Genomic DNA, 57124 nt, shown 5'->3' with positions numbered 1-57124 from the left:
GGCGAGTTCGCGCACGCGGGGGCTGTCGAACACGGCGAGCTTGGCGTCCTCGAAGCGCCCGATCGTCGCGGGGTCGTGCTGCAGGTTGCCGGCGAGGCGGCCGAGGTAGCCGTCGATCGCGACGCGCGCCGGATGCTGCGGGTCGGCCCGCACCGCCGCGACGAACTTGACGGCCTCGTTGTAGACGGTGTCGTCGACGAAGCGGTGGGCGACCGAGGGCACCCACGCGGGCAGCCGGCGCGACACCACGCCGGTGAACGCGGCCTTGTTGGCGGCGAGCCAGGTCGCGATGGTGTCGGCGGCGAGGTCGACCGCGCCGTGATGGCCGCCGGCGTCGATGATGCGCTCCAGCCACTCGCCCAGCGGCGGACCCCACTCCGGCGCGATGAGGTGCTCACGCGCGAGCTCCTCGATCACGTCGCGGACGTCGTCGTCGCTGAGGGCGCGCAGCACGCTTCCTGCCATCACGGATGCCTCGGCCGCGACCCGCTCGGCATGCGCCGGTACGCTCAGCCATTCGCCGAGGCGCGCGGCGATCGCCGTCTGGTCGAGCTTGGTGCGCACGACGTCCGCGCGGAGGAACTCGGTCTCGACGAACTCGCCGAGGGTGCGGCCGATCTCGTCCTTGCGGCTGGGGATGATCGCCGTGTGCGGGATGGGGATCCCGAGCGGATGCCGGAACAGTGCGGTGACGGCGAACCAGTCGGCGAGCGCACCGACCATGCCGCCCTCCGCCGCGGCGCGCACGTAGGCGAGCGCGGGAACCTCCTGCTGGAACGCGAACGAGAACGCGAACAGCACCGCCATGAACACGAGCGCGCCGAGGGCGACGCCCTTCATCGTGCGCAGCGCCTGGCGGCGTTCCTGGTCCGCCGGGCTCAGGAGGTGGGTCGGTGTCGGCGACATCGGGTCAGTCCTCGAGCGGCCCGAGCCACGCGGTCGCGACCGTGGAATGGGCTGACTCCGGATCCGAGGGATGGAACAGCCCCGCCAGCACATCGCGGTAGAGGCGGCTCAGCTCGTTCGCGGAGAAGTAGGAGGAACCGCCGGCGACGAGCACGGCCTCGTCGACGATCCGCTTCGCGGCCGTCACCGCGCGGTGCTTGAGGCCCGCGAGCAGCGAGAACCACTGCGGCCCGTGATCGGCGAGGGCGTCGACGTCGCGGGCGAGAGCGTCGATCTGCGGCGGAAGGGCGTCGTAGGCGAGGGCCATGTCGGCGATGCGCCAGCGGATGTCGGGGTCCTGGCTGTAGGCCTTGCCCGTGCGCTTCGACGTGCGCCGGCGGGCGGCGCCGACCGCGACCTCGAGTGCGCGCCGCGCGATGCCGGTGTACACCGACGCCAGGAGGATCTCGAACACGCTGAAGATGCCGAACACCAGCGGGTCCGGGTTGGGTCCGGGCGCGAGCCGTCGCACGATCCGGTCCGCCGGCGCGACGGCGTCGCGCAGCACCGTCGTGCGGGACTGCGTGCCCCGCATGCCGAGCGTGTCCCAGTCGTCGCGCACGACGACGCGTCCGGCCTGCACCTCCGAGCGCGGCACGAAGGCGTAGACCATGCGCGGCGCATCCTCCGACGAGGTGTCCAGGCCGTGCAGGCCCAGCTGCGTCCACACCGGCGCGAGCGACGTGAAGATCTTGGTGCCGGTGAACGAGTATCCGCCGTCGGGCAGGGGCGCAGCATCCGTTCCGCTTCCGAAGAGCACCAGATCGTTGCCCGCCTCGCTGATCCCGAAGGCGAACACCTCGCCCGACGCGGCGCCCTCCTGCACGAATCGCAGCGCGTCGATGCCGCGGTCGGCGAGAACTTTCGCGACGCCCGTCCACACCAGGTGCATGTTGATCGCGAGCGCCGTCGCCGGGGCGGCTCCCGCCAGTCGCTGCTGGAGGACGGATGCCTCGGCCAGGCCCAGACCTGATCCGCCGAGCTCCTGCGGCACGAGGATCGCCAGGTAGCCGGCGTCCTTCAGATCCGCGAGGTCGTCGTCGGGGAAGGTGTTCTCGCGATCGTGCACGCCCGCACGGGCGCGGAAGCGCTCCAGCAGTTCGTCGGTCAGGATCTCACTCGGTTCGAAGGACGCCACCACGCCATTCTTACGCGATGATGTGCGCATGGCGACGCTCTCGGAGATGCTCCAGGCGCTCATCCCGCCGACGCAGCGGCAGACCGCGGCGGAGGTGACCGAGGCGCTCGACATCGGCTCCGGCGACCGCGCCGGCAAACGCAGCGGATTCCTGATCATGCTGACCCTGGCGGGCGTCATCGCGATCGCCGGGGTGCTCACCGACTCCACCGCGACCGTCATCGGCGCGATGATCATCGCGCCCCTCGGCACTCCCATCCTCGCGATCGGGCTCGGCATCGTCACCGGGCACCTCAGCCTGGTGCTGCGCTCGATCGTGTGGGTGCTGCTCGGGCTCGTCATCGTGATCGTGCTCGGCCTGGCGTTCTCGCTGTTCGTCGCGACCCCCGAGAGCCTCGAGACCAACTCGCAGGTGCTCGGCCGCACCTCCCCGAGCTTCATGGACCTCATCGCGGCGCTGGCCACCGGCTTCGCGGGCGGCTTCGCGATGTGCCGCAGGGACCTGAGCGCCATCCTCCCGGGCGTCGCGATCGCGATCTCGCTCGTGCCGCCGCTGGGCGTGGTCGGCGTGTGCGCCGGGCAGGGGCTGTGGGCCGACGCCCTCGGCGCCCTGTGGCTGTTCCTCTCCAACGTGGTCGCCCTCGTGATCGCCGGCAGCGTCGTCTTCACCCTGGCGGGGTATGCGCGCGACCCCGGGTCGTCGCCCGTCGCCAACCGGCGCCGCGCGTACATCATCGTCACGGTCCTCGCGGTCGTCATCGCCATCCCGCTCGCGGTGAACTCCGTCGTGTCGGTGGCGCTGGCGCGGTGGTCGGTCGCGATCCAGGACGCTGCGACCGAGTGGCTCGCCGCCGACGACGGCGCGCGGGTCTACGGGGTGCAGTGGTCGGGTGCGACCGCGACGGTCGCGATCACGACCGACGACGGCGACACTCCCGCGGTGGACGATCTGCGCGAGTCGCTCGCCGCGACGCTGCCGACGTTCGTCGGCGTGGTCATCGACGTCGGTCAGGGCGTCGAGATCACGGTCCAGTAGACGCCGCCGCGGTCGCGGGTTCAGGCGAGGGCGGCGAACAGCGCGTCGATCGTCGCCTCCGGCTTGTCGCGGTGCGGGGAGTGTCCGGCGTCGGCGACCACGGAGACCGAGAAGTGCGGGTGAGGTGCGACAGTGGCCTCGGCGGGCTTGCCACGGAAGATCGAGTACACCTGGGGATCGGACGCGATCACGTGGGTCGGCACGGCGATCTGGAGCGCAGCATCCGTCACGTCCCAGTCCGGATTCTGCGCGCTGGTCTGCTCGACCGCCCAACGGCTGGCCTGCTGTGCCGACAGCGCCTTCAACTCGATGTCCTGCGGGTGCCAGTGAGGGTGCTCGGCCAGTACGGCCGCCTGCGACGGATCGTCGAAGGAGCGGGTCTGGCTGTCGCGCACGACCTCGCGGTCGTGGTCGGTGAGGGAGATCGCGGGGTCGATCAGGATGAGCCGGCGCGTCCACTCCGGGTCGGCTGCGGCGGCGAGGACGGATGCTGCGCCCCCGAGCGAGTGCCCGATCACGAGGTCCCACGTGCCGGCGTCGCCCGGGCGGGTCGCCGAGACGTCGGCGGCGTAGGCGGTCAGCGTGTAGTCGAGCGCGCGCGGTGCCGTGCCGTGCCCGCGCAGGTCGACGGCATCCGCCCGCCAGCCGGCGTCTGCGAGCGCGACGCCGTAGCGCCACATCAGCGCCCCGTTCGAGCCGAGACCGTGGATGAGGAGGGCGCGGCGGTCCGCCGCGGCGGCGCCCCACGACAGGCGGGGGAGGGTGACGGGCGTGGGCATGCGTTTCAGCCTACGAGAGCGGCCCGGTGCGTCCGTGCAGGCGGCAGGATGGGAGCGGAGGTTGGCATGATCTCGACGGAACTGGCGATGGCGCTGCGCGAAGCCGGGTTGGTGTGGCACCCGCGCTCGGGCGACCGCTTCCAGCTCGACGAGCCGGAGTTCGAGGCCGACGTCTTCACGGTCAGCGAGATGACCATCGAGCCGCGCGAGTACCCGACGGGCCGCATCCTCGCCTTCAACGGCACGACCGAGTGGGCGCTGGATTCCGTGGCTCTCGAGGACGCGCTGTGGCTGCCCTACGAGCATCAACTGCGCGAACTCCTCCGCGGCGCCTTCCGGGCGCTTCGGCGGCTGCCCGACAACCACGAGGTCGAGATCGTGGTGGGCGGCGAGAGGCGGGTCTTCGAACACCCCGAGCCTGCCGATGCTTACGCCCTCGCCTTGCTCGAGCTGCTGCGCCGCCTCGGGTGACGGGGGCTCAACCGATCGTCGTCACCGGCTCGGTGTCGGGGATCGGGCTCGCGCCGCGCACGCGCAGGTCGGGCAGACCCCGCGCGAACACGATGGCCACGACGAGGCCCAGCGCGCAGAACGCCGCAGCGGCCGTGTAGGCCGCCGTCACGCCGCCCGGGCCGTCGATGAGGATGCCGGCGACGGCCGAGCCGGCCGCAGCGCCGATGAGCTGGCCGGTCCCGACCCACCCGAACGCCTCGGCGGTGTCGCTGAACTTCACGCTGGCGGTCGTGACCGCGGAGAGCACCGCGAGGGCGGGAGCGATGCCGATTCCGGCGAGGAACAGGGTTGCGCCTATCCACCAGACATTGACCCACAGTGCGGTCAGCGCGAGCCCGAACGCGACGACGGTGAGGCGCCGCGCCATGGCCCATCGGCTCATCGGCAGGTGCCCGAAGGTGAGGCCTCCGGCGAGGCTGCCGATCGAGAAGACGGCGAGCACGATCCCCGCCTCGAGTCCGCCGTGGTCGAACGTCGCGACCACGCTCGCTTCGACGGCGGCGAAGGAGCCGATGAGAAGGAAGCCGATGACCGTCGCCAGGAGGATCGGCGGGCGGGTGAGCACCTTTCCGAAGGAGCGCTTGCTGCGCGGGATGCGCACGCGCCCGACCTCGGGGGAGAGGATGAACCAGGCGCCGCCGGCCACGAGGATCACCACGACCAGCATCAGGCCCGCCACGGTGCCGGCCTGGGTCGCGACGAAGGTGATGAGCACGGGCGCGAGGATCCAGATGAACTCCTGCAGCGAGGCGTCCAGCGAGTACAGCGCCGTCAGTTGAGTGGAGTTGACCATCTTGGCGTAGATGGTGCGCACCGCCGCGACGATGGGCGGTGTCGCGGCGCCCGCGATGAAGCCGAGGACGATGTACACCGCAACAGGCGCGACGAGGAATGCGATCGCGGTCAGGGACGCGGCGGCGACGATGGTGGTGAGAGTGAGGACCCTCCGCATGCCCCAGCGGCCCATCCAGCGGCTGGTGACCGGGCCGGCGAGCGCCTGACCGATCGACACCGCCGCGAGCACGACGCCCGCGGCGCCGTACGAGCCGGTGATCCCCTCGATGTGGAGGAGGATCACGAGGCTGATCATGCCGTTGGGGAAGCGCGCGGTCAGCTGCGCCGCGATGATACGGGCGACCCCGGGGGTGCGCAGAAGTTCCCGGTAGCCGGCCACCAGACAACGTTACGGTACGCCCAGCGGTGTGCCGGCACCGCCGGGCGCCGCCTCGCCACCCCGGACCACGCGCGACACGCCCGCGACACGCCGGGCGGGCTCTCGAGGGCGGAATCCGATGTCGGGGGCCGTGACTAGCCTCTCGCCTGTGGATGGACGCGGCCGTGGCGTTCGAAAGCCCCGTGATCCCGCCGTTTTCCAGACGCTGGCGGCTGTGGATGGATCCGTGGACAACCTGTGTTGTACATGGGGAGAACGGTGGAAAATCACACCGATGTAACTACTAGCTCTTGTGGTGCTATCGAATGTCGGTACCCATATGTAGTATTGGACTCCCGGTGGGGGGACTGCCGGGAAGAGCACCGGATGCCACCGGGGGAAGCACTGAGGAGACGGAATCGACATGGCGATCACGGTTTACACGAAGCCCGCGTGCGTGCAGTGCACGGCGACGTATCGAGCACTCGACTCCAAGGGGATCGAGTACGAAATCCACGACCTCTCCGAGGACCCTGCGGCCCTCGAGCAGGTCAAGGCGCTGGGCTACCTCCAGGCGCCGGTCGTCATCACCGATGAGGACCACTGGTCGGGCTTCCGTCCCGACAAGATCGACGAGCTCGCTTCACGTCTGGCCTGAAATGTCTGCTCTCGCGGCGCCAGGCGTCGCGACGAGCGCGCCATTGCTGGTCTACTTCTCGAGCGTGTCGGGCAACACGGCGCGTTTCATCGAGAAGCTCGGCGCGCGAGCGGTCCGGATCCCGCTTCATTCGACGGATCCGGCGCTCGTGGTCGACGAGCCGTACGTCCTCGTGACACCCACCTATGGCGGAGGCCAGGGCAGGGGAGTCGAGAAGGGCGCCGTTCCGAAGCAGGTCATCCGGTTCCTCAACGACGAGCGCAACCGCAGCCTCATCCGCGGGGTCATCTCCGCGGGGAACACCAACTTCGGCGAGCACTTCTGCATCGCCGGCGACATCATCAGCCGTAAGTGCCACGTGCCGCACTTGTACCGGCTAGAGGTATTCGGCACGCCTGAAGATGTGGAACGCGTGAACGCGGGATTGGAACGATGGTGGGAACTCTGACGCAGACCGACTTCAAGACACAGGCACGCTTCGAGGGCATGGACTACCACGCCCTGAACGCGATGCTCAACCTGTACGACGCCGAGGGCAAGATCCAGTTCGACGCCGACAAGCGCGCGGCGCGGGAGTACTTCCTGCAGCACGTGAACCAGAACACGGTGTTCTTCCACTCGCTCAAGGAGCGGCTCGACTACCTCGTCGAGAAGGAGTACTACGAGGGCGCCGTGCTCGAGAAGTACTCGTTCGAGTACATCCAGAAGCTCAACGACCTCGCCTACTCGAAGAAGTTCCGCTTCGAGACGTTCCTCGGGGCGTTCAAGTACTACACGAGCTACACGCTCAAGACCTTCGACGGCAAGCGCTACCTCGAGCGCTTCGAGGACCGCGTCGTCATGACCGCGCTCGCGCTGGCCGACGGCGACGAGAAGCTCGCCGCCGCGCTCGTGGAAGAGATCATCTCGGGTCGGTTCCAGCCGGCGACCCCGACGTTCCTCAACGCCGGCAAGGCGCAGCGCGGCGAGCTCGTCTCCTGCTTCCTGCTGCGCATCGAAGACAACATGGAGTCGATCGCCCGCGGCATCAACTCCGCCCTGCAGCTGTCCAAGCGCGGCGGCGGCGTGGCCCTGCTGCTGTCGAACATCCGCGAGTCGGGTGCGCCGATCAAGCAGATCGAGAACCAGTCCTCGGGCATCATCCCCGTGATGAAGCTCCTCGAGGACTCCTTCTCGTACGCCAACCAGCTCGGCGCGCGTCAGGGCGCCGGTGCGGTGTACCTCAACGCGCACCACCCCGACATCATGCGCTTCCTCGACACCAAGCGCGAGAACGCCGACGAGAAGATCCGCATCAAGACCCTGTCGCTGGGCGTCGTCGTCCCCGACATCACGTTCGAGCTCGCCAAGAACGGCGAGGACATGTACCTGTTCTCTCCGTACGACGTCGAGCGCGTCTACGGCGTGCCGTTCGGCGACATCTCGGTAACCGAGAAGTACCGCGAGATGGTCGACGACCCGCGCATCAAGAAGACGAAGATCAACGCGCGCGAGTTCTTCCAGACCCTCGCCGAGATCCAGTTCGAGTCGGGCTACCCGTACATCATGTTCGAGGACACGGTGAACAAGGCCAACCCGATCAAGGGCCGGATCAACATGTCCAACCTGTGCTCCGAGATCCTTCAGGTCAACACCCCCACCACGTTCAACGAAGACCTGTCGTACGACCAGATCGGCAAGGACATCTCGTGCAATCTCGGCTCGCTCAACATCGCCCTGGCGATGGACGGCGGCGACCTCGCGAAGACGGTGGAGACCAGCATCCGTGCCCTCACCGCGGTGAGCGACCAGAGCCACATCCGCTCGGTCCGCTCGATCGAGGACGGCAACGACCGCTCGCACGCGATCGGCCTGGGCCAGATGAACCTGCACGGCTACCTCGCCCGCGAGCACGTCTACTACGGGTCGGAGGAGGGTGTCGACTTCACGAACATCTACTTCTACTCGGTGCTGTTCCACGCGCTGACGGCGTCGAACAAGATCGCCATCGAGCGCGGTGAGACCTTCGACGGGTTCGCCGACTCGACGTACGCGTCGGGCGAGTTCTTCGACAAGTACATCGACCAGGAGTGGGTGCCGGCGACGGCCAAGGTCGCCGAGATGTTCGAGGGCCACCACATCCCCACGCAGGACGACTGGCGCGCGCTGAAGGCCTCGATCCAGCAGCACGGCATCTACAACCAGAACCTGCAGGCGGTGCCGCCGACCGGCTCCATCTCGTACATCAACAACTCGACGTCGTCGATCCACCCGATCGCGGCGAAGATCGAGATCCGCAAGGAAGGCAAGCTCGGCCGCGTCTACTACCCGGCGGCGTTCATGACGAACGACAACCTGGAGTACTACCAGGACGCGTACGAGATCGGCTACGAGAAGGTCATCGACACGTATGCCGCCGCCACCCAGCACGTCGACCAGGGCCTGTCGCTCACGCTGTTCTTCAAGGACACTGCGACCACGCGCGACATCAACAAGGCCCAGATCTACGCCTGGCGCAAGGGCATCAAGACGATCTACTACATCCGCCTCCGCCAGATGGCCCTCGAGGGCACCGACATGACCGAGTGCGTCTCGTGCACGCTCTGACGGTCGGCCGCTGAGCGAGCCTGCGAGACGAAACGTTTTCGGAGAAGAAGGAAAGATGAGCGAGAAGCTCCAGCTCCTGGACCACGTCCAGGCCATCAACTGGAACCGCATCCAGGACGACAAGGACCTCGAGGTGTGGAACCGCCTCGTGAACAACTTCTGGCTGCCAGAGAAGGTGCCGCTGTCGAACGACATCCAGTCGTGGAACACGCTCACCCCCGAGGAGCAGACCCTGACGATGCGCGTGTTCACGGGGCTCACGCTCCTCGACACGATCCAGGGCACGGTGGGCGCGGTGTCGCTCATCCCGGACGCGATCACCCCTCACGAGGAGGCCGTCTACACGAACATCGCGTTCATGGAGTCGGTGCACGCCAAGTCGTACTCATCGATCTTCTCGACGCTGTGCTCCACGAAGGAGATCGACGAGGCGTTCCGCTGGTCGGTCGAGAACGAGAACCTTCAGAAGAAGGCTCAGATCGTCATGGAGTACTACCGCGGCGACGAGCCCCTCAAGCGCAAGGTCGCCTCGACCCTGCTCGAGTCGTTCCTCTTCTACTCGGGCTTCTACCTGCCGATGCACTGGTCGAGCCGTGCGAAGCTCACCAACACGGCCGACCTCATCCGCCTGATCATCCGCGACGAGGCCGTGCACGGCTACTACATCGGCTACAAGTTCCAGCGCGGGCTCGAGACGGTCGATCAGGCCAAGCGCGACGAGATCAAGGACTACACGTTCTCGCTGCTCTACGAGCTCTACGACAACGAGGTGCAGTACACGCAGGACCTCTACGACGGCGTCGGCCTCACCGAGGACGTCAAGAAGTTCCTGCACTACAACGCCAATAAGGCCCTCATGAACCTGGGCTACGAGGCGATGTTCCCCTCGACCGTCACCAACGTGAACCCGGCCATCCTGTCGGCGCTGTCTCCGAACGCCGACGAGAACCACGACTTCTTCTCGGGGTCGGGCTCGTCGTACGTCATCGGCAAGGCCGAGGCGACGGAGGACGAGGACTGGGACTTCTAGAACAAACCGCTGGTCAAATAGTAGAAATTCTGCACCCGGTGGCGCATGAGTGAGGGGCCGCGGTCATCCCCACCGCGGCCCCTCTGGCCGACCCGGGAGTCATTCGGGCCGGACGATTTTCAGCGGCTGATGACCTTGGGGGCGGCGACGGCTTTGAGGCCGGCGACGCCGAACTCCTGCCCGTAGCCGGACTGCTTGGTGCCGCCGAACGGGACGACCGGGTTGAGGCCGCCGTGCCCGTTGATCCAGACGGTGCCGGCCTGGATGCGCTTGGCGACTTCGACGGCCGCGTCGACGTCGTCCGACCAGACCGACGCGCCGAGGCCCTGCTCGGACGCGTTGGCGCGGCGGACCGCGTCGTCGACGTCGCTGTACTTGATGACCGGGATGACGGGGCCGAACTGCTCCTCGTCGACCAGGCGGGCACCGTCGTCGATGTCGGCCACCACGGTGGTGCGGTAGAACAGCGGGCCGAGGTCGGCGGCCGGCTCGCCGCCGGCGACGATGCGGGCGCCGCGGGCGCGGGCGTCGTCGACGAGGTCCTTGACGATGTCGAACTGGCCCTGGTTCTGCAGCGGGCCCAGCACGTTGCCCTCGTCGAGGCCACGTCCCATCGGCATCGCCCGCGCCATCCCGGCGAGGCTGTCGACGACCTCGTCGTAGACGGACTCGTGCACGTAGAGCCGCTTGAGGGCGGCGCAGGTCTGCCCGGTGTTGATGAAGCATCCCCAGAACAGGTTCTCGGCGATCTGGGACACGTCGGTGCCGGGCAGCACGATGCCGGGGTCGTTGCCGCCCAGCTCGAGGGTGAGCCGGGCGAGGTTCTTCGCCGAGGACTCCACGATGCGGCGGCCGGCCTCGGTGGAACCGGTGAACATGATCTTGTCGAAGCCGGGGTGCGACGCCATCACCGCACCGACCTCGCGGTTGCCGGAGACGACGGTGAGCACGCCTTCAGGCAGGTGCCGGTTGAACACCTCCGCGAGCGCGAGCACCGACAGCGGTGTGTAGCTGCTGGGCTTGGCGATGACGGTGTTGCCCATCCGCAGCGAGGGGGCGATCTGCCAGACGGTGATCATCATGGGCCAGTTCCACGGGCCGATCGCCCCGACGACCCCGAGTGCGTCGTAGTGCACCTCGGCGCGGGCCGGGCCGTCCTCGAAGACGACCTCCGGCTCCAGCACGGTGTCGGCGGCGTTGCGGGTCCACGCTGCGCACGCACCCACCTCGAAGCGGGCGTTCGGGCCGTCCAGCGGCTTGCCCTGCTCCCGGGAAAGGATCTGCGCGAGCTCCTCCAGGTTCGCCTCCAGGTCGTCGGCGATCGCGTTCAAGATGCGGGACCGCTCGGCGTGGCCCAGCGCGTTCCACGCCGTCTGCGCGGCCCGCGCGGCGGCGATCGCGTCCTCGAGGTCTTGCACGGTGTGAACCGGGACGTGTCCGATCGTCTCCCGGGTCGCAGCATCCGGAATCGCCCGGCCCTCCGTCTCGGCAACGGTGATGGCGTCCAGAATTGACGTCGTGACGGTCATGGGATCCTCCTCGATCGGGTCTGACTCGATTGTCGGAGGAGGCCGCGGCGCGGGTTTGCCCCGGAGCGCAGGTCGGTTGACGCCCCGCGCAACACCCGTTCAGGCTCAGGCGGCGCCGCGTGTCACGTCGTGCGAACGCCGCTCGGCGGAACGCCGAAGTGTGCGCGGAAGGTGCGGCTGAAGTGCGCGGCGTCGACGAAGCCGTTGGCGAGGGCGACGTCGGTGATCGAGCGGTGCGCCTGCTGCGGGTCGACGAGGATGTCGTAGCAGCGCTCGAGGCGGCGGGTGCGGATCACTGTCGAGACCGTCGTGCCCTGCTCGTTGAACAGGGCGTGCAGGTGGCGCACCGAGATGAAGTGCGCGGCCGCGATCTGGCCGGGGGAGAGCTCGCTGTCGGAGAGGTGCTCGTCGATGTGGTCGAGCACGCGCCGCAGAAGTGCGCCGTGCACGTCGGTCGATGTCGCCGCCGGGCCGAGGTTGGCCTCGAGGAGCGTGCTGACCATGTCGACGGCGGTGCGGAACATCCGCCGCGCCAGATGGGCGTCGAGGTCGGCCGCGCCGCGCGCGAGAGAGGCGACGTAGGGGCCGATCATTGCTCCGACGCCGCCGGCTCCATCCAGGCGGGTCGCCGTCAGGCGTCCGATCGTCTCAGCCGGGATGTCGAGCATCACCTTCGGGAACATCACCACCGACATGCGCATGGTGTCGTCGAACAGCAGCGAGTAGGGACGGTCGGTGTCGTAGATCGCCATGTCGCCGGCGCGGAGTGAGATCTCGCGGCCGTCCTGCACGATCAGGCCCGAGCCCCGCTCGATGAGGGAGAACTTGAAGTACTGCTGCGGCGCACGGGAGATCTGGCCCGGTGTGCGGTGGACGCTGTGTCCGTCGGCCGCGATGCCGAACACGTGGATGTCACCGGCGACGGAGGCGTCCAGTGCCCCGCGGAACCGCTCGTCATGCTCGGCGTGCACGTCGAGAGCGACGACCGCGTGGGAGACGGCGTGTCGGTACGCCGTGAAGGAAAGAGGCGCCTTCGTCGTCGAAGCTTCGAGAAGAGTTGCGGCGAAATCGTCGTCGGGCCGACGTGCGGCTCTGCCGTTCGGGTTGCGGCTGTCTGACATGGGCTCACCTCACTGTGGCCGATCGTATACGATGCGCCAGTCTAGCACGGGCCGCTGGTGTGCCCCCTCAGGCAAGGACTCTGCCCGCGGCGTCAACCCGGCGATCGGGGGGCTCGACACGATGAGCTGAACCCGACACGTGCACCGAAGGAGCTGCCCATGGCCACCGCAGGCCCGACGACATCGACCACCCGGACGGCGGCGCACCGCCGCCTCGGGGTGCTCGCCGTCGCATTCATGATCATCGCCGCTTCGGCACCGCTGACGGTCGTCGCCGGGGGCGTCACCAGCGCCTACTCGGTCACCCACGTCGACGGCATCCCGTTCGGCTACCTCGTGCTGGCGGCGGCGCTGGCGATCTTCGCAATCGGCTACGCCGCCATGAGCCGGTTCATCACGAACGCGGGCGCGTTCTACTCCTACGTCTCGCAGGGCATCGGCCGCCCGACCGGCGTCGGCGCGTCGGTGCTCGCCCTCATCGCCTACAACGCCATGCAGATCGGCATCTGGGGCATGTTCGGCTTCCAGATCTCATCGTTCATCGAGTCGAAGACCGGATGGGCCAGCCCGTGGTGGCTGTGGGTTGTGCTGGGGATCGTCGTCGTCGGCATCCTCGGCGTGAACCGCGTCGACCTTTCGGCGAAGGTGCTGGGAGTGCTCGTCGCGCTGGAGTTCCTCGCCGTCATCGTGTTCGACGCGGTGTCGTTCGCCAATCCGGCCGAGGGCTTCACCGTCGCACCCATGACACCGTCGGCACTGTTCGTTCCCGGCGTGGGAGCCGTGCTGGCGTTCGGTATCGCGGCCTTCATGGGCTTCGAGTCGGCGGCGATCTACGGCGAGGAGTCGAAGGACCCCAAGCGCACGATCCCGCGTGCGACGTTCCTCGCGGTCGCCGTCATCGGCGTCTTCTACGCGATCTCGTCGTGGGCGCTGGCACTCGCCGTGGGACCGGCGAAGATCACCGACCCGACCGGCATCGCGCCGGAAGAGGCCGGACCGCCGCTGTTCTTCAACTTCGTCGCCGAGCACCTGGGCGTGCTGTGGGTCGATCTCATGTCGATCCTCTTCATCACAAGCCTGTTCGCGGCGCTTGTGAGCTTCCACAACGCCGTGTCGCGCTACGCGTTCTCGCTGGGCCGGGAGGGCGTGCTGCCCCGTCAGCTCGGCACCGTGCGCACCTCGAGCGGTGCGCCGTGGGCGGGTTCGCTGGCCCAGTCGGTGCTCGCCCTCGTCGTCATCATCGGCTTCGCGATCGCCGAGACCGGGTGGAACCCGGCGAACGGCCCGTACCCGGTGCTGACGCTCTTCACGTGGCTCACGAACCTCGGCGCCTTCGGCCTCGTGCTGCTCATGGTGCTCGTCTCGGCGGCGGTCATCGGATTCTTCCGCCGCGACACACGTGACGTCGGCGCCGGCTCGCGGCTGGTCGCACCGATCGTCGCGCTCGTCGCCCTCGTGATCGTCTGGATCCTCATCCTCGTCAACTGGGACGTGCTCCTCGGCCAGACCGAGTCCACCCCGACGACCTTCATACTCCCGGCGATCCTCCTCGTGCCGTCGATCGCGGCGGTGGTATGGGCGTACTGGCTCCGCAAGGCCAAGCCCGATGTCTACCGCCAGATCGGCCACGGCGCCGACGAGGCCGACGCGCCCCACCTCGGGAGCGAACCCGTCGGCGTCTGACCCGCTGACCTCGAGGAAAGGGCGACGGATGCTGCGGCATCCGTCGCCCTTCGGTATCTCGGCGAGCGCGCTCGAGGTTGAAACGCTAGGTGTATGGCCGCATCGTGGGCGCTGGGCGACCACAGCCGCCACGTTCGTCAGGCTGTTGCGCACCGCAGTGGCGGATGGTGCCGCGTGGTGCGCCGGAGGCGGCCCGAGCTGCCCAACTCCGCAGGCGCGAACGGGCGCGCGCTGGGTCGGCCGCCGAAGTTGCAAGAGCCGGGGACGGATGCCGCAGCATCCGTCCCCGTATCGCTCGATGTGCTTCTCCTCAGTGGCCGCAGCTGCACTCCGCGCCCATGCCGCAGCCCCCGTCGGCGATCGTCCCGGCGGCGCGGGGGCCCGTCGCGCCCGCGGGCCGGTGGTCGCCGGCGTGCGCCTGCGAGGACTCCGGGATGTTCATTGCGGGGTTCACGTCGAGGAACCCATAGGGCTTGAACCAGAACCCGGCGTAGTCGACGGGCATGATGGGCCAGTCCTCGGGGCGGGGGATGTGGGTGAGGCCGAAGGTGTGCCAGAGCACGAGGTCTTCGCCGTCGATAGACCGGTCATCGGCCGTGTAGGCGGGAAGTCCGGCGCCGCCCTGGTGCGCGTTGGGGTAACGTCCGGCGGGCCAGCGCTCCTCGTGGTCGTAGGCGGTTCCCCACAGGTGCTTCGTGGCGAACGCGGCGCGGGCCGCGACAGAGGATGCGGGGTCGGCCATGAGCAGCGCGGTCGGCTGGGGGATCAGGTGGTACGCGGTGGGCTTGCCGACGTAGTTCCTCTTCGAGGAGCTCCGCACCTCCCACACGCGCGCGACGGACGTGTCGGCGACGCGCTGTGCCTCGGTCTCGGTGCGCAGCGGCGTCTCGGTCCACGTGAAGGCGTTGCCGAACGGGTTCGCGTCACCCATCGGGATGCGCGCCGCGTCGATCTCGACCAGCTGGTTGTCCTCGCCGTCGATGGCGACGTCGAGTCGCGCTGAGAAGAGGTGCTGGTGCACCGGCGCGAAGACACCGGGTGCGATCTCGGACGCGTGCCGGTTCTCCGAGCCCGGGTGCCCGCCGCCGACGAACACGATCCCGGTTGCCTTCGCCTCGAGCTGGATCGAGCCGTCGAGGTAGAAGTACCAGTAGAAGCCGTAGTCGTAGTTGCCGATCGTTGAGAAGTACGACACGACCAGGCGGCGCGAGCGGCGCACGTGCGAGCCGACCGGCCCCTGCTCCGTGTGCTTCCAGAGGATGCCGTAGTCCTCCTCGTGCATGCACACCACGTTGGGGATCTTCACCGGATGACCGTGGTCGTCGGCGACGTATCCGTCGAAGTAGCGGATGACGCCCAGGCAGTCGCATCCGAGTTCCAGGTGGTTCGCGTTCTTGCCGAGCAGGTACTCGCCGGCATCGAAGTAGCTGATCCAGAACCGGGTATTCGAGGTGTCGCCGTAGGGCACGACCATCTCGGGCACGCTCGCGCGCGTGAGCACCGGGCGGTCATCGAACCGCACGTCGTGCAGCACGAGGCCCTCGCGCGCGTTGAAGTCGACGCGCATCGACCAGTTCTCCCACTCCACGAGCGAGCCGCTCACGGCGAAGCTCGGGCCCTCGGGCTGCGTGATCTCGATGGGCTTGAGACTCGTGCGGGCAGGGCCGACGGCATCCGGCGTGTACTTGCCGCTGCCGGACGGAACCGGCACATCCCCCTCGTCCTCGATGCCGATCACGGTGTTCGACACCAGATCGACGTGGACGATGAGGCCTTCGACGGGGTGAGCCCACGGGATGTCGTCCTCGCTGTCGCGCAGGAACGTCAGAGAACGGATGACGCGTCGCCCGACTTCGCTTTCGCGTCCCACGAAGCCGGGCGCCAGGGGCGAGCAGAACGCCAGGTCGACGCGGTCTCCGAGACCGCGGCGCTTCATGGCCGCCTGCCACTCCGGCGAGGCTTTCACGATCTCGGCCGCCCGCTCGTACTCTTCGAAGAGGTACTGCGGCTGACCGTAGGGCGCCTGCGCCGGGTCGAGCTCGCGCGTCGACACCACCACCTCGCGCGTCACCGACACGATGGCCTCGGTCACTGCGCCGGTGGTGGCATCCATCAGCGTCACGTCCACGCGGCGATCGATCGGGTCGCCCGGTGTCCACGTGGCGAGCTCGGCCTTCGCGGGCTCGTCGGGCAGCAGCATCGGCACCCGCACGGTCTCGCCGAGCAGGCCCGCCCGCACCAGGACTTCGCGCGCCGCCTCGATCTCGGCGGCGGTCAAAGGGTCGAGCGGATGCCGCGGCCCGGCACCGCGCACCCCGGTAACCGGAATCAGATCCGGGTTGTCGTGCGGCTGAGTGGCCGCGTCGTGCGTGTGCGCAGGCATGGGACCTCCTTCATAGTCCCCACCACTCTCGCCCGGAGAACCACCGTCGACTAGCTCTTCGGTGCTGGAGACGTGACTGTCCGTGCGAGAAGTTCTCGATCTCCCGCCGATGCCGTGCCCCTGCTTACACCATGGCACCGACGGCGATGAGCAGCACCGAGGCGCTCATGCGCACAACTTGCGCGCTCGAGCGTGCGATGGGCGCGCGTCAGGAGGAACGCCGACATGCAAGGAGGTGCGTGAACGCCGAATCGAGCATTGCGATCAGCATGAAGGCTGACGCGACTCCGTCCGGCCACCGCGTCCAGTCACGCCTCGATGAGCGTTGCGGCGACGGTCGCGAACCGGTGGTCGTCGGCCGGGGCGCCGCCTCCGACGCCGATCGCGCCGATGAGGTGGCCGTCGCGGTGAAGCGGCACCCCGCCGGCGATGAACAGCAGCGGTCGGTCGAGCGCGGTCTGCAGGGAATGGAATGGCCCGTCGGGCTTCACGGCGTCGACCACGTCGGCGGTGGCGGCGTTCAGCTGGAGAGCCGTGTAAGCCTTGCGTGTGCTGGTTTCGCCGGAGATGAGCACCGCGTTGTCGTCCCTGCGGAAGGCGAGCAGGTGGCCCCCGGCGTCGAGAACGGTGATGCTGACGGTTGCTCCGGCGTGCTCGGCGGCCTCGCGGGCGGCGTCGATGAGGCGTTCGGCGTCGTCGGTCGTGAGCTTGCTGATGGTGGTGGGCATGAGGATTCTCCTTCTGGGTGATTCGTTGGTGAGGCCGGGCCGGGTCACCGGGTGGGGGCGTCGGCAGTCGCCTTCCGAGGCGCGCTCGGCGCGTTCGACGAGTTCGTCGCGGTTACGGCGGCTGCGGCATCCGTCCTCGTGTTGCGGGCGGCCGCGGCGGCGATGATCATGACGACGAGGGCGGCGAGGGTGATGACCGCGCCGATCCAGATCGGGGAGGTGTAGCCGAGACCCGCGGCGATGCCGACGCCGCCTGCCCAGGCGCCGATGGCGTTGCCGACGTTGAACGCACCGATGTTGGCGCCCGAGGCGAGGGTGGGGGCTTGGCCGGCGTAGATCATGATGCGGCTCTGCAGGCCGGGTACGGTGCCGAAGCCGAATCCGCCCATCAGGAACAGGGCGATGACGGTGGCGACCTGGGATCCCGCGGACAGCGCGAACAGGGCGAGGATCACCACGAGCGCCGCGATGAAGCCGATCAGGGTAGCGTCGATGGAGCGGTCGGCGAGCTTGCCGCCGAGCCAGTTGCCCACCACGAGACCGGCGCCGAACAGCACGAGCAACCACGGCACGGCGGTGGTGGGGAACCCGGAGACCTCGGTGAGCGTGTAGGCGATGTAGGTGAAGGCGCCGAACATGCCGCCGTAGGCGAGAACGGTCACGAGGAGCGAGAGCCAGACCTGGCCGGAGCGGAACGCCCGAAGTTCGCCGCGGAGGCTGATCCGCTCTTCCGGGCTGTGAAGGGTCGGTACGAGGGCGGCGATGCCGATGAACGCCAGGACGCCGATGGCGGCGATCGCCCAGAACGTCGACCGCCACCCCAGCTGCTGACCGAGGAACGTTCCGAACGGCACGCCCAGGACGTTGGCCGCGGTGAGGCCGGTGAACATGATCGCGATCGCGCCGGCCTTCTTGTCGGGGGCCACCAGGCTCGCGGCGACGACAGAGCCGATGCCGAAGAACGCGCCGTGACACAGTGCCGCGAGGATGCGCCCGATCATCGCCAGGCTGTAGTCCTCGGCGATGGCGGTGAGCACGTTGCCCACGATGAACAGCACGATCAATCCCAGCAGGACGGGCTTACGGGGCAGCTGAGTGGTCGCCGCTGTGAGCACCAGGGCCCCGACGACCACCGCGAGGGCGTAGCCGGAGATCAGCCATCCGGCGGCGGCCTCTGAGACGCCGAAATCGGCGGCGACCTCGGGCAGCAGCCCCATGATGACGAACTCGGTCAACCCGATGCCGAAAGCGCCGATAGCCAGCGCCACGAGACCCAAAGGCATGACAATCTCCTCGTGAGACGATAAAGTAGTTGCAAGCGCGGGATAATGCACAAGCAAGGAAGATCATTGCACACGCAAACAACCCGCGCAAGCAACTATCTATTCAGGAGTGTCACATGGGCATCGGCGACGACGCTGTTGAGGTGCGCGCGCAAGGGTGGCGTACGCTCGCGGCGCTGCACGGACTGATCGAGTCGGAGCTCGAGCGCGGCCTCGCCGCGGTCGAACTCTCCGTGGTGGAGTTCACGGTCCTGGACGCGCTCAGCCGGCAGGACGGCTGGCACATGCGGATGCAGCAGCTCGCACGTGCCGCCGCGCTCAGCCCCAGCGCCACCACGCGCCTGGTCACCCGCCTCGAAGACAGGGGGCTGCTCACGCGCATCCTGTGCGCCGACGACCGCCGCGGCATCTACACCGAGCTCACCCCCAGCGGGCGCGCGCTCTATGACCGTGCGCTGCCTGTGCATGACGAGGCTCTCGAGCGTGCGCTCGCTGACGCGGCCGACCGGCCGGAGCTCGCTCCGGTCGTGGATGCGCTGCATGGCGTCGCGCTGCCATCGCCCGCACTGGCAGGCGCACGCACCGAAACGCCCTGAGCGAGCCCGCCGTGCGATAGACCGCTCGCGCGACTGCTTCCGCGTTGCCGGCGGTCCGCGCAGCCTCCAGGCTTCACTTCCGCGGCGAACCATCGGGATCCCTCGCACCGGATTCCGCGCGAGTCGTCTGCGATCTGCGTACTCAGGGGTTGTCGGACCGGTTCGCTCTGGTCGTCAGGGGCGATAAGTGATTCTTGACTCCCTTCGTGAGGATCGCTATCGTCGTGCCAAGACGTTTTGGCAAATCGTATTGGCACAGCGTCCCGACCGGAGTCTGCACCCTCCTGTACATCAATGAATGGAGTCGAAGTGATGAAGCTTCGCATGCCGGCGGACGCACGTCTCAGCCGGGGACTGGTTGCCGCGGCAGCCGTGACCACCGCCGCCATCGCTCTGAGCGGTTGCGGCGCCGGAGGCGGTGGCGCCGAACCCGCGGCTGACACCGGTGCGCTCACCGTCGTGGTCGAGGGTGGCGGGAAGGCTGAACTGCAGCCGATCGCCGATCTGTACAAGGAGGAGACGGGGACCGAGGTGACTCTCGTGGAGCTTCCGTATGCGGGGCTCTACGACCGCATCTCGTCTGAACTCCAGGCAGGAAAGCCCTCCTTCGACATCGCCGCGCTCGACGCGATCTGGCTTCCCGCCTTCGCGCCGGGGCTGGCGCCGCTGGACGACCTGTTCACCGACGACGTCGAGTCCGACCTGTTCGGCGGCCTGGTGAGCGAGTCGCAGGTGGATGGCACGTTCGTCGGAATGCCGGTCTGGACGAACTCCGAGATCCTCTTCTACCGAACGGACCTCTTCGAGGACCCGAAGAACATGGCCGACTTCGAGGCGAAGTACGGCTATCCCTTGACCGCGCCCACCACGTGGGAGCAGTACCGCGATATCGCGGAGTTCTTCACCCGCGATACCGACGGCGACGGTGCGATCGATCTGTACGGCACTGATGTGAAGGGTGCCGTCGAGACGGAGTGGCTGGCCACCGTGTCGCAGGCCGGTGAAGAGGACATGGTGCTCGACACCGACAGCGGCGAGGTGACGATCGACGACGCCGCGCACAAGGAAGCGCTCGACTACTACGTCAGCCTGCTCCCGTACGCTCCGTCCGGCGCCGCGCAGCTGGACTGGGCGGGGGCGCAGAACCTCTTCTACCAGGGCAAGCTCGCGATGATGCGATTCTGGGGCCACGCCTATCGGCAGACGCCGGAGGATTCGGCCGTGAAGGATGCCATCGGTGTCGCCCCGATGATCGGCGGCCCCGGTGGGGTGGCGGGAGTGCCCGGCGCGTGGTACCTGTCCGTCCCGGCGTCGGGAGCCAAGCAGGACGAGGCGAAGGACTTCATCGCGTTCGCGTACGAGCACAACGACCTCGCTGCCGATACCTCGTTGGGTCTGGTCGCCCGCAAGACCGCGTTCGAGAGCAAGCAAGGCGAAGCCGGATTCGAGAACTATCCCGCGTTGGTGTCGACGCTGGAGTCGTCGCAGTCGCTGCCTCGGCCCGCGACCCCGCAGTGGCAGGAGATCGTCGACTCCGTGCTCGTGCCGATGATCCAGAAGGCCGTCGAGCCGGGAGCTGACACCGCGCAGCTCCTGTCGGACGCCAAGTCCCAGATCGAGTCGATCGTCCAGTAGACGATCCATCCAAAAGGCATTCCGTGGAGACTCTCGCTCCTTCAACCCGCGGTGGGGCGGCCCAGACCGTCCCGCCGCGGGCTCCCCACCTCGGCTCACCCGCGCACCAGGGCTCACATCCGCACCCGCGCAAGCACCGCAGCAAGGACAGCGGCGACCGCCGATTCGCGCTCCTGCTCATGGCGCCGGCCGCCCTGTTCCTCGCCGGGTTCGTGCTGTGGCCCCTCGTCCGGTTCATCTACGACAGCTTCTTCGAGATCTCACCGTTCGCCGGTGCGCCGCGGACGTTCGTCGGCTTCGCCAACTATGCGACCGCCTTCGCCTCGGATGCCTTCCAGTCCGCATCCGTCCGCACGATCGTGTACACCGTCTTCGTGGTGAGTGCCGAGTTCGTCCTCGGTCTCGCGGTGGCGCTGCTGTTCACCGCCCTCGGCCGACGCTCGGCCGCTTTCCGCACCGTGTTCATGTACCCGCTGATGATCGCACCGGTGGTGGCGGGCCTGCTGTGGCGATTCCTCCTCATCGACAACTTCGGCATCGTCAACCAGTTGCTCTACGAGGCGCACATCCTGTCCAGCCCCGACCAGATCCAGTGGCTGAGCAACCCCGACATCGCGCTGTTCTCGGTTGCGCTGCCGGATATCTGGCTGACGACCTCGTTCATCACGCTCGTCCTGTTCGCCGGTCTGCAGAACGTCCCCGGCGACGTGATCGAAGCCGCCCGAATCGACGGCGCCCGATACCCGCGGATCCTGTTCAGCATCATCATCCCGCTGCTGCGACCCGTGATCGCGGTCGCACTCATCGTGCGCGGCATCGACGCGGCCCGAGCATTCGACATCATCCTCATCCAGACGGACGGCGGCCCTCAGGGCAGCACCACGACGCTGAGCCTTCTCATCTACCGCACGATGACCCGATTCGGGGATCCGGGATTGGCCAGCGCCATGGGAACGGTGTATCTCATCGTCATGCTGGCCGTGGCCATCGTCGCGATCCTGCTGATCTGGCGTCCAGGGAGCAGACGATGAATCCTCTTGAGACCCGCGGCAAGAGCCGCATCCTCCTGTGGGTCCTGCTCGCCGCCGCCATCATCATGTACGGGTTCCCGTTCCTCTACCTGCTGCTGACGTCGTTCAAGCCCCCATTGGACGCGATCGCCGTCCCGCCATCGGTGTGGCCCGAGACGTGGACGCTCGACAACTACGTATCCGCACTCACCCGCGAGGGCGTGCCGGCGGCGCTCATCAACAGCGTCGTCACCGCGGTCACCTCGACCGTGCTGTCGCTGGTGCTCGCCGTGCCCGCCGCATACGCGATCACTCGGTTTCGCACCCCCAGCGGACGCGTCTTCATCGTCGCGGCGCTGGTCACCCGAATGGTGCCGACCATCGCCGTGGGGGCGCCTCTCATCGAGGTGATGCGCAACCTCGGATTGACCGACACCTCTTTCGGGCTCGCCCTCGCGCACACCACGATCTCGCTTCCCCTCTCCATCTGGCTCATGGCGAGCTTCTTCGAGGCCGTCCCGGACGAGTTGAGCGAAGCGGCCGAGGTCGACGGCTGCAACCGGCTCCAGGCGATGTGGCGTGTCGTGCTGCCCGTGGTGTCGGGCGGCCTCGCGGTGACCGCGATCTTCGCGTTCCTCGCGTCGTGGAACGAGTTCCTCTTCGCGCTCCTGCTCACCTCTGTCAGGGCCCAGACGACCCCGGTGGTGATCGCCAACTTCCAGAGCCAGTTCGGCCTGGACTGGGGAGGGATGACGGCGCTGGCCGCGGTGTACTCGATCCCCGTCATCCTGCTCACGCTCTTCCTCCAGCGGCAGATCGTCGCCGGCCTCACCCTCGGCGCGGTCAAGGGCTGAGAAGCCGGGACACGATTGGACATCAATGTCGAGTGACAACACTTACGACGTGACGGCGTGGCCTCACGGCGACGCCCACCAGGACATCGGAGAGGTGATCAACAGCATCATCGCGGACGTCAAGGCCCGCCAAGCAGCGCCCGACATCGGGGACGGGGGAAAGCCGGGCGCCGTGATCCACATCCCGCCGGGGGACTACCGACTTCGCACCCAGGTGCTGATCGACGTCAGCTTCCTGCGGATCGAAGGCGCGGGGCACGGCTTCAGCTCGTCCAGCATCCGGTTCAACGTCCCGGAAGACGAATGGCCCGGGTTGCACGAGCTGTGGCCCGGAGGCAGCCGCATCCTCGTCGACATCGCTGCCGGAGGCGCGCAGGACGAATCCGCCGGCGCCGCATTCCTGGTGGCACGCAGCGGCAGCCCGAGAATCAGCTCTGTCGAGTTCTCAGGCTTCTGCATCGACGGGCTGCACTTCGTCGGCGACCAGCCGGGGGAGAACCCGGAGAACTCGTACGCCAACGGGAAGACGGGCATTCATGTCAGGGATGCCAACGACTCATTCCGGATCACGGGCATGGGGTTCGTCTACCTCGAGCGCGCGATGACGATCCACAAAGCGGACGCGCTCTCGATTCACGACAACTTCATCGCGGAATGCGGTTCGTGCATCGAACTGCGCAGCTGGGGTCAGGCGTCGAAGATCACCGACAACCTCATCGGAGCCGGCCCGCACGGCCACTCGATCTACGCCGAGAACCACGGTGGGCTTCTGATCACCGCGAACAACGTGTTTCCGCGCGGCGCGAGCAGCGTGCACCTTCACGGTGTCACCCGGTCGAGCGTGACCAACAACCGCCTTCACTCGTTCTACCCGGGGATGATGGTTCTCGCCGCGAACAGCTCGGAGAATCTGGTGGGCTCGAATCACTTCCTCCGCGATCACGAGCCCTGGACGCCCTTCCTCGCGGTGGACAACGGACTGGACGACGTCTTCGGGCTGCTGGCCATCGCCGGCAGCAACAACTCGATCATCGGCAATCATTTCTCCGAGGTCATCGACTCCGAGAGCGTCCGGCCGTCAGGTGCCACCCCTGTGATCATCCGGCTGGTAGCCGGCAGCGGCAACTACATCGCGAGCAACCACGTGGTGGGGTTGGACGTCGCGACCTCAGCGAGCGACTCGTGCTTCGAAGCGCAGGTCGACGCCCTGCTCGCGACCCACGCCTCGCGAAGTCTCGCCGTCACCGCGGTCCTGGTCGATCCCACAGCCAGCGGAAACATCATCCTCGATTCGGGTCGCGATGGCGAGGTCGTCATCGATCGCGCGGCGAACGCCTTCCGGCCGACCCCATCGATCGGATCCGGCGGGCACGCCGAGCACACCCCGCTGCCTGCCGGCGTGGTGGCGCTGGGGGACCGCCGCGCGGACCGTCGTTGACCGAAAAGGTGGTACGAACGTGAGGGGACAACGATGACGGAGAGCCGAGTGACAGAGAAGACCGCTGGCATCCGGGACGTCGCGGCACACGCGGGCGTCTCACAGACCACCGTTTCTCACGTGCTCAACGCCACACCGCATACGCGGGTCAGCGAAGACACCGCAGCGCGCGTCCGCGCTGCCGCTGAGGAACTGGGCTATCGGCCGAACCGCCTCGCTCGCGGGTTGCGAACGCAGGCGTCGGACATGATCGGCCTGGTCACCGAGGAGATCGCCACCACGCCCCACGCCGGCCGGATCATCCTCGGCGCCCAGGAAGAGGCGAGTCGGCGAAACCTCACCCTCGCCATCATCAACTCCGTACTGAATCCGGAGCCAGAGGTCGACGCGGCCCAGATCCAGGCCTTCCTCGATCGGCAAGTCGACGGCATCATCTACGCCACGGTGTATCACGACGTGATCGTCGCTCCGGAGAATCTGCGGTCCCGGCCCGCAGCGCTGATCGGTGCACGCGACTCCGCGGGGGCGATACCTGCAGTGCTGCCCGACGAACGTGCGGGTGCCGCCGCGGTCGTGGAGATGCTCGCGCGTGCGGGGCATCGGCGGATCGCATTCGCCGCGAGCGCCGAGGACGTCCCCGCCACGCGAGGACGCCTCCTCGGTTATCTCGACGGGATGCAGGCGGCAGGTCTGCCGAGCGATGACCTCGTTGCAGCGGGCACCGCGGACGCGCGCGGCGGATACCGCGCCAGCCTGGAGCTGCTCGACCGCTTTCCCACGGCGGTGTTCTGCTACAACGACCGAATGGCAGTCGGCGCGTACCGGGCGGCAGGCGAGCGGGGACTCGTCATCCCCGCCGACCTCTCGATCGTCGGCTTCGACGATCAGGCGCCGATACCCGACAGCTTGTTTCCGACGCTCACCACAGTCTCGCTCCCGCACTACGAAATGGGGGCCTGGGCGGTTTCCAAGCTCGCCGATCTCATTCACGGCAAAGACGAGGAGACGCTGCTCGCCGAGCATCCGACCGTGTTGGCCTGTCCCGTGGTGGAGCGCGAGTCGGTCGCCCCACCGCGCCTGGGCTCACCCGAGTAGTCGGCCGCCCGCACACGTCTCTGCCACTCCCGTCGAGTGGCGACATCGACCGACGGCATCGTCGCACCACGTGGAGGGGTTCGCATCGCGCCCCGCAGACTCCGCTTTCGAGCCCCTCCACCTCCACGGGCGGCACGCCGCACGAGTGCGACGTGCCTCCCGTCGGCGGCTACTTCTTCACGGTGACCGTCATCGGGGCGCTGGATGTCGCCCCCGCCGCATTGATGAACTCCACACGGTACGTGTGCTTCCCGATGGCCGCACCCTCGACAGTGGTCGTCGCGGACTGCGGGCCCGGCGTCGCCGCGACGAGGCTGCCCTCGGCGATCATCGTGCTCGCTTCGTAGAACCGGTACGACGTCGCGTTGGTGCCCCACCACATGTTCGCGGTGAGCGTGAATCGGCCGTCGCCGTCGGTGTTGTCGTGCGAGAGCACCGGTTTTCCCGGAGTGGCCTGGGTGACCTTGACGGTCACCGAGGTCGTCGCGGTGACGCCCTTCGTGTTCACCAGCTCACCCGTGTACACGTAGACGCCGTTCTGCTTCCCGGTGATCGGCACCTTCGCCTGCTGCGCCGCGGTGCCCCCGTAGGCGAGCGGCACCGTCGCGACCAGCGCTCCGTTCTCGAACAGCCGGAAGGTGGAGCCGTTCTCTCCGCGGTATAAGTTCATCGTGACGTTGTAGTCACCGTCCGCGAGTCCGGTGTCCCAGCCGTTGTCGTGCGACAGGGTGCCTCGACTGGGCACGGCGGTGGCCCCGTCCGGGACCATCAGCGGCGCAGACCACGCCGAGCGCTCGCTCTCGCCCGCTGCGTTCACCGCGGTCGCGGCGAATCGCACGGTGGATCCCGGGGTGAGGCCCGTGACCGTGTGGGCAGTCGTCGCCGACGTGGCGATCTGACCCTGAAGGCCCTCCTGGTAGAGGCGGTACTCCGTCACGGGCGCACCGCCGTCGTCGGTCGGAGCCATCCATGAGACCTCGACTCCTGCACCGCCGGCAGTGGCGACGATGGATGTCGGGGCCCCTGGCGCCACGACGGGCTCCGGTTCCTGCCACATCGTGGGCGCGATGGGCGTGACGGTGATCCGCTCGATCGTCGCCTCGCCTCCCTCCGACCACGCAGTGATGGCGTCGGCGCCCGCGTCGGGGAACACCTGGTCCGTGATCGCCAGCGGCCCGTCGGCGGCGAACAGCTCCACCGAGGCACGGTCCAGGTACGCCTCGAAGGCGACGGTGCCGTCGGCTCCGAGCGCGAGAGGGGCGTCCTCGATCGACGCGAACGCCGGGTGGAACGCGATGTTGCCCGAGTCGCGCCGGTCGATGAACACGCGCCCGGCCTCGGTGTCGTACCCGATGAGCGTGCCCGAGTCCTCGTCGCCGAAGACGCGCACGCCCGCCCGCTCGGCGTCGCCGGGACGGAGCACGACCTCCAGCTTGACGACCTCGCCCGCGAGGCCGAGATCGGTGTCGCCGTCCACGGCGACCGATGTGAGCGACTCCGCCCGCGTGGTCTGGAGCTGGCCGGCCACTTGCGGCACGACGCGCTGCGAGAGGCGCGGTCCCGCCGCCGTCGAGACGAGCGTCACCTCGCGCGGGAGCGTCATGGAGCTGCGCCACGTGCTGGTCGGGATGTCATTGGCGTAGTCCCAGTTGTTCATCCAGCCCTGCATGACCCGCGATCCGGGCGGCGTGCCGAAGTACGACACGGCCGCGTAGTAGTCGCGACCCCAGTCGAGCCAGTCATAGCTCTCCATCCGCGTCGGGGCGGCGGCATCCGCCATCATCACCTGATCGAGCAGGATGTGACCCCAGCCGAAGCGGTTGTTGTCGATCACGCGGATCGACGCCTCACGCCCCTCGAACTCCTTGACGTTCCAGCTCGCCCAGTCCAGGGTCTCGCTGTCTGCGCCGGTCGCTGTGCGCACGATCTCGCCGTCGACGACGAGATTGACGGATGTCTCGTCCGAGCGCGGCTTCGCGGGTGCATCGCCCACCACCACGTGGTCGAAGGTGAGATGGCCCCACCCGCCGGTGGCTTCGTCGCGGATGCGCAGCTGTGCGTCCTGTCCGCGGTACTCCGCGACATCCCAGGAACGCCAGTTCAGCTGTCCGGCCTCGGGGCCGGTCTGGGTACGCACCACGGCGCCGCCGACCACGAGCTCGGCCTGAAGCGAGCCGTCGGTGCGCTTGCCGCCGCCGATGAGGAACGAGACGTAGTCGCCGTCGAGAGCGAAGGCCGGCGAGGTGTAGGTGCCGACGTTGTCGTCTCCGCGCGGACCTCCCTCCCACGTGTTCAGGCGCTTGGCGCCGAGGTAGTAGTCGCCGCCGGCGGTGGACGGGTTACGCGACGGCTCGGTCGCGAAGTCGCCGGTGATCTCCCACCCGGCGTCGGCGAGCACCTGTCCGTCGGCCAGCTCGAAGTCGAACACGGTGGTGCCGGCGGGCGGCTCGTTGGTCAGCTGCGCGCCGGAGACGTGCGGATGCCGCCCCCCGCCGACGAGGAAGTTGATGTAGTCGCTCTGGACGGTGAACGCGGGTGATTCCAACGTGCCCACCGGCCAGTCGCCGTCGTTGAACCCGTTGACGAGTCCTGCGCCGATGTAGCCGGCCACCGGGTTCTGTCCCGGCAGCGTCCCCGTGGCCGGCGCGGGCCCCCACGGCCCTTCCCTCCAGTTGCCGGGCTCGTTCGCGACCGTCCAGCCGTTGTAGGTGCCGTCGTCGAAACCCGCGAACACCTCGCCTGCGGGCAGGGCCTGCGGGCCTTCGCTGGTCTCGCTGGTGAACGTGACGCCGTCGAAGTCGCCGACGAAGTACTGTCCGCCACTGCCCCCGGCGACCGCGCCGGGATTGAGGTTCACCACCATCACCCAACGGGTGTCGTCGGGGTTGCCGTCCACCGGCAGCTCGAACAGGTCGGGGCACTCCCAGATGCCACCGGTCGAGTTCGCGGGGCCGAAGTCGGAGAGGTGCTCCCAGGTCTTGAGGTCGTGGCTCTTGTACAGCACCACCTTGCGGTCGAGCGCCTCGACGGCGGTCATCACCCAGTAGCTGCCGGCAGGGCCGTCGTACCAGAACACCTTGGGGTCTCGGAAGTTCGCCGAATCCCTATCGAGGACAGGATTGCCGGCGTACTTCGTCCAGGTGTATCCGCCGTCGATGCTGTACGCCAGCGATTGCGCCTGCTTCCCGGCGCGAGTGGGATGGGCCGGCTCGTATGCGCTGGTGTAGATCGCCACGAGCGGCGCTCGCGTCCCGTCGCCGAAGCCGGAGGTGTTGTCTTCGTCGACGACCACGGAGCCGGAGAAGATGCTCTCGATCGGACGGCCCTCGTCGTCGAAGGTCTGCGGGATCGCCAGGGGCTGCTCCTCCCAGTGCAGCAGATCGTCCGACGTCGCATGGCCCCAGCTCATGTTGCCCCAGCGGGTGCCGTGCGGGTTGTGCTGGAAGTAGAGGTGGTACGTGCCGTCGACGTACACCATCCCGTTCGGGTCGTTCATCCAGTTCTGCTCGGGCGTGAAGTGCACGGCGGGGCGATACGGCTCATCCCCGACCGCGATCTCCTCCGCGCCGGCGGGCGGCGGGGCCGCGAGCCCGGCCGCGATCATCCCCGCCGCGAGTCCCGCCGCTGCGACGGCTCGCGCACGGGCAGCTCGGGGTGCCCGCGCCGCGCCAGGCAGTGACATCCATCGTGTTCGCACCATCGGTCGTTCGCCCTCCTTGGCGATCATCGGGTCTGATCGACCCGTCTGACATCGATGTCAGATCATCAGGGCGAGATGTTATGGCTTGTCCGCTGGACAACGCAACGACGTGATCCGCCACGTCGCCGCCTCCGCTGAACCGCCCGGCTACGCGTTCGAGGTGTCGGGCAGCCGCGACGGCGGGGGGATCTCTCCGCTTCCGCGAGGAATGAAGCTCGTCGGCACGATGTGGTGGTGGGGCGGCGAGGCGTCGCCTTCCAGCCGATCGAAGATGCGCTCGACGGCGATGCGCCCGATCTCCTGCGGATCCTGAGCGATAACGGTGATGCCCGGGTCGAGGAGATCTGCCAGCGGCACATCGTCGAAGCCGACCAGCGCGACGGAGTGCTCCAGTGCGGCATCGCGCAGCGCATGGATCGCGCCGATGGTGATGAGGTTCTGGGCGCTGAGCACAGCGGTCGGCGGTTGATCCGACTCGAGCAGCGCTCTCAGCGCCTGATGGGCGGCCTCGGCATCGCGCAGTCCGGCGACGACCGGGGTCTGTGCGCTGGGGATCCCGGCATCCCTCGTGGCGTCCAGGAATCCTCGCTCGCGCTCGGCCGCGGTGGGAATCTCGCGGCGGTCGGCGAGCAGGGCGATTCGGCGGTGGCCGTGGGAGATGAGCCATTCGGTCCCCGCCCGCGCAGCGGCACGGTTGTCGCTGGTGACGGAGTCCGCCTCCGTGTCAGCGGGCTCACGGTCGACGTAGACGACAGGGATGCCGCGATCCTGCAGCAGTGCGACGTAGTTCTGCCGGCGCCCCGCCGTGGTCAGGATCAGGCCGTCGACCCGGCGCTGCAGGAACGCGGTCACCGCACGCTCCTCTCGGTCGGCGTCATCATCGAGGCTGGAAGCGAAGACGGCCACCCCGCGCTCCGTCGCGGCATCCTCGACCGCGCGGTGGATCGCGCCGGCGAACGGGTTGTCGACGCTGCTGATGAGCAGGCCGAGAGTGCGCGTGCGCCCGTCGGTGCGTCGGAGGCTCCCGGCCTGGAGGTCGACGTGGTAATCCAGCGCGCGGACCGCGTCCCACACGCGCTGGGCCGTCCCGGGGGCGACATTCGGCTCGTCGTTGACGACCCTGGAGACCGTCTTGGTGCCGACGCCCGCCAGCGCGGCGACCTGCTTCATCGTGGCGCGCGGCTTCTGCCCACGTGCCGGGTTGGCGATTGACATCGGTGTCACAGTCCCATCACGAAATTGAAGATTCCAGTTGACCCTAGCCGAGTGCTGCGCTACAAACGTGTCTGACATCGTTGTCAGTCCGGCAACGTCGGCCGAGAGGAACTCAATGAAGAACCACATGCACAAGGGACGCACCGCCCTGTTCGCAGCGCTCACCATGTCAGCGGCTGCGGCGCTCACGCTCACCGGCTGCGCCGGCACCAGCGGCGCAACTCCGACCGAGGGCGGCTCCGAAGAGATCGGCGTCTCGCTCATCGTCAAGACGAACTCGAACCCGTTCTTCATCGCGATGCAGGACGGCGCGAAGGCCGCAGCGGAGGAGAACGGCGTCAATCTCACCGTTGCCGCGGGCAAGGAGGACGGTGACGAAGACACTCAGATCCAGGCGATCGAGGCCGCCATCTCGAAGGGCGACGCCGGCATCCTCATCACCCCCAACGGCCCCGCGGTCCTGGACGCCGTCGAGAAGGCGCGCGACGCCGGCCTGTTCGTGATCGCGCTGGACACGGTGCCCGACCCGGCGGACGCCGTGGACATCACGTTCGCGACCGACAACTTCCTCGCGGGCCAGTACATCGGTCAGTGGACGGCAGCGACGCTCGCCGGCGGGGAAGCGGTGATCGGCCTCATCGACCTGTTCGACGACAAGGCCGTGACTGTCGACTACAACCGCGACCAGGGCTTCCTCGACGGCATGGGCATCGAGCTGAATGACGACAAGGTGAACGGCGACGAGGAGCCGACCGGTACGTACACCGGCGGCGACGGCGGTGACTACACGATCGTCGGCAACGAGGCCTCGCAGGGCGCCGAGGACGGCGGTCGCACGGCGATGGAGAACCTCCTCGCGAAGAACCCCGACATCAACGTCGTCTACACGATCAACGAGCCCGCCGCCTACGGCGCCTACCAGGCGCTCGAGGCAGCCGGCAAGACGAAGGACGACGTGCTCATCGTCTCCGTCGACGGCGGCTGCGCCGGTGTCGGCCAGGTCGCCGACGGCATCATCGACGCGACGAGCCAGCAGTACCCGGTGAAGATGGCCGAGCTCGGCGTCGAGGCGATCGTCAAGCTCGTCGAGACCGGCGAAGCCCCGGAGACCAGCGATGGTCTCGACTTCTTCAACACGGGCGTGGCGCTCGTCACCGACCAGCCCGCCGAGGGCGTCGACTCGATCGACACCACCGAGGCCGCAGAGATCTGCTGGGGCACCGAGTAATCCGATCCATGACGGATGCTGCGACCGTCACGCCCGCGGCGGTCGCAGCATCCTTCCCACCCCCACGGAAGTGACACTGTGACCCAGCCAGCTCCACCCACCTCGACGCTCGACCTCGCAGCCGAATTCCTCGACCGGCGCACCCCGCTCGACCGGATCCGCGGCGTGCTGCACAAGTACCCGGCGATCAGCCCGGCGATCGTGCTCGTTCTCGCGATCATCGTCTTCGGCAGCCTCAACCCGCGGTTCTTCGCGCCGGCGAACCTCTCGCTCGTGCTCGACCAGGTCTCCGTCGTCGGCACGGTGGCCATCGCACAGACCCTCATCATCCTCACCGCGGGAATCGACCTCTCTGTCGGCGCCGCCATGATCCTCGCCTCGATGGTGATGGCTCAGACCGCGTTCCACAACGGATTCCCCGCGCCTCTCGCCTTGTTCGCCGGGCTCGTGGCGGCTCTCGCCACCGGTGCGCTGAACGGTTTCCTCGTCACGCGGGTGAAGCTCCCACCCTTCATCGCGACGCTCGGCACCCTGAACGTGTTCATCGCCCTCACCCTCCTGTACAGCGGCGGGCAGACCGTCCGCAAGGCGGAGATGCCCGCGCTGCTGACGTGGACGGCGACTCCCATCCCGATCGGCGATGTCCGGCTGACTGTCGGCGTGCTCATCATGCTCGCCCTCTACGTCCTCGTCGCGTACGTCCTGGGACGAACGGCATGGGGCCGACACGTCTACGCCGTCGGTGATGATGCTGAGGCCGCGCGCCTCGCGGGCATCTCGACGAGCCGGGTGCTGATGGGCGTCTACATCGCCGCAGGCGCCGTCCTCGCCGTCGCGGCGTGGATCCAGATCGGCAGGTCGGGTGCCGCGAGCCCCAACGCCGGTGCCGACCTCAACCTCGACTCCATCACCGCCGTGGTGATCGGCGGCACCTCGCTGTTCGGCGGGCGCGGTGTGATCTGGGGCACCCTGCTGGGTGCGGTCATCGTCGGCGTCTTCCGCAACGGCCTCTTCCTGGCCGGCGTCGACGGCCTCTATCAGACCCTCGCCATCGGAATCCTCGTCATCGTGGCCGTCGCCGTGGACCAGTGGATCAGAAAGGTACGCAAGTGAGCCTCATCGAAGACGCCGTGGAGCCCACCCCGACACCCCAAGGTGTCCCGGTGCTCGAGGCAAAGCGACTCGTCAAGACCTTCGGCCGGGTCGTGGGACTCGATGGCGTGAGCCTGCAGCTGTTCCCCGGCGAGGTCCTCGCCGTGATCGGCGACAACGGCGCCGGGAAGTCGACGCTCATCAAGTGCCTGACCGGCGCCTACGTGCCCGACGAGGGCGAGCTGCGGCTCGATGGCGAACTGGTGCACTTCAAGCGCCCGCAGGACGCACGAGCCGCAGGCATCGAGACCGTCTATCAGAATCTGGCGGTCTCACCGGCGCTCGACGTGGCCGCGAACCTCTTTCTCGGGCGCGAGCGGCGCAAGCCGGGACTGGCCGGAACGCTCTTCCGTGCGCTCGACAGGTCCGGCATGCGCAAAGAAGCACGCGAGCAGGTGCAGAAGCTCGGGATCTCGACCCTTCAGGACGTGACCGTCGCGGTCGAGAACCTGTCGGGAGGGCAGCGCCAGGCCGTGGCGGTCGCGCGCGCCGCGGCCTTCGGCTCGAAGGTCGTCATCCTCGACGAGCCGACTGCGGCGCTCGGCGTGCGCGAATCCAACCAGGTCCTGGAGCTGATCGAGCGACTGCGCGAACACAACGTCCCGGTCATTCTGATCTCGCACAACATGCCGCACGTCTTCCAGGTCGCCGACCGGATCCACGTGCAGCGACTCGGCAAGCGCGCTGCCACGATCACTCCGCAGTCGCATTCGATGACGGATGCCGTCGCCATCATGACCGGAGCCGCACAGGCCTGAGACCTCGCTCGGCCGGGGAGCCCGCGGCCCCCGGCCGGGCAGAGCAGAACAGAAGGGAGACGACATGGAGCACATCGTGCTCTATGCCGAGTTCACGGCACGACCGGGCGCCCGCGCCGAGGTCGAGGGACTGATTCGCGGATACGCCGAGGCTGTGCGCCAGGAGCCGGGAAACGTCGTGTTCGACGTCTACACACGCGCCGAGGCGGAAGACCGATTCGTCGTCTTCGAGGTGTACCGCGATCAGACGGCGTTCGATGCCCACATCGGCGCCGACAAGGGTGCGGCATTCAACCACGTGCTCGGCCCGCTCGTCGTCGGGGGCGAGAGCGAACTCAGCTTCCTTCGGCCGCTCGAGGCCCGGCTTTGACCACGCGGGCGACCACCGACATCGAGGTGCTCGTGATCGGTGAGGCCCTGGTCGACATCACGGCCACCGGATCAGAGGTGGTCGAGATGCCGGGGGGAGGTCCTGCGAATGTGGCGCTCGGCCTCGGCCGTCAGGGCATCGCGGTGGCCCTGCTCACCCGGCTGGGGTCCGACGCGCGGGGGAGTGCGGTCACCCGGCACCTCGAGCGGTCCGGTGTGTGGGTGCTTGCCGAGTCGTTCGGCCAAGGCCCGACGTCAACGGCCCACGCCCACATCCTCGACGACGGCTCGGCCCGCTACGAGTTCAGCATCCACTGGACCGTGTCCCGAGAGAGCCTGCCGGTGAGACCGCGCACCATTCACGCGGGATCCGTCGCGGCCTTCCTCCCGCCCGGCGACGAGGTCGTCCTCGAGCAGATCGACCGGCTCGCCCCCGAGATCGTGACGTTCGATCCGAACATCCGGCCGGCGCTGGTGGGCGAACCGCGCCGAGCGCGGGCCAGATTCGAGGAGTTCGCCCGACGCTCGACCGTGGTGAAGCTCTCCGACGAGGACGCGGAGTATCTGTATCCCGGGCTCGATGAGGCCGGTCTGCTGGCCCTGGTCGGCGGCCTCGGCCCGCGACTGGTCGCTCTCACCCGAGGAGCGAGGGGCGCTGTCCTCGCCGCCGAGGGAATGGTCGTGGAAGTGACGGGGCGCCGGGTCGCCGTGGCTGACACCATCGGTGCCGGCGACACATTCATGGCCTCGCTCGTCGTGGACTACCCGGCACTGCACGACACGGCCTTCACCGAACAGAAGCTGCAGGATCTGGCGATTCGTGCAGTGGATGCGGCGGCGATCACGGTCGGCAGACCGGGGGCCGATCTGCCGTGGTCGGTGGAACTCCACCCCGCTTCGTGAGGCGAACACGACCGCGTCACGTGAATTGTTCGCGGTGGAAACGGCTCCGAAACAGTGGATGGCCACCATGAAGACATGGATCACTTGTCGGACAGCTGGACAGCGCCGCCGAGCGGTGGCCGAGTCGGTGCGGTGGAGTACGTGTTGCGCGACCTCAGTGAGGCGATCGCCGCGGGCGTTGCGCGTGTCGGAGACCGGCTGCCGTCCGAGCAGGCGCTGGCCGCGCGGTACGGGGTCTCGCGCGCCGTGGTCCGTGAGGTGCTGCGCATCCTGGAGACGCGCGGACTGACCGTGACGAGAACGGGGCGGGGCACCTTCGTCACCGCCACGGAACCGGCCAGGGACATGCGATTCGGAAGCTACTCGGCCGGGCACCTCATGGAGGCACGTCCTCATATCGAGGTCGCTGCGGCGGGTCTGGCTGCGGTACGTCGCAGCGAAGACCAGGTCACGGCGTTGCAGGAGCTGCAGGAGCAGATGGAGGCGGAGGAGGACCCCCAGAGGTGGGTCGATCTCGACGCCCGGCTTCATGCCGCGATCGCATCTGCGTCTGGGAACCCGTTGTTCGCCGACGCTCTCGAGAACATCCGGTTGGCCCTCGCGCATCAGTCCAGTGTGATCAACCTCACGCCTGGTCGCCGTCAGCAGAGTGACGCCGAGCACCGGGCGATCATCGCCGCGATCGCCCGTGGGTCGGTGGAAGAGGCAGAAGACAGCATGGGCTACCACCTCGACCAGGTGAAGGAGGTTCTGCTCAGCATCACGATGCTCGACGAGCGGCGCTGACGGAGTCGCCCTTTGCCGAGTGGTCCCCTCGTGCACCACCCTCAGAAAGGCAAATGCCATGACCGACAATCACCCCGTCCCCCAGATGGATCCAGAGGACGCGCTCGAGAACGATCGCGAACTCACCGGTGACCGCGCTGAAGCCGTCCAGGACTTCTCCAGTGAGGACGCCGGCTATCACAAGGCCCTGCGGCCCCGCCAGATCCAGATGATCGCGATCGGCGGCGCCATCGGCACCGGCCTGTTCATGGGCGCCGGCGGTCGCCTCGCATCCAGCGGACCGGCGCTGATCCTGGTATACGCCGTCTGCGGCTTCTTCGCCTTCCTCATCCTCCGCGCCCTCGGCGAGCTGGTCCTGCATCGGCCGTCGTCCGGGTCGTTCGTCTCGTACGCGCGTGAGTTCTACGGGGAGAAGCTCGCGTTCGGGGCAGGCTGGATGTATTTCCTCAACTGGGCGATGACCTCGATCGTCGATGTCACCGCCGCGGCTCTGTACGTGAACTTCTGGGTCCAGTACTGGGAACCTCTGCAGCAGATCCCGCAATGGGTGATCGCGCTGGTCGCCCTGGTCGTGGTGCTGTCGCTCAACCTCGTGAGCGTCAAGCTGTTCGGCGAGATGGAGTTCTGGTTCGCGCTCATCAAGGTCGTCGCGCTCGTGATCTTCCTCATCGTGGGCACGTGCTTCATCGTCTTCAACGGGTCGACCGACGTCGGCCCCACGGGGTTCACCGTGATCGCCGAGAACGGCGGCATGTTCCCGATGGGATTCATCGCACCTCTCCTCGCGATCTCCGGGGTGGTGTTCGCCTACGCGGGCATCGAACTGGTCGGGACGGCGGCCGGCGAGACGGCGAATCCCGCGAAGGTGATGCCGAAGGCGATCAACACCGTCGTGCTGCGGATCGCCGTCTTCTACGTCGGATCGATCCTGCTCCTGTCGCTGCTGCTGCCCTTCGACGTGTACCAGGCGGGTCAGTCCCCGTTCGTGACGTTCTTCTCCCACATCGGTTCCCCCGAGGCCGGGGCGATCGCGGGATCGGTGATGAACTTCGTCGTGCTCACGGCGGCGCTGTCGAGCCTGAACGCGGGGTTGTACTCGACCGGCCGCATCCTGCGGTCCATGTCGGTCAACGGCTCCGCGCCGGCGTTCACCGCCGCGATGAGCAAGAACGGCGTGCCCTACGGCGGCATCCTGCTCACCGCGGTGATCACGTTCGCCGGCGTCGGCATCAACGCGCTCTGGCCCTCGCAGGCGTTCGAGATCGTGCTCGAGATCTCCGCGCTCGGGATCATCGGCGGCTGGGCCACCATCATCCTCTGCCAGCTGAAACTGCATCGATGGGCGAAGCAAGGGAAGGTCACCCGTCCCGCATTCCGGCTCTTCGGGGCGCCGTTCACCTCCTACCTCACGCTCGCGTTCCTCGCGTTCGTACTGGTCACCATGGCCTTCTCGGAAACGGGGCGCTGGGTGCTCGCGTCTCTGGTCGTGCTGATCCCCGCGCTCATCGTCGGCTGGTTCGCCGCACGCGGCAAGATCCAGGCCGCAGCTCGCGCACGCGAGGGGTACACCGGCACCCACCCTGTCATCGCCACCCGACCTGCTACCGACGCGCTGCAACGGCGGGAGTGAGCGACTCCCCGGGCGGGCGGCTTCACGTCCGGGCTGCCCGCCCGGGAACCCCACGGGATACCCGTTCGGGTAGGGGAGTCCCCGTCGAATGGGCAGGCTCAGCCGCGAGCGAGTGCCACCAGCTCGGTGCGGGAGCTCGCGCCCGACTTGCGCAGCAGGTTCGAGACGTGGAACTTCACGGTGTTCTCGCTCACGCCGAGGGTCTGCGCGATGTCGCGGTTCCGGCGGCCCGCGACCACGAGCCGCAGCACGTCGCGCTCGCGTGGGCTGGCGTCCACGGCATCGGGCAGATCCCCCGGTTCCGTGGGCGGATCCAGCGGGAGACGGATGCCGATCTCCGAGCCCCAGCCGGGGGTCGAAGCGACCGTGAGATGACCGCCGTGGGCGGCCACCTGTTCGGCCACCGGGCGCAGCGTGTCGTCGTGGAGCGTGAGCTCGCCGCGGCCGTCGTCGCGGATCGCGATGAGCAGGTGAAGGCCGTCGCAGTCCCATTGGATGCGCGCCCGAGTGGTCTCGCCGCGGTCGACGATCGCGAGCACGGCGGTGCGCACGATCGCGCGGGCGGCGTGCGCGATGTCGCCGGGGAGGGCCCGGCCGTTCAACGGCGGTTCGACGAACTGGACATCCAGATCGCTGTAGCGGACGAGGGGGCGCAAGTCGCTTCGCAGCCGTTCGAACGCCCCGGCCACCGGTTCCAGCGCGGCGCTCTGCTGGTCGGTCTGCACCCGCAGCCCTACCAGGGCGCCCGCCGCGACGTCGAGGGCCATGGTCCGCGCGGCGCGGTCGTCGAGCCGCGGCGAACGCAGCGTGGCCAGCAGTGATTCAAGCGTCAGGGCGTAGCGATCGCGCTGCTCGGCGAGGGCGCGGGCATGGTCGGCCGCGGCACGGCGCGAGGCCACCGTGCGGCTGAGAGAGTCGGTCACGGGCACCTATCCTACGAGCGCCCCTCCTTTCGGGTAGTCAGGTCCGTTCTCGGGGAGGATCGCACACGCACCAGGTGGTGACGACGCTGGAAGGCATGCCCAGCACCACCGCCATCGCCGCCATCTCGCCCTCCGCGGCGATCTCGCTCGTCGCCAACGAAGCGCTGCGGGCCGCAGAGCGAGCCGCAGTCGCGAGCTCCGAGCAGCTCGACGCCCTCGCGGACCTGCTCGGGTCAGCCGACCGCGTGTTCGTCGGCGCCGCCGGACGCTCCGGCATTGCGCTGCGGATGACCGCGATGCGTCTGATGCATCTGGGCCTCGACGTGCATGTCATCGGCGACGTCACCACGCCCGCCATCGGCGTCGGTGACGTCCTCCTCACCGCGAGCGGTTCGGGGACGACGGAGTCGGTCGTGCGCACGGCGCAGAAGGCGGCCGCTGCAGGCGCCGGCGTCGCCGCGATCACCACGGTCGCCGCCTCGGCCCTGGCGGATATCACCGATGTCCTCGTCGTCGTCCCCGCCGCGCAGAAACTCGACCGCACCGCCGCGGCCTCCGACCAGTACGCCGGAAGCCTGTTCGAGCAGGTCGTGGTGCTCCTCGGCGACGGTCTCTTCCACGCGCTGTGGCAGCGTCAGGGCTCGAGCGCCGACGACCTCTGGCCCCGCCACTCCAATCTCGAGTGACCCAAGACCTCCGTCGCCGGCCGGCGACAGCATCCACCCCACCACTGAATGGAGCACCCATGAAGCTGCAGTTCGCCATCGACACCCTGACCACCGAGAAGGCGCTCGAGCTCGCCGCCGCCGCGGCCGCGCACGTCGACATCCTGGAGCTCGGCACCCCGCTCATCAAGAGCGAGGGCCTCGCCGCCGTCACCGCGCTCAAGGAGGCGCACCCTGACAAGGTCATCTTCGCCGACCTGAAGACGATGGATGCCGGCGAGCTCGAGGCCGACATCGCCTTCGGTGCCGGCGCCGACCTCGTCACAGTGCTCGGCTCGGCCGACGACAGCACCATCGCGGGCGCCGTCAAGGCGGCCAAGAAGCACGGCAAGGGCGTGGTCGTCGACCTGATCGGCGTCGCCGACAAGCCGGCCCGTGCGAAGGAGGTCGTCGCCCTCGGCGCCGAGTTCGTCGAGGTGCACGCGGGTCTCGACGAGCAGGCGCAGGAGGGCTACTCGCTCGACGCGCTGCTGCGCGCCGGCGAGGCCTCGGGCGTGCCCTTCTCCATCGCCGGCGGCGTGAACGCCTCGACCATCGGCTCGGTGCGCGACGCCGGCGCCCGCATCGCCGTCGTCGGCGGAGCCCTCTACGGCGCGCCCGACGTCACGGCCGCCGCCGCGCAGCTGCGGGCGGCCATCGTCTGACTGTCCACCTGCACGGGTCGCCGCCTCTCGCTCGTCAGCGAGCGGCGGCGGCCCTGCGGCGTATCCTCCGTGCACGCCGACCCGCTGATCATGGCGCCTTGCTGATGCGCGGATTCGTGGCTGACGGTCGCCGCAGTGAGACGGCTGCGGTCACGCGTCTTTCGTGCGGCGTCAGATCACCGACCGGATCAGCCCCTCGAAGCCCGTGACGTGGGTGAGTGCGAGATCCGCCGCCCGTTCGGCGTTCCCGTCGACGATGGCGTTCAACAGCTCGACGTGTTCGCTCACATGCGCTGCCACATCGGGGAGTCGATCGAGAACGAGGCACCAGATGCGGGTGGCGAGGTTGTCGTACTTGATCAGATCTTCTTCGAGGTGGGAGTTCCCGTTCGCGGCATAGATGCTGCGGTGCACCTCCAGGTCGTGGCGCATGAGGGCGATGGGGGAGACGGCCCTCGTGTCGAGCGCCGTGAGCCTGGCGGCGAGGTCGCGCATGCTCTCGCGCTTGGGCGTCGATGCGAACCGCGCGGCTCGTGACGCGGCGAGCGGCTCCAGAAGAGCACGCATCTCGGTGATCGAGGCGAGGTCGGTGATGTCGACGGGCGCCGCGAAGGTGCCCCGGCGGGGATACACGGCGACGAGATGCTCGGCCTCGAGCCGCTTGAGCGCCTCGCGCACGGGTGTGCGCCCGATGCCCAGTTCCCGCCCGATCTGCTCGTCGTTGATGGGGGCTCCCGGCGGGATGTTCAGCACGATGAGGCGATCGCGCAGCATCGCCGTGGCGTATTCCGCGTATGAGCGACCCGCGAGCTCCTCGGCATCCGGCGCGGCACGCTCCGTCACGGATTCGGCGAGTGTGTTCATCCGATCCCCCTTTCCGCGAGCCGCGCTTCTCGAAGGAAATCCGAGTTGACGTCTCGACGCAGACCTCATACTATCGGCTCAGCAATAGATATATCAGTTGTTCATGAGTAGGAGAACAGATGTCGCCGACTGCTGCCACCGCCGCGACCATCCTGAGCGCCTCGTTGCGCAACGTCGACAGTGAAGTCTTCGAAGCGATCCAGTCCGAGCTGGGTCGTCAGCGCGGAACGCTCGAGATGATCGCGAGCGAGAACTTCGCACCCCTCGCCGTGATCGAGGCGCAGGGCTCCGTGCTCACGAACAAGTACGCGGAGGGCTACCCGGGCCGGCGCTATTACGGCGGCTGCGAGAACGTCGACGTCATCGAGCAGCTCGCGATCGACCGCCTGAAGACGCTGTTCGGCGCCGAGTACGCGAACGTCCAGCCGCACTCCGGCGCGCAGGCCAACGCCGCCGCCATGTTCGCGCTCATCAAGCCGGGCGACACGATCCTCGGCCTCGACCTCGCGCACGGCGGGCACCTCACCCACGGCATGCACCTGAACTTCTCGGGCAAGCTCTACAACGCCGTCGCCTACCACGTCCGGGAGGACGACCACCTCATCGACTACGACGAGATCGAGCGACTGGCCCTCGAGCACCGCCCGCAGCTCATCGTCGCCGGCTGGTCGGCCTACCCGCGCCAGCTCGACTTCGCGCGTTTCCGGCAGATCGCCGACCTCGTCGGCGCGTACCTCATGGTCGACATGGCGCACTTCGCAGGCCTTGTCGCGACCGGCCTGCACCCGAACCCCGTGCCGCACGCGCACGTCGTCACCTCGACGACGCACAAGACGCTCGGCGGTCCTCGCGGCGGCGTGATCCTCGCCACCGCCGACCTCGGCAAGAAGTTCAACAGCTCGGTGTTCCCCGGCCAGCAGGGCGGTCCGCTCGAGCACGTCATCGCGGCCAAGGCGGTGGCTTTCAAGCTCGCCGCAGAGCCGGAGTTCCGCGAGCGTCAGGAGCGCACGCTGCGCGGCGCCGCCATCATCGCAGACCGCCTGCTCCAGGACGACGCCGCAGCCGCCGGCATCGGCGTCGTGAGCGGCGGCACCGACGTCCACCTGGTGCTGGTGGACCTGCGCAACTCGGAGCTCGACGGCCAGCAGGCCGAGGACCGCCTGCACGAGATCGGGATCACGGTCAACCGCAACGCCGTCCCGTTCGACCCGCGGCCCCCGATGATCAGCTCGGGCGTCCGCATCGGCACCCCCGCCCTCGCCGCCCGCGGCTTCGGCGACGAGGAGTTCCGCATCGTCGCCGACGTCATCCCCCGCGTGCTGCAGCCCGACACCGACGAGGCCGTGCTGGCCGAGCTCGGCGCCACCGTCAGCGAGCTGGCGGACCGCTTCCCGCTGTACCCCGGCTACGGAGAGTGAGCCACCGCATGACCGACAAGAAGCAGCCCCGCACGCCGGGTGCCGAGCTCCCCGACCACCCGAAGTTCCTCTGGGACTCGCCTGAGCCGAAGCGCTCGTACGACGTCGTGATCGTCGGCGGCGGCGGACACGGCCTGGCCACCGCGCACTACCTGGTGAAGAACCACGGCATCACGAACGTCGCGGTCGTCGAGCGCGGCTGGCTCGCCGGCGGCAACATGGCCCGCAACACCACGATCATCCGCTCCAACTACCTGTGGGACGAGAGCGCGGGTATCTACGAGCACGCGCTCAAGCTGTGGGAGGGTCTCGAAGACGACCTCGAGTACCCGATCCTGTTCAGCCAGCGCGGAGTGCTGAACCTCGCCCACACGCTGCAGGACGTCCGCGACTCCCGCCGTCGCGTCGAGGCGAACAAGCTCAACGGCGTCGACGCGGAGTGGGTGGATGCTGCGACGGTCAAGGAGATCTGCCCGCTCGTCAACATCTCGGCCGACATCCGATATCCGGTGCTCGGCGCGACCTATCAGCCCCGCGCCGGCATCGCCAAGCACGACTACGTCGCGTGGGGCTTCGCCCGCAAGGCGGCCGAGGCCGGGGTGCACCTCATCCAGGACACGGAGGTCACCGGGTTCCTCACCGATGGCGACCGCGTCACCGGAATCCGCACCAACCGCGGCGACATCGCCGCCGGGCGCGTCGCGCTCGCCGCGGCGGGGCACACGTCGGTGCTCACCGACAGCCTCGGCATCCGGGTCCCGATCCAGAGCCACCCGCTGCAAGCGCTCGTCTCCGAGCTCCTCGAGCCGGTGCACCCGACGGTCGTGATGTCCAACGCCGTGCACGTGTACGTCTCGCAGGCGCACAAGGGCGAGCTGGTGATGGGCGCGGGCGTCGACTCGTACAACGGGTACGGTCAGCGCGGAGCGTTCCACATCATCGAGCGGCAGATGGCCGCCGCGGTGGAGCTTTTCCCCGTGTTCGCCCGTGCGCACCTGCTCCGCACGTGGGCGGGCATCGTCGATGTCACGCCCGACGCATCGCCGATCGTCGGCGTCACGCCGTACGAGAACCTCTTCCTCAACTGCGGCTGGGGAACCGGCGGGTTCAAGGCCACGCCGGGCCTCGGTGAGGCCTACGCGCACACCGTCGCCACCGGCGAGCCCCACCCGCTCATCGCCCCCTTCAGCCTGGACCGCTTCGTCACCGGCCGACTCGTCGACGAGCACGGTGCCGCGGCCGTCGCCCACTAGCGCTCGCAGAACGGAAAGACCATGCAACTCATCGAATGCCCCTGGTGCGGTCCCCGCGAAGAGATCGAGTTCTCCTACGGCGGCGAGGCACACGTGCCCTACCCGGCCGAGCCGGCCGCGCTCGACGACACGGAATGGGCGCACTACGTGTTCTTCCGCAGCAACCCCAAGGGCCTGTTCGCCGAGCGCTGGGTGCACAGTGTCGGCTGCCGGCGCTGGTTCAACGCCGTGCGTGACACGGTGACCTACCGCTTCGCGGCGGTGTACCCCATCGGCGGAGCCGTCCCGGCTCTCGCCACCGGCGAGGCCGCGGCCTCCGACGCTCCCGACTCCACCCCGGTCCCCGCGGCCGAACTCGAAAGCGCAGCACGATGACCCAGCGACACCGCACCGAGACCGGCGGCCTCATCGACCGCCGCACGCCGCTCTCCTTCGACTTCGAGGGAATCGCCGTCGACGGCTACGCGGGCGACACCCTCGCCTCCGCACTGCTGGCGAACGGCATCCACGAGGTCACCACCAGCATCAAGCTCGGCCGGCCGCGCGGCATCGCCGCGGCGGGCGCGGAAGACCCGAGCGGGCTGCTGCAGATCACCACGCCGTTCCCCGACCCCATGCAGCTCGCCACGACCATCGAACTGGCTCCCGGGATCGCCGCCCACGGCGTGCCCGGTCAGGGCGTGCTCCCGACCGAGCCCGACCCGGCGCGTTACGATTCCGCCCACCTGCATGTGGACGTCCTGGTGGTCGGCTCCGGCCCCGCCGGCCTCGTCGCCGCATCCGAGGCGGCACGCGCAGGTGCGCGGGTCGCGCTCGTCGACGAGAAGCTGACGCCGGGCGGTTCACTGCCCGCCACGCCGCGCACGATCGATGGCGCCGACGCCCTGGAGTGGGTGTCCCGCACGGTCGAAGAGCTCCGATCACTCGGCGTCACGCTGCTGCAGCGCACGACGGTGTTCGGCGTCTACGACGACGGGCTGGCGCTGGCGCTGGAGCGGCGCACCGACCACCTCGGCAGCGACGCACCCGCCGACGCGCTGCGGCAGCGCATCTGGCGCATCCGCGCCCGGCGCACGATCGTGGCCGCGGGCTCTCACGAGCGCCCTGTGGTGTTCGCCGACAACGACCGGCCCGGCATCATGCTGGCCGGCGCCGCGCGCACCTATCTGCACCGCTACGGTGTCGCCGTCGGTGAGCGGGTCGTCGTCTTCACCACCAACGACAGCGCCTACAGCGCCGCGTTCGATCTCCACGACGCCGGAATCGCCGTCTCGGCCATCATCGACGCGCGCTCCGTCATCGGCACCCACTGGACCGACGGTTCGGCGGCCCGCGGCATCCCGCTTCATCACGGCAGCGTGGTCACCGCGACGGCGGGCGAGAGCCGCGTCGCCTCGGTCTCGTTCGCGCGCTTCAACGGCACGGCGTTCGGCATCACGGAGGAGATCGCGGCCGACACGCTGCTGGTCAGTGGGGGCTGGAACCCCGCCGTGCACCTCTACAGCCAGGCGGGCGGATCGCTCCGCTACGACGAGCGGCTCGGGGCCTTCGTGCCCGACAGCGTCGTCCCCGGCATCGCCGTCGCAGGTTCGGCGGCGGGCCGCTTCGGGTTGCGCGACGTCCTGGAGGACGCGCACCGCGTCACCTCGGAGGTGCTCGCGGAGCTCGACTTCGTCGCTGAGCCGGGCGACCTGCCCGCCGCCGATGAGGACGTCGACCACGGTCCGGGTGCGGTGCTCTGGTACGTGCCCACAGGCGAGCCGGAGGACCTCGCGACGCACTTCGTCGACCTGCAGCGCGATGCGACGGTCGCCGACATCGCGCATGCGATCGGCGCGGGCCTTCGCTCGGTCGAGCACATCAAGCGCTACACGACGATCGGCACGGCGCACGACCAGGGCAAGACGTCGGGCATCATCGCGTCCGGCATCGCCGCGGCGATCTCGGGCGAGAAGATCGCCGGAGTCGGCACGACGCGGTTCCGTCCGCCGTACACGCCGGTCGCCTTCGCCGCCCTGGCCGGGCGGGCGCGCGGCGACCTCTTCGACCCCGTCCGGATCACGCCCGTGCACGACTGGCACGTCGCGCACGGCGCCGAGTTCGAAGACGTCGGGCAGTGGAAGCGGCCGTGGTACTACCCGCAGGACGGTGAGGACATCCACGCCGCGGTCGCCCGCGAGACGATCGCGGCCCGCAACGCCGTCGGCATCCTCGACGGCTCGACGCTCGGCAAGATCGACGTGCAGGGTCCCGACGCGGGCGAGTTCCTCGACCGCGTCTACACGAACCTGATGAGCACGCTGAAGGTGGGCTCGGTCCGCTATGGCGTGATGTGCGGCGTCGACGGCATGGTCATCGACGACGGCACCGTGCTGCGCCTGGGCGAGGAGCGGTTCCTGGTTTACACGACGACCGGCGGTGCCGCGAAGATCCTCGACTGGCTGGAAGAGTGGCTTCAGACGGAGTGGCCGGAACTGCGCGTCTACCTGACGTCGGTCACCGAGCACCTCGTCACGTTCCCCGTGGTGGGCCCGCTCTCGCGCTCGGTCATCGGAGACCTGTTCCCCGGCGTCGACGTCACCAACGAGGCGTTCCCCTTCATGACCTGGCGCGACACCGACCTCGGCGGCGTGCCGGTGCGGCTGGCGCGCGTCAGCTTCTCGGGCGAGCTCGCCTACGAGGTCAGCGCCGCGAGCTGGTACGGGCGCGACCTGTGGGAGCGGCTGATCGCTGCGGGTGAGCAGTACGGCATCACCCCCTACGGCACCGAGACCATGCACGTGCTGCGCGCCGAGAAGGGCTACCCGATCGTCGGGCAGGACACCGACGGCACGGTGACGCCTCAGGACCTCGGCATGTCGTGGGTCGTCTCGAAGAAGAAGGCCGATTTCATCGGCAAGCGCTCCTTCGATCGCCCGGCCAACCACGAGCCGAACCGCCGCCAGCTCGTCGGGCTCCTTCCGGACGACCCCCGGTCGTTCATCCCCGAGGGCTCGCAGCTGGTCTCCGTCGATGACCTCGAGTCGCTTCCCGTGCCGATGGAGGGCTTCGTCACCTCGAGCTACGACAGCGAGGCGCTCGCCAGCACGTTCGCCCTCGCCCTCCTCGACGGCGGTCACAGCCGCATCGGCGAGAAGGTCAACGCGGTCGTCGACGGCCGCACCGTGCCGGTCACCATCACCAGCCATGTGCTGCTCGACCCGGAAGGAGCCCGCCGTGATGGCTGAGGCGAAGACCACCGCACCGCTTGCCGCACGCGGCATCCTGGACTCCCGCATCGAATCGCTGGCGAACGCGTCGGATGCCGTCCGCATCGAGGTGCTGCCTCCCGCGGTGCAGCTGAACCTGCGGCTCGACACGGCGCGCGCCTCGCTCGATGCCGTGCGCGACGTGCTCGGAGGGGACCTTCCGGGCCCCCTGTCGTCGGCGACGACGCCCGCAGGACGCACGCTCGTCTGGCTGGGCCCGGACGAGTGGCTCGTGATCGACCCGATGCGGACGGCTGAGCTGGAGGCGTCGCTGCGTGCAGCCGTCGCGGGCGCCGGCGCGGTCGTCGAGCAGTCCGGCCAGCGCATCTCGATCCTTCTCGAGGGAGATGTGCCGGCGCTGCTCGCGAAGGGAACCGCGATCGATCTGCACCCGGACGAGTTCCCGCGCGGCGCGGCCGTTCAGGCCATGCTCGGGCAGGCGGTCGTGGTCTTCGTGTCGCGCTCGGACGATGCGTCGCGCGTCGAGCTGATCGCGCGCACATCGTTCGCGCCGTACGTGGCCGACTGGCTCCTCGACGCGCTGGCCGACCCTCTCGCGTACCCCGCGCCGCACGGAGGCTGATGTGTCGCTGAGCGTGTTCGACCTGTTCAAGATCGGAATCGGTCCGTCGAGCTCGCACACGGTGGGTCCGATGCGCGCCGCCGTCAGGTACGTGGAACGGCTCCGGGCGGCCGGACAGCTGGAGCGCGTCGCGCGCATCGAGACCCAGCTGTTCGGCTCCCTGGGGCTGACCGGCCACGGCCACGGGACCGTCAAGGCGGTCATCCTGGGACTCCAGGGCGAGCAGCCGCACCTCATCGACCCTGCGGAGGCCGAGCTGCGCTTCGAGGCGTCGCAGGCCGTCGGCTCGCTGGAGCTCGGCGGCACGCATGCCATCGCCTTCGACGTCAAGCGCGACGTCGTGCTGCACCTGCGCGAGAGGCTGGCGTTCCACTCCAACGGCATGCGGTTCGACGTATTCGACGAAGCCGGCGCGCTGTTCGACAGCCGCGAGTACTACTCGATCGGCGGTGGGTTCGTCGTCGACGAGGACGAGGCGCGGGGTCCCGCCACGGCGGTCGCCGAGGTCGAGGTGCCGTACCCGTTCGACAGCGGCGACGAGCTCCTGGCCATCGCGCGCCGCACGGGCCTGTGCATCAGCGACATCGTGCTCGCCAACGAGCTCGTGACGCGCACCGAAGAGGAGGTGCGCGGGGGCATCCTCGAGATCTGGTCGGTGATGCAGCAGTGCATCCACAACGGCACGCACTCCTCGGGCATCCTGCCCGGCGGCCTCAACGTGCGCCGTCGAGGTGAAATGCAGCGCGAACAGCTGGAGGCGGCCGGGCACACGGCAGACCCGCTGCACGCGATGGAGTGGGTCACGCTGGCCGCCCTCGCCGTGAACGAGGAGAACGCGGCCGGCGGCCGCGTCGTCACCGCGCCGACCAACGGCGCCGCCGGGATCATCCCCGCCGTGGTCGACTACTACACGCGATTCGTGCCGGGTGCCGACGACGAGGGCGTCGTGCGCTTCTTCCTCACGGCTACCGCGATCGGCACGCTCTTCAAGAAGAACGCCTCCATCTCGGGCGCCGAGGTCGGCTGCCAGGGCGAGGTGGGCTCGGCGTGCTCGATGGCGGCCGGCGGTCTCGCGGAGGTGCTGGGGGGCACACCCGAGCAGATCGAGTACGCCGCAGAGATCGGCATCGAGCACAACCTCGGGCTGACGTGCGACCCCGTGGGCGGCCTGGTGCAGATCCCGTGCATCGAGCGCAACGCGATCGCGTCCGTCAAGGCCATCACCGCGGCCCGCATGGCCGTGCGCTCCGACGGCGAGCACCTCGTATCGCTCGACACGGCGATCAAGACGATGCGCGACACGGGCGTCGACATGAGTCACAAATACAAGGAGACCGCCGAGGGCGGGCTCGCGCTGAACGTGAGCATGGTCGAATGCTGACCGCCGACCGGATCGAGATCATCCCTGTTCCGGGGATCGTCGAGCAGGTGCGACGTCACCTGCCGGCGGGATCGAGCGTGAGCGTGACGGCGCTGCCCGGGCATGACCTCGGCGACACCGTCGACGTCACGCTCGAGCTCGTCGCAGCGGGCTACGACGCGATCCCGCATCTGGCCGCGGCGCGCATCGCGCGGGCGGGTGAGCTCGATGAGATCGTGCGCCGGTTGTCGGACTCACGCGTCGCGGCACTCTTCGTCGTCGGGGGCGACGGCGTGCAGTCGGGCCCCTACCGGGACGGATCCGCGCTGCTGAGCGCGCTCCGCGACGACGCCGGCGAGCGGTTCCGCCTGGGCGTGGCGGCCTACCCGGAGGGCCACCCGGCGTTCGGGATCGTCGAAGGGCTCGACATCCTCCGCGCGAAGGCGGCGGAGGCGGACTATGCCGTCACGCAGCTGTGCTTCGACGGCGCGGTGGTCGGCGAGTTCATCCGCAGGGCGGCGGGTGACGGCATCCGTCTCCCGTTCTGGATCGGCGTGCCCGGACGCGTGGGCATGACCCAGCTGCTGCGCATCGCCGCCCGGATCGGGGTGGGCCCGTCGCTCGCGTTCGCGCGCAAGGGCTCGAACAGGCGTCTGCTCGCCGGCTTCGACTCGACCCAGCTGCGCCACGACGCCGTCCGCGGCCTCGGTGAGGCGGCCTCTGCCATCGCCGGCTTCCACGTCTACAGCTTCAACGCGCTCGAGCGCATCGATCCCCGCGACGGGCTCGACGTGCGGGTGCGTGCCCGCGCAGGGACGTCCGGGCCATGAGAGCCTTCCCGCCGGCTCTCCACGCAACGACCCTCGAGCGCCGCCCGCCCGGCGTCGACCGCGATCGCGTCGCCGACCTCGTGCGCGAGCTGCTGATCGCGGTCGGCGAGGACCCCGACCGCGAGGGTCTGCGGCGCACACCCGAACGCGTGGCCGACAACTGGGTCGAGCTGCTGTCGGGGACGCAACAGGATGCCGCGTCCGCCCTGGACGCCGCGATCGCGGTGGGGGACCCTGCAGGCGATGTACCGGCCGCGTGCGGCATGGTGCTGCTGCGCGACATCCGCTTCCGCTCCGTCTGCGAGCACCACCTCCTGCCGTTCGCTGGGCGCGCGCACATCGCGTACCTTCCGGGTGACGCGGTCGTCGGCTTCGGCGCGCTCGTGCGGGTCGTCGACATCCTGGCCGCGCGTGCGCAGGTGCAGGAGCGCCTGGGCGAGGAGATCGCCTCGACGATCGTCGGAGCCCTTGCGCCACGAGGGGTGCTCGTGGTGCTCGACGCCGTCCACCAGTGCGTCACGATGCGCAGCTCCCTGCAGACGCGTTCGTCGACGCTGACGATCGCCGCGCGCGGCGGCTGCGCCGAGCCCGCCGCCCGCGCCGAGATCATCTCGTTGATCGGGGGCTCGCTCGACGCCCACTGATGCTCGGCGGCCGACAGCGACCGCTTGCACAGCGAAGGTGCCGTCCCCCTCGGGAGACGGCACCTTCGCTCTCGATGTGTCAGAACGCCGCCGCACCGGCCTCGGCCACGGTCTGGTCCTGCTCGCCCGAGCCGCCGGACACGCCCACCGCGCCGACGACCCTGCCGTCGCGGCTGAGCGGCACGCCGCCGGCGAATATCGCGACGCCGCGGCCGTGGGCGTTGGTGGTGTGGATGCCGAAGAACTGCTGCGTCGGCTGCGAGTTGTCGCCCAGGTCCTTCGTCGAGATGTCGAAGGCCCTCGACGTCCAGGCCTTGCTGATCGAGATCTCGATGCTGCCGATCCATGCGCCGTCCTGTCGCACGTGCGACACCAGGTTGCCGCCCGCGTCCACGACCGCGATGTTCATGGGCTGGCCGATCTCGTCGGCGCGCTTCTCCGCCGCGGCGATGATGCGACGTGCGTCCTCGAGGGTGACAGACATACAGCTCTCCTTTCGATGGGCGGACGGATGCCGCGGGCCGCGGCATCCGCGATCGAATCAGGCCGCCTTGATGTAGCCGTTCGGGTTCAGCACGTACTTCTTCGCCGCGCCCTGGTCGAACTCGGCGTAGCCGCGGGGCGCGTCGCCGAGCGAGATCGGGGTGGCGTTGACGGCCTTGGCGATCTGGACCTTGTCGTGGAGGATCGCCATCATCAGCTGACGGTTGTACTTCATCACCGGGCACTGCCCGGTGGTGAACGACAGCGACTTCGCCCAGCCCAGCCCGAGCCGCAGCGACAGCGAGCCGACCTTCGCGGCCTCGTCGATGCCGCCCGGGTCGCCGGTGACGTACAGCCCCGGAATGCCGAGCGCGCCGCCGGCCGCGGTGATGTCCATCAGCGAGTTGAGCACCGTCGCGGGCGCCTCGTGCGAGGCATCCGTTCCGTGTCCGCGCGCCTCGAAGCCGACCGCGTCGACCGCGGAGTCGACCTCGGGAACGCCGAGGATCTGCTCGATCTGCTCCTTCGGGTCGCCCTGGGAGACGTCGACCGTCTCGCAGCCGAACGAGCGGGCCTGCGCGAGGCGGTCCTCGTTGAGGTCGCCGACGATCACCGCAGCGGCACCCAGCAGCTGTGCGCCGACGGCGGCGGCGATCCCGACTGGTCCGGCGCCGGCGATGTACACCGTCGAGCCCGGCCCCGACCCCGGCGGTGACGGCGCCGTGGAAGCCGGTGGGGAAGATGTCGGACAGCATCGCCAGGTCGAGGATCTTCTCCAGAGCCTGGTCGCGGTCCGGGAACTTCAGGAGGTTCCAGTCCGCATACGGCACCAGCACGTACTCGGCCTGGCCGCCGACCCAGCCGCCCATGTCGACGTAGCCGTAGGCGCTGCCGGGCCGGTCGGGGTTGACGTTCAGGCAGATGCCGGTCTTGCCCTCCTTGCAGTTGCGGCGGCGGCCGCAGGCGATGTTGAAGGGCACCGAGACGATGTCGCCCACCTTGATGAACTCCACGTCGGGGCCGACCTCGACGACCTCGCCGGTGATCTCGTGGCCCAGCACGAGCCCCTCCGGGGCAGTGGTGCGCCCGCGCACCATGTGCTGGTCAGACCCGCAGATGTTGGTCGCGACCGTGCGCAGGATCGCTCCGTGACGCACCTGCCTGCCGACGTTGGCCGGGTTCACGCCCGGCCCGTCCTTCAGCTCGAACTCGGGGTAGGCGGTGTCGATCACTTCGACGACACCGGGCCCCTTGTAGGCGACCGCCTTGTTTCCAGACATGTTCGTCCTTTCCTTGTGGCGTGGCCTGAGTACGAGGATCCTCGGTCATCCCGGGCGCGTCGACCCCCTCAGGGAGCGCGGCACCCGGATGAACCGCGGCCTCTATACCCGGCCCACGTTCTTCACCGGCTTCCTGCCGGCGCCAGTTCCGCGCGGCTCAGCACCGCCGCGTGCGTCCCGTCGAGCTCCGACAGCCCGAACCACGTCGAGACGACCGTGTCGGGATTCAGCGAGATCGACTCGATCCCGCGCGTGACCAGCCACTCGGCGAAGTCGGGATGGTCCGACGGGCCCTGGCCGCAGATGCCGACGTACTTGCCCTGCCGGCGACACGCGTCGATGGCGAAGCCCAGCAGGCGCCGCACCGCGGGATCGCGCTCGTCGAAACTCGCCGCGACCAGAGCGGAGTCGCGGTCGAGGCCGAGCGCCAGCTGCGTCATGTCGTTCGACCCGATCGAGAACCCGTCGAAGTACTCCAGGAACTGCTCGGCGAGGATCGCGTTCGACGGCAGCTCGCACATCATGACGATCTTCAGGCCGTTCTCGCCGCGTCGCAGCCCGTTCTCGGCGAGAAGGCCGATGACCCCCCGCGCCTCGTCGAGGGTCCGCACGAAGGGCACCATGATCTGCACGTTGGTGAGCCCCATGTCGTCGCGCACCCGGCGCAGCGCCTCGCACTCGAGATCGAAGCAGGCGCGGAAGTCCTCCGAGATGTACCGCGAAGCGCCGCGGTAGCCGAGCATGGGGTTCTCCTCCTCCGGCTCGAAGAGGCGCCCGCCGACCAGGTTCGCGTACTCGTTGGACTTGAAGTCGCTCAGCCGCACGATGACCGGCTCCGGCGCGAACGCGGCGGCGATCGTCGAGACGCCCTCGGCCACGCGCTGCACGAAGTACTCGCGCGGAGAGGGGTAGGCGGCGACCCGCTCCCGCACGACGCCCGCGATGTCGACCGGCAGTTCGTCGACCCCGAGCAGGGCGCGGGGGTGGATGCCGATCTGCCGGTTGATGATGAACTCGAGCCGCGCCAGGCCGACGCCGCGATGAGGCAGCTTCGAGAACGAGAACGCCTGGTCGGGCGTGCCCACGTTCATCATGATCTTGACCGGGACCTCCGGCATCCGATCCAGTTCCGTCTGCTCCTCGTCGAAGGGGAGGAGGCCGCGGTAGACCAGCCCCTCGTCGCCCTCCGCACAGGACACGGTGATGTGCTCGCCGCCGCTCAGCACGCGCGTCGCGTCGCCGGTGCCCACCACGGCCGGGATCCCCAGCTCCCGGGCGATGATCGCGGCATGGCACGTCCGCCCGCCGCGATCGGTGACGATCGCGGCGGCGCGCTTCATGATCGGCTCCCAGTCCGGGTCCGTCATGTCGGCCACGAGCACGTCGCCGGGCGCGAAGTCGTGCATCTGGTCGATCGAGGTCAGCACCCGCACCGCTCCGGCGCCGATGCGCTGGCCGATCGCGCTGCCTCGCACGAGCACCTCCCCGCGCTCACGGAGCACGAACCGGCGCAAGACGTTCTCGGTGCTGCGCGAGACCACCGTCTCGGGGCGGGCCTGGAGCACGTAGAGACGCCCGTCGACACCGTCGCGGGCCCACTCGATGTCCATCGGGCGCCCGTAGTGCTCCTCGATGACGAGAGCGATGCGCCCGAGCTCCTCCACCTCGTCGTCGGTGACGGAGAACCGGCGGCGCTCCGACGGGTCGACGTCGACGAAGGCGGTGCTGCCGCCGACGTGCCGGCCGTCGGTGTACCGCATGGCGATGGCCTTGTCTCCCACGGCGCGCTTCAGGATCGCGGGCCGCCCCTCGCGGAGCGCCGGCTTGTAGACGTAGAACTCGTCGGGGTTGACCGCGCCCTGCACGACCGCCTCACCGAGGCCGTAGGAGCTGGTGAGGAACACCGCCTGGTCGAAGCCGGACTCGGTGTCGACGGTGAACATGACACCGGATGCCCCGACGTCGGAGCGCACCATCCGCTGCACGCCCGCCGAGAGCGCGACGTCGTGGTGGTCGAAACCGTGGTGCACCCGGTAGGCGATGGCGCGGTCGTTGTAGAGCGACGCGTACACCGACCGGACGGCCTGGAGGATGTTCTCGACCCCGCCGATGTTGAGGAACGTCTCCTGCTGCCCGGCGAACGATGCATCGGGAAGGTCTTCGGCGGTGGCGCTCGACCTCACCGCCCAGGTGACCCCGTCCGGATCGTCGTCGTTCGCGACGAGGTGCCCGTAGGCGTCGCGGATCTCCCGCTCGAGGTCGGCGGGGAACGGCTGCTGCTCGATCCAGCCGCGCACGTCCGTGCCGACGCGGACGAGCTCGGCCACGTCGTCGGGGTCGAGCCGCTCGACCGCGGCGCGGATGCGCTCGTCGAGCCCGTCGGCGGCGAGGAAGCGGCGATAGGCGTCGGCGGTCGTCGCGAATCCGCGCGGGACGCGCACGCCCGCGGAGGAGAGGTGCGAGACCATCTCTCCCAGTGACGCGTTCTTGCCGCCGACGCGGGCGACGTCGCCCATGCCGATCTGCTCGAACCAGAGGATGTCGGTCATCAGGTGGTCCTCTCATGAGGTCGTTCCCGCAGCTTCATCGACTGCAGGATCACGGCGGACATCTCCTCGACGCTCTTCGTCGCGGAGTTGAGGTAAGGGATGCGGTGGCGCTGGTAGAGCTGCTCGGCGCGCCGCAGCTCGGCGGTGCACTGCGCGAGGCTCGCGTAGCGGGAGTTCGGACGGCGCTCGTGACGGACTTGGCTCAGACGCAGCGGGTTGGTCGTCAGGCCGAAGCAGCGGCCGGCGTGCGGCGCGATCCGTCGGGGCAGCGAATCGCTGCCGAAGTCGTCGTCGGTCAGCGGGTAGTTCGCGACGAGGACGCCGTACTGCAGGGCCAGGTACATCGTGGTCGGCGTCTTGCCGCACCTCGAAGGCGCGATGATGACGACATCGGCGATGTCGAGCGCCCGATCGCTCTGGCCGTCGTCGTGCTCGATCGCATACTCGATGGCGCGCATGCGGGCGAAGTACGACTGCAGGTCACCCACGCCGTGATACTGGCCGAGCTGTTCGCTCGCGGTCGTGCGCAGCGCTGACTCGAGCTCGACGAGGTGGCCGCCGAGCAGGTCGATCGGCACGGCCCTCGCCTTCGCGAGCTCCGCCCGGACTGCAGCGGCCTTCACGGTGGTGAAGACGATGGGCGACAGGCCATCGTGCGCCGCGCGGTCGATGTCGGCCACGAGGGCGCGGGCGCCTTCCACCGTGTCGACGAAGGGGATCGTGTGCCGCTGGAAGCCGATGGTGGGAAAGTTGGCGAGCAGCGCGTTGCCCAGCGTCTCAGCGGTGATGCCCGTGCTGTCCGACACGAAGTAGACGGCGCGCGTGAGCGTCGTGGCCGCCGCCGCACCCGTGCTCACCGGCACGCTCGTGTCGATCATCGCTAGGCGCCGACCGTCGCCTCGACCAGGAGTGCCGCGTTCCGCTCGGCCGCCTCGACCACGTTGGAGACGAGGAGGGCGCGGGTCATGGGGCCCACGCCGCCGGGGTTGGGGGAGAGCCAGCCCGCAACCTCCGCGACCGCCGGGTCCACGTCTCCGGCGAGCTTCGCGCGACCGGAGGCGGTAGTGCCGACCCGGGTCACCCCGACGTCGAGCACGGCGGCTCCGGGCTTGATCCAGTCGGGCTTGACGAGGTGTGGAGCCCCAGCCGCCGCGATCACGATGTCGGCACGGCGGATCTCCGCAGCGAGATCGGGCGTGCGCGAGTGGGTGAGCGTGACAGTCGCGTCGGCGCCTCGTCGCGTGAGGAGCAGGCCGAGCGGCCGGCCGACGGTGATACCGCGCCCGACGACGGCGACGCGGGCCCCCCGGAGTTCGACGCCGTGGCGGTCCAGGAGCTCGACGATGCCGGCAGGCGTGCAGGGAAGCGGTGCCGCGGGCGCGGTGAGGGGATCCACCCCGAGCACCAGCCGACCGAGGTTCACCGGGTGGAGTCCGTCTGCATCCTTTGACGGGTCGATCAGCTCGAGGATGGCGTTCTCGTCGACGCGCGCGGGCAGCGGCAGTTGGACGATGAAGGCCGTCACGGCGGGATCCTCGTTGAGGCCGCGGACCGCATCGGCGATCTCAGCGAGGTCCGCCGTCGAGGGGAGTTCGACCGAGATCGAGGCGGCGCCGACCTCTGCGCAGTCGCGGTGCTTGCCGGTGACATAGGAGCGCGAGGCCGCGTCGTCGCCGACGAGGAGTGTTCCCAGACCCGGGACGATGCCCCGTTCCGCGAGCCGCGCGACCCGCGTGCGGAGTTCCGACTTGATCTCGGCGGCCGTCTCGATGCCGTTCAGGATGCGCGCAGTCATGGGGCGACCTCTTCGTCGGTTGCCGGCAGGGGGGGCGCCGGCGCTGCTCGCCGCAGCCGATGGACTGCGGTGCGGTCGAGCATAAACCACGTTGCTGCAGGCGCACAACGTGCGTAGCACGCAACACAACTAATCCGGGAGGTGACCTCCGGCTGTGCGGCCACGAGCGAGGGATTCGAGCTCGTCGAGCGCCTCCGCGATGAGGGGAGACGTCTGCGCTTCGCGTCGAGTCGCCGTCAGAATGGTGCGCGCCGGTTGAGGTTCTCCGCTGAGGGGTACGCGCACGATGCCGTACCCGGCGGGAAGCCGTGCCATGCGCGGTACGAGGGCGCAGCCGAACCCGGCGTCCACCAGGGCGGCGGTGGACTCCCATTCGATCGAACGGTGCCTCACATGGGGAGCGAACCCGGCAGCGGCGCAGGCGGTGAGGAGGAGTCGGTGGTAAGCGCTGCCGTCGTGGTCGGTGATCCAGTCCTCGTGCGCGGCATCCCGCAGCGCGACGGATGTCCGCGCGGCGAGTGGGTGTCCAGTGGGCACCAGTAGATCGAGCGGGTCGTCCATCAGCGAGCGCTGATCGAACCGGCCATCCGTGGGGGGCGGGATCCCCGACGTGGCGATGACCACGGCGAGATCGACCCGGTCAACGGCAAGCATCTCGAAGCACTCTTCGGGGCCTGCCTCGAGGATCTCGACGCTGGCGAGCGGGTGCGCGGCGCGGAGGTGAGCCGCGACGCGCGGAAGCAGCGCTGCGGCGGCTGTAGAGAAGCCGCAGATGCGGAGTGAATCGCTGATCTCGCCGGCGGAGCGCTTCACCTCTGCCTCGATGCGCTCCCACAGCGCGTAGAGCTCGTCGAGGCGGGAGACAAGTGCGCGACCGGCGGCCGTCAGCTGCAGGCGGCGACCGTCGGCGACGACGAGCGTCACGCCGAGCTGCTCCGAGAGCGTTCGCAGCTGCGCCGAGACCGCGGACGGGGTGTACTGCAGGGCGTGCGCGGTCGCGGTCACGGTGCCCGTGGCCGCCAGAACGCTGAGCACGCGAAGGCGACGATCGATCATGAAAGAGAATTGTACGTTCGTCGAAGAAAACTTTCGCTTTTTCTGCACGGTCGCCGGAGGTACCTTCGCTTCACGCCACACGCCCCGGTGTTCGCTGAAGAGGAGCAACGATGCCCACGACCATGATCCGACCGCAGAATGATGTCGCGATCCGCCGGCTGATCGCCGAGCGTCAGCCCGGACACAGCCTTCCGGCGTCCTTCTACACGAGCGACGAGGTGTTCAACCTCGATCTGGATGCGATTTTCGGCAAGCACTGGATCTTCGTGGCGAGTGTGGCGGAGATCCGTGAGCCGGGTGATTACGTGACCATCGAGTTCGGTAAGACGTCGGTGATCGTGATCCGCGATGACGATGAAGAGGTGCAGGTGCTGCACAACGTGTGTCGTCACCGTGGGGCGCGGATCTTGCAGCCGGGGGCGGGCTCGGTGGGGAACCTGGTGTGCGGGTATCACCAGTGGACGTATCGTCCGGATGGTGAGTTGATCTACGCGTCGGCTGCCGAGGAGGGGTTCGACAAGAACTGCTACAGCCT

General features: G+C 68.8%; 49 protein-coding genes and 1 pseudogene (1 of these 50 cut by a window edge). 31 read left to right on the top strand and 19 right to left on the bottom strand.

Features of this window, described 5'->3' with window-relative positions:
- Together JNB61_RS17020 and JNB61_RS17015 are read right to left on the bottom strand one after the other, a co-directional pair.
- On the bottom strand, nucleotides 1-906 hold the 5' portion of the coding sequence (locus tag JNB61_RS17020) for a DUF445 domain-containing protein (protein WP_220340410.1). Its footprint begins 366 nt before the window's first position; the window shows 906 of its 1272 coding nt (coding positions 1-906); it begins with the start codon at nucleotides 904-906; the stop codon falls past the left edge of the window.
- 4 nt (nucleotides 907-910) lie between these two features.
- Nucleotides 911-2083: an acyl-CoA dehydrogenase family protein gene (locus JNB61_RS17015; RefSeq protein WP_308291286.1), complete on the bottom strand. Its 1173-nt coding sequence runs from the start codon at nucleotides 2081-2083 to the stop codon at nucleotides 911-913.
- Nucleotides 2084-2111: 28 nt separating this feature from the next.
- Here JNB61_RS17015 and JNB61_RS17010 point away from each other — a divergent pair, with 28 nt between their 5' ends.
- Nucleotides 2112-3119, top strand: coding sequence for a TIGR00341 family protein (locus tag JNB61_RS17010; protein ID WP_220340408.1), 1008 nt, complete (start codon nucleotides 2112-2114; stop codon nucleotides 3117-3119).
- 20 nt (nucleotides 3120-3139) lie between these two features.
- Here the strand turns inward: JNB61_RS17010 and JNB61_RS17005 are convergent, their stop codons facing one another.
- A complete protein-coding gene (locus JNB61_RS17005) occupies nucleotides 3140-3898 on the bottom strand; it encodes an alpha/beta fold hydrolase (RefSeq protein WP_220340407.1) in 759 nt (252 codons plus the stop codon).
- Nucleotides 3899-3964: 66 nt separating this feature from the next.
- Here JNB61_RS17005 and JNB61_RS17000 point away from each other — a divergent pair, with 66 nt between their 5' ends.
- Nucleotides 3965-4369 carry a pilus assembly protein CpaE gene (locus JNB61_RS17000; protein WP_159843049.1) on the top strand — a complete coding sequence of 135 codons (405 nt, stop codon included), beginning with the start codon at nucleotides 3965-3967 and terminating at the stop codon, nucleotides 4367-4369.
- 7 nt (nucleotides 4370-4376) lie between these two features.
- Here the strand turns inward: JNB61_RS17000 and JNB61_RS16995 are convergent, their stop codons facing one another.
- Nucleotides 4377-5585, bottom strand: a complete 1209-nt coding sequence (locus tag JNB61_RS16995; protein WP_220340406.1) for an MFS transporter — start codon at nucleotides 5583-5585, stop codon at nucleotides 4377-4379.
- Nucleotides 5586-5988: 403 nt separating this feature from the next.
- Here JNB61_RS16995 and nrdH point away from each other — a divergent pair, with 403 nt between their 5' ends.
- From nrdH to nrdF, 4 genes are read left to right on the top strand one after another with little or no spacing between them, the layout of a single operon-like run.
- Nucleotides 5989-6222 (top strand): glutaredoxin-like protein NrdH, encoded by a 234-nt coding sequence (gene nrdH / locus JNB61_RS16990; protein WP_116196298.1) that lies wholly within the window; start codon nucleotides 5989-5991, stop codon nucleotides 6220-6222.
- A 1-nt stretch (nucleotide 6223) separates the two neighbouring features.
- Complete coding sequence (nrdI, locus tag JNB61_RS16985) at nucleotides 6224-6670, top strand: class Ib ribonucleoside-diphosphate reductase assembly flavoprotein NrdI (RefSeq protein WP_220291348.1); 447 nt, start codon at nucleotides 6224-6226, stop codon at nucleotides 6668-6670.
- A complete protein-coding gene (gene nrdE / locus JNB61_RS16980) occupies nucleotides 6655-8808 on the top strand; it encodes a class 1b ribonucleoside-diphosphate reductase subunit alpha (protein ID WP_220340405.1) in 2154 nt (717 codons plus the stop codon). The genes nrdI and nrdE overlap by 16 nt, the downstream gene beginning before the upstream one ends.
- A gap of 55 nt (nucleotides 8809-8863) precedes the next feature.
- Nucleotides 8864-9838 (top strand): class 1b ribonucleoside-diphosphate reductase subunit beta, encoded by a 975-nt coding sequence (gene nrdF, locus JNB61_RS16975; RefSeq protein ID WP_045299980.1) that lies wholly within the window; start codon nucleotides 8864-8866, stop codon nucleotides 9836-9838.
- Between the two features lie 119 nt (nucleotides 9839-9957).
- Here the strand turns inward: nrdF and JNB61_RS16970 are convergent, their stop codons facing one another.
- Together JNB61_RS16970 and JNB61_RS16965 are read right to left on the bottom strand one after the other, a co-directional pair.
- Nucleotides 9958-11367: an aldehyde dehydrogenase family protein gene (locus JNB61_RS16970; RefSeq protein WP_220340404.1), complete on the bottom strand. Its 1410-nt coding sequence runs from the start codon at nucleotides 11365-11367 to the stop codon at nucleotides 9958-9960.
- Between the two features lie 122 nt (nucleotides 11368-11489).
- Nucleotides 11490-12488, bottom strand: a complete 999-nt coding sequence (locus JNB61_RS16965) for an AraC-like ligand-binding domain-containing protein (protein ID WP_220340403.1) — start codon at nucleotides 12486-12488, stop codon at nucleotides 11490-11492.
- A 159-nt stretch (nucleotides 12489-12647) separates the two neighbouring features.
- On the opposite strand from JNB61_RS16965, the gene JNB61_RS16960 reads away from it, so the two are divergent.
- Entirely contained in the window at nucleotides 12648-14171 is a 1524-nt protein-coding gene (locus tag JNB61_RS16960) for an APC family permease (protein WP_220340402.1), read from the top strand.
- Nucleotides 14172-14481: 310 nt separating this feature from the next.
- Here JNB61_RS16960 and JNB61_RS16955 read toward each other — a convergent pair whose 3' ends face one another.
- The 3 genes from JNB61_RS16955 to JNB61_RS16945 all read right to left on the bottom strand — a co-directional run bounded on the left by JNB61_RS16955 (nucleotide 14482) and on the right by JNB61_RS16945 (nucleotide 18565).
- On the bottom strand, nucleotides 14482-16554 hold the full coding sequence (locus tag JNB61_RS16955) for a primary-amine oxidase (RefSeq protein WP_220340401.1): 2073 nt from the start codon (nucleotides 16552-16554) through the stop codon (nucleotides 14482-14484).
- A gap of 308 nt (nucleotides 16555-16862) precedes the next feature.
- The gene (locus JNB61_RS16950) at nucleotides 16863-17282 is read right to left on the bottom strand and encodes a GlcG/HbpS family heme-binding protein (RefSeq protein WP_220291327.1); all 420 of its coding nucleotides are present in this window, start codon (nucleotides 17280-17282) and stop codon (nucleotides 16863-16865) included.
- A gap of 44 nt (nucleotides 17283-17326) precedes the next feature.
- The gene (locus JNB61_RS16945) at nucleotides 17327-18565 is read right to left on the bottom strand and encodes an MFS transporter (protein WP_220291325.1); all 1239 of its coding nucleotides are present in this window, start codon (nucleotides 18563-18565) and stop codon (nucleotides 17327-17329) included.
- Nucleotides 18566-18681: 116 nt separating this feature from the next.
- Here JNB61_RS16945 and JNB61_RS16940 point away from each other — a divergent pair, with 116 nt between their 5' ends.
- The 6 genes from JNB61_RS16940 (at nucleotide 18682) to JNB61_RS16915 (ending at nucleotide 25193) form a co-directional block, all read left to right on the top strand.
- Nucleotides 18682-19161 carry a MarR family winged helix-turn-helix transcriptional regulator gene (locus JNB61_RS16940; protein ID WP_220340400.1) on the top strand — a complete coding sequence of 160 codons (480 nt, stop codon included), beginning with the start codon at nucleotides 18682-18684 and terminating at the stop codon, nucleotides 19159-19161.
- Between the two features lie 312 nt (nucleotides 19162-19473).
- The gene (locus tag JNB61_RS16935; RefSeq protein WP_223214924.1) at nucleotides 19474-20796 is read left to right on the top strand and encodes an extracellular solute-binding protein; all 1323 of its coding nucleotides are present in this window, start codon (nucleotides 19474-19476) and stop codon (nucleotides 20794-20796) included.
- A 179-nt stretch (nucleotides 20797-20975) separates the two neighbouring features.
- On the top strand, nucleotides 20976-21827 hold the full coding sequence (locus JNB61_RS16930; protein ID WP_220340441.1) for a carbohydrate ABC transporter permease: 852 nt from the start codon (nucleotides 20976-20978) through the stop codon (nucleotides 21825-21827).
- Nucleotides 21824-22660 (top strand): carbohydrate ABC transporter permease, encoded by an 837-nt coding sequence (locus JNB61_RS16925; RefSeq protein WP_220291322.1) that lies wholly within the window; start codon nucleotides 21824-21826, stop codon nucleotides 22658-22660. The genes JNB61_RS16930 and JNB61_RS16925 overlap by 4 nt, the downstream gene beginning before the upstream one ends.
- 25 nt (nucleotides 22661-22685) lie before the next feature.
- A complete protein-coding gene (locus JNB61_RS16920; RefSeq protein WP_220340399.1) occupies nucleotides 22686-24098 on the top strand; it encodes a right-handed parallel beta-helix repeat-containing protein in 1413 nt (470 codons plus the stop codon).
- A gap of 33 nt (nucleotides 24099-24131) precedes the next feature.
- On the top strand, nucleotides 24132-25193 hold the full coding sequence (locus JNB61_RS16915) for a LacI family DNA-binding transcriptional regulator (protein WP_222855518.1): 1062 nt from the start codon (nucleotides 24132-24134) through the stop codon (nucleotides 25191-25193).
- A gap of 169 nt (nucleotides 25194-25362) precedes the next feature.
- Here the strand turns inward: JNB61_RS16915 and JNB61_RS20400 are convergent, their stop codons facing one another.
- Together JNB61_RS20400 and JNB61_RS16905 are read right to left on the bottom strand one after the other, a co-directional pair.
- Complete coding sequence (locus JNB61_RS20400; RefSeq protein ID WP_275952230.1) at nucleotides 25363-28875, bottom strand: GH32 C-terminal domain-containing protein; 3513 nt, start codon at nucleotides 28873-28875, stop codon at nucleotides 25363-25365.
- A 165-nt stretch (nucleotides 28876-29040) separates the two neighbouring features.
- Nucleotides 29041-30108, bottom strand: a complete 1068-nt coding sequence (locus JNB61_RS16905; protein WP_223214923.1) for a LacI family DNA-binding transcriptional regulator — start codon at nucleotides 30106-30108, stop codon at nucleotides 29041-29043.
- Nucleotides 30109-30223: 115 nt separating this feature from the next.
- Here JNB61_RS16905 and JNB61_RS16900 point away from each other — a divergent pair, with 115 nt between their 5' ends.
- The 7 genes from JNB61_RS16900 (at nucleotide 30224) to JNB61_RS16870 (ending at nucleotide 36934) form a co-directional block, all read left to right on the top strand.
- The gene (locus tag JNB61_RS16900) at nucleotides 30224-31336 is read left to right on the top strand and encodes a substrate-binding domain-containing protein (RefSeq protein WP_374226648.1); all 1113 of its coding nucleotides are present in this window, start codon (nucleotides 30224-30226) and stop codon (nucleotides 31334-31336) included.
- A gap of 78 nt (nucleotides 31337-31414) precedes the next feature.
- Nucleotides 31415-32449 carry an ABC transporter permease gene (locus tag JNB61_RS16895; RefSeq protein WP_159843074.1) on the top strand — a complete coding sequence of 345 codons (1035 nt, stop codon included), beginning with the start codon at nucleotides 31415-31417 and terminating at the stop codon, nucleotides 32447-32449.
- Entirely contained in the window at nucleotides 32446-33246 is an 801-nt protein-coding gene (locus JNB61_RS16890) for an ATP-binding cassette domain-containing protein (RefSeq protein WP_201448750.1), read from the top strand. The genes JNB61_RS16895 and JNB61_RS16890 overlap by 4 nt, the downstream gene beginning before the upstream one ends.
- A gap of 64 nt (nucleotides 33247-33310) precedes the next feature.
- Entirely contained in the window at nucleotides 33311-33616 is a 306-nt protein-coding gene (locus tag JNB61_RS16885; protein ID WP_220291316.1) for a putative quinol monooxygenase, read from the top strand.
- Nucleotides 33613-34518, top strand: a complete 906-nt coding sequence (locus JNB61_RS16880) for a PfkB family carbohydrate kinase (RefSeq protein WP_220340398.1) — start codon at nucleotides 33613-33615, stop codon at nucleotides 34516-34518. The genes JNB61_RS16885 and JNB61_RS16880 overlap by 4 nt, the downstream gene beginning before the upstream one ends.
- A 75-nt stretch (nucleotides 34519-34593) precedes the next feature.
- On the top strand, nucleotides 34594-35304 hold the full coding sequence (locus JNB61_RS16875; protein WP_220340397.1) for a FadR/GntR family transcriptional regulator: 711 nt from the start codon (nucleotides 34594-34596) through the stop codon (nucleotides 35302-35304).
- 58 nt (nucleotides 35305-35362) lie between these two features.
- Nucleotides 35363-36934: an amino acid permease gene (locus tag JNB61_RS16870; RefSeq protein ID WP_220340396.1), complete on the top strand. Its 1572-nt coding sequence runs from the start codon at nucleotides 35363-35365 to the stop codon at nucleotides 36932-36934.
- 98 nt (nucleotides 36935-37032) lie between these two features.
- Here the strand turns inward: JNB61_RS16870 and JNB61_RS16865 are convergent, their stop codons facing one another.
- A complete protein-coding gene (locus JNB61_RS16865) occupies nucleotides 37033-37857 on the bottom strand; it encodes a helix-turn-helix transcriptional regulator (protein WP_220291301.1) in 825 nt (274 codons plus the stop codon).
- 95 nt (nucleotides 37858-37952) lie between these two features.
- On the opposite strand from JNB61_RS16865, the gene hxlB reads away from it, so the two are divergent.
- Together hxlB and hxlA are read left to right on the top strand one after the other, a co-directional pair.
- Nucleotides 37953-38543 (top strand): 6-phospho-3-hexuloisomerase, encoded by a 591-nt coding sequence (gene hxlB / locus JNB61_RS16860; RefSeq protein WP_220340395.1) that lies wholly within the window; start codon nucleotides 37953-37955, stop codon nucleotides 38541-38543.
- Nucleotides 38544-38602: 59 nt separating this feature from the next.
- Nucleotides 38603-39226: a 3-hexulose-6-phosphate synthase gene (gene hxlA, locus JNB61_RS16855; RefSeq protein WP_220340394.1), complete on the top strand. Its 624-nt coding sequence runs from the start codon at nucleotides 38603-38605 to the stop codon at nucleotides 39224-39226.
- 171 nt (nucleotides 39227-39397) lie between these two features.
- Here the strand turns inward: hxlA and JNB61_RS16850 are convergent, their stop codons facing one another.
- Nucleotides 39398-40090, bottom strand: a complete 693-nt coding sequence (locus JNB61_RS16850) for a GntR family transcriptional regulator (RefSeq protein ID WP_220291295.1) — start codon at nucleotides 40088-40090, stop codon at nucleotides 39398-39400.
- A 119-nt stretch (nucleotides 40091-40209) separates the two neighbouring features.
- Here JNB61_RS16850 and glyA point away from each other — a divergent pair, with 119 nt between their 5' ends.
- The 8 genes from glyA to folE are packed head-to-tail and all read left to right on the top strand — an operon-like array spanning nucleotide 40210 to nucleotide 49426.
- Entirely contained in the window at nucleotides 40210-41508 is a 1299-nt protein-coding gene (gene glyA / locus JNB61_RS16845) for a serine hydroxymethyltransferase (RefSeq protein WP_220340393.1), read from the top strand.
- Nucleotides 41509-41516: 8 nt separating this feature from the next.
- A complete protein-coding gene (locus JNB61_RS16840; RefSeq protein WP_220340392.1) occupies nucleotides 41517-42761 on the top strand; it encodes a sarcosine oxidase subunit beta family protein in 1245 nt (414 codons plus the stop codon).
- 21 nt (nucleotides 42762-42782) lie between these two features.
- Nucleotides 42783-43136 (top strand): sarcosine oxidase subunit delta, encoded by a 354-nt coding sequence (locus tag JNB61_RS16835; RefSeq protein ID WP_220291288.1) that lies wholly within the window; start codon nucleotides 42783-42785, stop codon nucleotides 43134-43136.
- Nucleotides 43133-45988 (top strand): 2Fe-2S iron-sulfur cluster-binding protein, encoded by a 2856-nt coding sequence (locus tag JNB61_RS16830; RefSeq protein ID WP_220340391.1) that lies wholly within the window; start codon nucleotides 43133-43135, stop codon nucleotides 45986-45988. Before JNB61_RS16835 ends, JNB61_RS16830 begins: the two co-directional genes overlap by 4 nt.
- Nucleotides 45981-46592, top strand: coding sequence for a sarcosine oxidase subunit gamma (locus tag JNB61_RS16825; protein ID WP_223214926.1), 612 nt, complete (start codon nucleotides 45981-45983; stop codon nucleotides 46590-46592). The genes JNB61_RS16830 and JNB61_RS16825 overlap by 8 nt, the downstream gene beginning before the upstream one ends.
- 1 nt (nucleotide 46593) lies before the next feature.
- Nucleotides 46594-47973, top strand: coding sequence for an L-serine ammonia-lyase (locus JNB61_RS16820; RefSeq protein ID WP_220340389.1), 1380 nt, complete (start codon nucleotides 46594-46596; stop codon nucleotides 47971-47973).
- Nucleotides 47967-48782, top strand: a complete 816-nt coding sequence (locus JNB61_RS16815) for a methylenetetrahydrofolate reductase (protein WP_220340388.1) — start codon at nucleotides 47967-47969, stop codon at nucleotides 48780-48782. Before JNB61_RS16820 ends, JNB61_RS16815 begins: the two co-directional genes overlap by 7 nt.
- On the top strand, nucleotides 48779-49426 hold the full coding sequence (gene folE, locus JNB61_RS16810) for a GTP cyclohydrolase I (RefSeq protein ID WP_220291278.1): 648 nt from the start codon (nucleotides 48779-48781) through the stop codon (nucleotides 49424-49426). Before JNB61_RS16815 ends, folE begins: the two co-directional genes overlap by 4 nt.
- A 79-nt stretch (nucleotides 49427-49505) precedes the next feature.
- Here the strand turns inward: folE and JNB61_RS16805 are convergent, their stop codons facing one another.
- The 6 genes and pseudogenes from JNB61_RS16805 to JNB61_RS16780 form a co-directional block, all read right to left on the bottom strand.
- Complete coding sequence (locus JNB61_RS16805) at nucleotides 49506-49910, bottom strand: GlcG/HbpS family heme-binding protein (RefSeq protein ID WP_220291276.1); 405 nt, start codon at nucleotides 49908-49910, stop codon at nucleotides 49506-49508.
- A gap of 57 nt (nucleotides 49911-49967) precedes the next feature.
- Nucleotides 49968-51189 (bottom strand): annotated as a pseudogene (gene fdhA, locus JNB61_RS16800) (formaldehyde dehydrogenase, glutathione-independent).
- A gap of 122 nt (nucleotides 51190-51311) precedes the next feature.
- Nucleotides 51312-53738, bottom strand: a complete 2427-nt coding sequence (gene ppsA, locus JNB61_RS16795) for a phosphoenolpyruvate synthase (protein ID WP_220340387.1) — start codon at nucleotides 53736-53738, stop codon at nucleotides 51312-51314.
- Nucleotides 53738-54616 (bottom strand): pyruvate, water dikinase regulatory protein, encoded by an 879-nt coding sequence (locus JNB61_RS16790; protein WP_220291271.1) that lies wholly within the window; start codon nucleotides 54614-54616, stop codon nucleotides 53738-53740. Before JNB61_RS16790 ends, ppsA begins: the two co-directional genes overlap by 1 nt.
- Nucleotides 54617-54618: 2 nt before the next feature.
- Nucleotides 54619-55533, bottom strand: a complete 915-nt coding sequence (locus tag JNB61_RS16785) for a bifunctional methylenetetrahydrofolate dehydrogenase/methenyltetrahydrofolate cyclohydrolase (protein WP_220291269.1) — start codon at nucleotides 55531-55533, stop codon at nucleotides 54619-54621.
- 129 nt (nucleotides 55534-55662) lie between these two features.
- Complete coding sequence (locus JNB61_RS16780) at nucleotides 55663-56589, bottom strand: LysR family transcriptional regulator (RefSeq protein WP_220340386.1); 927 nt, start codon at nucleotides 56587-56589, stop codon at nucleotides 55663-55665.
- Between the two features lie 110 nt (nucleotides 56590-56699).
- Between JNB61_RS16780 and JNB61_RS16775 the strand changes: the two genes are divergently transcribed.
- A partial coding sequence (locus JNB61_RS16775) for an aromatic ring-hydroxylating oxygenase subunit alpha (protein ID WP_220340385.1) occupies nucleotides 56700-57124 on the top strand: 425 nt, incomplete at its 3' end.

It is taken from the genome of Microbacterium ureisolvens (genome assembly GCF_019511645.1).
Lineage (GTDB): Bacteria > Actinomycetota > Actinomycetes > Actinomycetales > Microbacteriaceae > Microbacterium > Microbacterium ureisolvens_A.
This window is presented reverse-complemented; position numbering and strand designations above follow the sequence as displayed.

Excerpts from the sequence above, each read along its gene's own strand:
- nrdF (WP_045299980.1), top strand. The coding sequence starts at position 8,864 with ATGAGCGAGAAGCTCCAGCTCCTGGACCACGTCCAGGCCATCAACTGG.
- JNB61_RS16840 (WP_220340392.1), top strand. The coding sequence starts at position 41,517 with ATGACCGACAAGAAGCAGCCCCGCACGCCGGGTGCCGAGCTCCCCGAC.
- JNB61_RS16780 (WP_220340386.1), bottom strand. The coding sequence starts at position 56,589 with ATGATCGATCGTCGCCTTCGCGTGCTCAGCGTTCTGGCGGCCACGGGC.
- JNB61_RS16790 (WP_220291271.1), bottom strand. The coding sequence starts at position 54,616 with ATGATCGACACGAGCGTGCCGGTGAGCACGGGTGCGGCGGCGGCCACG.
- JNB61_RS16835 (WP_220291288.1), top strand. The coding sequence starts at position 42,783 with ATGCAACTCATCGAATGCCCCTGGTGCGGTCCCCGCGAAGAGATCGAG.
- nrdI (WP_220291348.1), top strand. The coding sequence starts at position 6,224 with ATGTCTGCTCTCGCGGCGCCAGGCGTCGCGACGAGCGCGCCATTGCTG.
- JNB61_RS16915 (WP_222855518.1), top strand. The coding sequence starts at position 24,132 with ATGACGGAGAGCCGAGTGACAGAGAAGACCGCTGGCATCCGGGACGTC.
- JNB61_RS16815 (WP_220340388.1), top strand. The coding sequence starts at position 47,967 with ATGCTGACCGCCGACCGGATCGAGATCATCCCTGTTCCGGGGATCGTC.
- hxlA (WP_220340394.1), top strand. The coding sequence starts at position 38,603 with ATGAAGCTGCAGTTCGCCATCGACACCCTGACCACCGAGAAGGCGCTC.
- JNB61_RS17005 (WP_220340407.1), bottom strand. The coding sequence starts at position 3,898 with ATGCCCACGCCCGTCACCCTCCCCCGCCTGTCGTGGGGCGCCGCCGCG.
- JNB61_RS16940 (WP_220340400.1), top strand. The coding sequence starts at position 18,682 with ATGGGCATCGGCGACGACGCTGTTGAGGTGCGCGCGCAAGGGTGGCGT.
- JNB61_RS16920 (WP_220340399.1), top strand. The coding sequence starts at position 22,686 with ATGTCGAGTGACAACACTTACGACGTGACGGCGTGGCCTCACGGCGAC.
- JNB61_RS17010 (WP_220340408.1), top strand. The coding sequence starts at position 2,112 with ATGGCGACGCTCTCGGAGATGCTCCAGGCGCTCATCCCGCCGACGCAG.
- JNB61_RS16805 (WP_220291276.1), bottom strand. The coding sequence starts at position 49,910 with ATGTCTGTCACCCTCGAGGACGCACGTCGCATCATCGCCGCGGCGGAG.
- JNB61_RS16965 (WP_220340403.1), bottom strand. The coding sequence starts at position 12,488 with ATGTCAGACAGCCGCAACCCGAACGGCAGAGCCGCACGTCGGCCCGAC.
- JNB61_RS20400 (WP_275952230.1), bottom strand. The coding sequence starts at position 28,875 with ATGTCACTGCCTGGCGCGGCGCGGGCACCCCGAGCTGCCCGTGCGCGA.
- JNB61_RS16900 (WP_374226648.1), top strand. The coding sequence starts at position 30,224 with ATGAAGAACCACATGCACAAGGGACGCACCGCCCTGTTCGCAGCGCTC.
- nrdH (WP_116196298.1), top strand. The coding sequence starts at position 5,989 with ATGGCGATCACGGTTTACACGAAGCCCGCGTGCGTGCAGTGCACGGCG.
- JNB61_RS16950 (WP_220291327.1), bottom strand. The coding sequence starts at position 17,282 with ATGCCCACCACCATCAGCAAGCTCACGACCGACGACGCCGAACGCCTC.
- JNB61_RS16945 (WP_220291325.1), bottom strand. The coding sequence starts at position 18,565 with ATGCCTTTGGGTCTCGTGGCGCTGGCTATCGGCGCTTTCGGCATCGGG.
- JNB61_RS16830 (WP_220340391.1), top strand. The coding sequence starts at position 43,133 with ATGACCCAGCGACACCGCACCGAGACCGGCGGCCTCATCGACCGCCGC.
- JNB61_RS16935 (WP_223214924.1), top strand. The coding sequence starts at position 19,474 with ATGAAGCTTCGCATGCCGGCGGACGCACGTCTCAGCCGGGGACTGGTT.
- folE (WP_220291278.1), top strand. The coding sequence starts at position 48,779 with ATGAGAGCCTTCCCGCCGGCTCTCCACGCAACGACCCTCGAGCGCCGC.
- ppsA (WP_220340387.1), bottom strand. The coding sequence starts at position 53,738 with ATGACCGACATCCTCTGGTTCGAGCAGATCGGCATGGGCGACGTCGCC.
- JNB61_RS17000 (WP_159843049.1), top strand. The coding sequence starts at position 3,965 with ATGATCTCGACGGAACTGGCGATGGCGCTGCGCGAAGCCGGGTTGGTG.
- JNB61_RS16925 (WP_220291322.1), top strand. The coding sequence starts at position 21,824 with ATGAATCCTCTTGAGACCCGCGGCAAGAGCCGCATCCTCCTGTGGGTC.
- JNB61_RS16875 (WP_220340397.1), top strand. The coding sequence starts at position 34,594 with ATGGATCACTTGTCGGACAGCTGGACAGCGCCGCCGAGCGGTGGCCGA.
- JNB61_RS16870 (WP_220340396.1), top strand. The coding sequence starts at position 35,363 with ATGACCGACAATCACCCCGTCCCCCAGATGGATCCAGAGGACGCGCTC.
- nrdE (WP_220340405.1), top strand. The coding sequence starts at position 6,655 with ATGGTGGGAACTCTGACGCAGACCGACTTCAAGACACAGGCACGCTTC.
- JNB61_RS16785 (WP_220291269.1), bottom strand. The coding sequence starts at position 55,533 with ATGACTGCGCGCATCCTGAACGGCATCGAGACGGCCGCCGAGATCAAG.
- JNB61_RS16885 (WP_220291316.1), top strand. The coding sequence starts at position 33,311 with ATGGAGCACATCGTGCTCTATGCCGAGTTCACGGCACGACCGGGCGCC.
- JNB61_RS16955 (WP_220340401.1), bottom strand. The coding sequence starts at position 16,554 with ATGCCTGCGCACACGCACGACGCGGCCACTCAGCCGCACGACAACCCG.
- JNB61_RS16850 (WP_220291295.1), bottom strand. The coding sequence starts at position 40,090 with ATGAACACACTCGCCGAATCCGTGACGGAGCGTGCCGCGCCGGATGCC.
- JNB61_RS16970 (WP_220340404.1), bottom strand. The coding sequence starts at position 11,367 with ATGACCGTCACGACGTCAATTCTGGACGCCATCACCGTTGCCGAGACG.
- glyA (WP_220340393.1), top strand. The coding sequence starts at position 40,210 with ATGTCGCCGACTGCTGCCACCGCCGCGACCATCCTGAGCGCCTCGTTG.
- hxlB (WP_220340395.1), top strand. The coding sequence starts at position 37,953 with ATGCCCAGCACCACCGCCATCGCCGCCATCTCGCCCTCCGCGGCGATC.
- JNB61_RS16905 (WP_223214923.1), bottom strand. The coding sequence starts at position 30,108 with ATGTCAATCGCCAACCCGGCACGTGGGCAGAAGCCGCGCGCCACGATG.
- JNB61_RS16960 (WP_220340402.1), top strand. The coding sequence starts at position 12,648 with ATGGCCACCGCAGGCCCGACGACATCGACCACCCGGACGGCGGCGCAC.
- JNB61_RS16825 (WP_223214926.1), top strand. The coding sequence starts at position 45,981 with ATGGCTGAGGCGAAGACCACCGCACCGCTTGCCGCACGCGGCATCCTG.
- JNB61_RS16930 (WP_220340441.1), top strand. The coding sequence starts at position 20,976 with ATGGCGCCGGCCGCCCTGTTCCTCGCCGGGTTCGTGCTGTGGCCCCTC.